The sequence below is a fragment of the Calothrix sp. FACHB-168 genome, assembly GCF_963889195.1.
Lineage (GTDB): Bacteria > Cyanobacteriota > Cyanobacteriia > Cyanobacteriales > Nostocaceae > Aulosira > Aulosira anomala_A.
On the sequence record NZ_CAWPNJ010000051.1, the window covers coordinates 1 to 57,671 of the forward strand.

Below are 57,671 nucleotides of genomic sequence, written 5' to 3' on the forward strand. Positions count from 1 at the left end.
AGGCTAATGTTGCACTAGTGAACCACAACCTCGTTTTGGAGTACCATTTGGGAAAATATCATACTTTCATGCTTGGTTGTGGGATTTTCCCGTGATTGACTGACTTGAAAGGTAAAAAAATTGCTTTTCAAAAAGGTTCTAGCGCCCATTATATGCTGTTGCAAGTGTTAGAAAAATTTGGCTTGAAATATAGCGATATTCAACCCATTTATCTACCACCAGCCGATGCACGCGCCGCCTTAGTTAAAGGTAGTTTAGATGCTTGGGTAATTTGGGACCCGTTTTATGCAGCCGCCCAGAAAGCTATTAATGCTCGTGTTTTAATTGATGGCACAGAAATTAACAAACAAGGAGGATATTACTTAGCAAGTCGTAAATTTGCTACTGAAAATCCGGAAACAATTAAGGCCATTTTAGAAGAAATTAAAACCTTAGAAGATTGGTCTGATAAACATCGATATGAGGTAGCAGCTACACTTTCGCCAGTGTTAGGTATTGATTTAGAAACACTGCAAAAAGCTACACAAAGGCGCAAATTTGGCATTGTCCCGATTGATAGTAATTTGATTGCCCTACAGCAGCAAGTTGCTGACAAATTCTATGAATTGAAATTGATTCCTAAACAGATTGATGTCAAGGAAGCAATGCTTTCACCAGAACAATATGCGGCTTTTTCACCCAAAATATAGGTTTGGGTTATAGATAGAGAAATCCTCTTCAGATCCCTGACTTCTTTAATAAGTCGGGGATCTAAATTTTTATGAATTACTTTTGCAAATAGATATCAAGACTACTTGATTTTAACTGTTATTTATGAGAAATTTTGATTAATTAAATACGGTAAGTCTATAGAATTACAGTAGTTAAAAGTTTTGGGAAAAACTTGTCAGCTGTCAGAATGCGATCGCACTTTTCATTACTAGATAACGACAGCCAAAGTTACCTTCCAGTAGTAGCACCTCAGATTTTATCCCCGATTCAGTTGAAACAGCTCGTATTCAGGACTTAAGTTCTGAATACAAGCTTTTTATTTGATTATTTGCCAGTGGAGACATCTCATGACTGTAGATCCCAATTCTCATCAAAGTTCCGAACAGGATGCACTAGTTCCTAGTGAAACACCAAAAGTTAAGCAACCCCGACGCTTTTTAGGTGGTGCTAGTAGACGCTCTTTTCTTGGTCGTGTTGGCTTGTTTACAACTAGTAGTGTGGTGGCTGGAGTTTTAGGTTCATCTATCACAAACAACAAAGAAGAAAACATTGTTCAAGCTGCGGAACCGAGAGGAAAATCCGACCATAGCAATTTACGTGAGAAAGCTTTTCAAATTCGGACAACAGCCGCCAAAAATAATCGGGAAATTCCTATTCCTCCCCATCCTACCAATGGCGATGAGGCGAAATACGCCAACAAAATTGCCACAGATACGCGGGGATTACCTCACAATCAGTTGGGTGAAGTGGATCTTAAAGCTTATCAATCTTTTATTAATGCCCTTAACTCTGGCGATCCCAACGAGTATGAAAAAATTATCTTGGGTGGTAAACGCAAGCTGGTACAACCACTCACACCATTAGCAATTAGCTTAAGTGGGGTTAATACTTGCCAATTAGCCATTCCCATACCTCCCACCCTAGATAGTGCAGAACAAGCGGCGGAATTCATCGAATTAGCTTGGCAACATCTTTTACAAGATGTACCTTTTAGCGAGTATCGTAACGATACAAATAACCCGTTGATTCTGGCAGCCGTTCAAGAGTTAAATCAGTTGTCAGGATTTAAAGGGCCGAAAAAGAATGGCAAAGTCACACCAGAACTGCTATTTAGAGGTACAGCAATTTATGCTGATGCTTCTGGTAAAGCGAGTTCTTACACCTTACCAGGGGTAGAAGTCGGCCCTTATGTTTCTCAATTTTTACTGCGTCCTGTACCTGCGGGAACCCTTAATTATGCTCAACTTAACCGCCTTCCGCTAGCTATTCCCGAAAACACTTTCCAAACTAATTATGATGAATGGTTGCTAGTACAAAATGGTGGTGAGTCTGGGAGAACGATTAAGTTTGATTCTACCCGCCGCTACTTTATTAATGGACGCGACCAAGCAGAAATTGCTCACACGCCACCACCTGTCTATGGAAATGCTACTTTAATTCTCGTTGCTAAACCAGTTAAAGATAATCTTCTGGGTGGTGGTGTAGGCGCACCTTACAATCCCAGTAATCCTTATAACAAATCAAAGACTCAAGTAGGCGGTTCGGGGACATTTGGCCCTGGATATTCTCAATCTTTGCTCAGTTGGGTAGGGCCACATGCGATTAGAGCCGCTTATTGGCAGAAATACTACGTTCACCGTCGTCTGAGAGCAGAGGCTTATGGTGGATTGGTTCACAATAATCAGGTGAAGAAAACCAACTATCCAATTCACGCTGATGTGTTTAAGTCAGAAGCCCTCGATCGCATTTTCAGTCAATATAAATCCTATTTACTACCCCAAGGTTATCCTGAAGGCTCACCGCTCCACTCTTCTTACCCTGGGGGTGCTTCGGTATCGGCTGGTGCTAGTGTGACGATTTTGAAGGCGCTATTTGATGAAAATTATGTGATTCCCAACCCGGTGATACCCGACCCGCAAGATCCGACTAAATTGATTCCCTATGAAGGGCCACCGTTGACTGTGGGCGGGGAATTGAATAAATTGGCGGCAAATATTGGTTTAGGGCGTAATGCTGCGGGAATTCACTGGCGCACGGATGCGGCTGCTTCATTGGCGCTTGGGGAAGCGATCGCAATTGGTATTCTCAGAGATGAGAAATTAACGTTCCGCGAAATCTTTGAAGGTTTCACATTTACCAAATTTGATGGTACAAAGGTCACTATTTAATCTCAAAATTGGTAAATAACTTAAAAAATAGGGGCTAGGGCGTGTTTGCAAACTACTCGTCTAGCCTTCTAAATTTCTCGATCCCCCTAAGTCCACGCCACTTGCTTCAAGCCGGGAAACCCGTCCAACGCAGTGGCTCCCCTTAAAAAGGGGGACTTTGAGAGTCTTTTCGCCCCCCTTTTTAAGGGGGGTAGGGGGGATCGATCAATCCTGCGCCCCTACCTCTTGTGACCTCTTCCTCTGCTCGCTACTATGCAACATTTTTGTGCTTTAACACTACTTAAAGTATTGAAGAATCCCACGCCTTGAAAGCGTGGGATTTTTTTTGTATGGACAAAACAGTTAACCGTTAACAGTCAACAGTCAACAAAATCTTTCTTCTCTATCCCCTACATTAAACCCGCGTAAATTATGGGGAATTTAAGTATATTATTCTCCCCTTAAGAAGGAGGGTTTTCATAAAAACTGAGAGAGAACAAGCGGAATTTTAATAAATCACAGGTTTTATGTTACAGTTTGTAAACTTTTTTGGAAAAAATGTGATCGTGATTTCCTTTTTACGACTGTTTTTGTATTCATTAACACGTTTTTTTAGATAAAACTCTAATCTTTCAGGAAAATATGAATATTGAATGCCATTTTTAAGGCAAAATAATAAATACATTTTGTTTTGTTAAGATATATTTAGATAATGCCATTTTTCTTACAAACTCTTACTGGGCAAGAGATTGACTAGATAAAACTTCAGCACTAATATCCTTTAAATCAAATAATTTAAATAATTAAACAAAAGTATTTAAGTAGATAAATAATTTATTATACTTATTAGAATAATCATTATACATTTCTTAATAAAAAAGAGATGCGAAGCATTATAAAAATAATTTGTAAGGGGTTGGAGGAAAACCAAGTAAGCAAATCCTCTGATTTTCTGGGCTGGCATTGCTTAATTTTTATGCTTGAAAAGCTTTCAGAAAATTATGAGAGTCTACTCGGTAATTCCCCTCAGAGTTATGTCCCAATCAAATGAGAATTTGGAGTTTTGAGACATAACAATCTGTGGTAAAAACCAAAAGCTAAAATCTTTATATTTGAGCTTGAACCCTCATCAATAATTCTCAATTAATCAAAGTTTAGGAGATTCAAACTATGGTGCAAGATGCATTTTCTAAGGTTGTATCCCAAGCTGACGCCAGAGGCGAATACCTCAGCGATGGTCAGTTAGATGCTTTAATCGCTTTAGTTAAAGAAGGTAACAAGCGGGTTGATATCGTTAACCGCATTTCTAGCAATGCATCTTCCATAGTTGCTAACGCAGCTCGTTCATTGTTTGCTGAACAGCCTCAACTAATTGCTCCTGGTGGAAATGCTTACACCAACCGTCGTGCGGCTGCTTGTGTACGGGATTTAGAAATTATCCTGCGTTATGTTACCTATGCGATTTTTGCAGGTGATACTAGCGTTCTTGACGATCGCGCATTGAATGGTTTACGGGAAACCTATCTAGCACTTGGTACTCCTGGCGCTTCCGTTGCAGTTGGTATTCAAAAACTGAAAGAAGCTTCCATCGCTATTGCTAACGATCCCAACGGTATTACCCGTGGTGATTGCAGCAATTTGATTGCAGAAGTCTCTTCTTATTTTGATCGTGCAGCAGCCGCAGTTGCCTAAACATCAAAACATATTCTATTAGACCTCTTGCAGAGAAGCAAAATTGAATAAAAAATCAATTTTTGCAAGAAGTCTATTAAAGCAATTTTTTGTAAAAGCAATTAGGAGAAAATACTTCAATGACTAAAACACCCTTAACCGAAGCAGTTGCATCTGCAGATTCTCAAGGTCGTTTTTTGGGTAGCACCGAAATTCAAGTTGCATTTGGTCGTTTCCGCCAAGCATCTGTTAGCTTAGAAGCTGCAAAAGCAATATCTAAAAAAGCTCCTAGCCTAGCTGAAGCTGCAGCTAATGCTGTGTACCAAAAATTCCCCTACACCACCACCACATCTGGCCCTAACTACGCCTCTACCCAAACTGGTAAAGACAAGTGCGTGCGTGATATCGGCTACTACCTGCGGATTGTTACCTACGCTTTAGTAGTGGGTGGTACAGGCCCTATCGATGATTATTTGATTGGTGGTTTGGCTGAAATCAACCGTACCTTTGAATTATCTCCTAGCTGGTACATTGAAGCTCTCAAATACATCAAAGCTAATCACGGTGTAACCGGCGATCCTGCTGTTGAAGCTAACTCTTACATTGATTACATCATCAATGCTCTGAGCTAATAAGCTAACCAATCGGTTCCTAAAAGTTTTTCAGTTTTGTGTAACGCGGGTGAGAAAATAATTTGGTAATAGTATTATGCAGATCGATATTATTACCCGATGATTTTTGGCAGTAGGTAGCCTTGTTTCACAAAAACTGATATCAAGTTTGCAGCGCTAAAACGTTGCAAATTGCAAAAGCGTCAAGCATTTGTGTAGTAAGTTGAGAATTTTATCAACACTGAATTCATTCTGTGTTAGCTGTCAATTGCAATTGATGCCAATACTTATGATTTTTGGGTAGATAAACTCTCATCTTATTACGCAAGGCTTTTTCTTAGTTAGTGAAAAAGATTTATTAACAGGTTTGTAGTCAGGATTTTAGTCCTGGATTTTAAAGTACTAAAGTACTCGCTACTAGATTGACCATTTTTAGCTGTAACTTAAGAAATTTTTACCAAGTTTAATGGGTTAGAAAATAAGGAACAGATAAGGTTATGGCACCGTTAACAGAAGCAAGCCGATTAGGAGTTCGCCCTTTTGCAGATAGTGAAAAGGCGGAATTGCGCTTTGTAAAAACAGCAGAGGAAGTGCAGTCAATTATTTGGGCTGCATATCGCCAAGTTTTAGGTAACGAGCATCTGTTTGCCAGCGAGCGCCTAATTAGTCCAGAATCGCTATTGCAACAGGCGCAAATTTCTGTGCGCGATTTTGTCAGAGCGATCGCGCAATCGGAACTGTATCGCCAGAAATTCTTTTATTCCAACTCACAGGTGCGCTTTATTGAGCTAAATTATAAGCATTTGCTTGGTCGTGCGCCCTACGATGAGTCAGAAATTGCTTACCATGTTGATATCTATAATTCCCAAGGTTACGAAGCCGAGATCAATTCTTACATCGATTCGGTAGAGTATCAACAAAACTTTGGGGATGCAATAGTTCCTTACTATCGCGGCTTTCAAACCACAGTCGGACAAAAAACGGCTGGTTTTGTGCGTTTCTTCCAGTTGTATCGCGGCTATGCAAACAGCGATCGCGCTCAAAACAAATCTAAAGGACAATTAACTTGGGATCTAGCCAAGAATTTAGTCTCCCCCATCTATCCTGCTGATTCTGGTTCGCTCACTGGTGTCTCAACAGGATCTCGTGGCGGTAACACCTATCGAATTCGGGTTTTACAAGCGGCTTCCCCCAACTCACCCCGCATTCGCCAAAGTATTACCGAAGTAGTTGTACCATTCGATCAGTTATCAAATCGCTTACAACAACTCAATCGCCAAGGGCGCAAGGTGATCGGTATTGCGCTTTCTTGAATTATGGGCATAGGGCATGGGGCATGGGGCATAGGGCTAGAGTGGATGTAGGTTGGGTTAAACGGAGTGAAACCCAACAATTACATAACTTTGGGGTGTTGGGTTTCGTTCCTCAACCCAACCTACTGGCGCGACAAGGCTAAAATTGTGCATGAATAAAACTCTTGTGGGATGGGCGTCTCGCCCGTCCTGGGCGGACAAGATGTCCACCCCACAAGAAAATTATATTGCAACATTTTAAGCTTGCCACGCCACTACGCATCTGTCTCATTTTTTGATGGAATTGGTATTACTTCTGCCATCTGCCCTCTGCCCTCTGCCTTTTTTGATCAAAACTGTTCGCTAAGGAGATATTTTAGATGGCTATTACAACAGCAGCATCCAGACTCGGAACTTCTGCATTTAGTGATGCTGCTCCTCTTGAATTACGTTCTAATGCTAGTCAGGCAGAGATTGCACTGGTAATTAATGCGATTTACCGCCAGCTTTTAGGTAACGATTATTTGCTGCAATCAGAACGTTTGATAGGTTTAGAATCTCTTCTGACTAACAAAAATATTACCGTTCAAGAATTTGTTAGACAGTTAGCCAAATCCGAACTGTACAAATCAAAGTTCTTTGCCAATAACTTTCACAGTCGGGTGACAGAACTCAATTACAAACATCTATTAGGACGCGCTCCTTATGATGAATCTGAAATAGCCTATCATTTGGATTTATATCAAAGCAAAGGCTACGAAGCTGATATTGATTCTTATATAGATTCAGTAGAGTATCAGACTAATTTTGGGGACAATATTGTGCCCTATTATCGCGGATTCAGCAATCAATTAGGACAAAAAACTGTCGGCTTTACCCGCATTTTTCAACTTTATCGCGGTTATGCCACAAGCGATCGCTCTCAAATTCCTGGTGCTTCCTCTCGTTTAGCTAGCGAATTAGCCAGAAATAGCGCCTCTACAGTCATAGCACCTGCTGGTAGTAACAATGGCTTTGCTTATCGTTCCTCTGTCAGAGGACAAACCCCCAGCACCACATTTCAAGGCTCGCAAGCCTATGGTGAAGGAAGGCTATTCCGCGTTGAAGTTGCAGGTATCTCTCAACCCGGTTATCCCAAAGTTCGCCGCATCAACAAAGCAGTAGTTATTCCCTACGAAGAACTATCCAACTATTTTCAACAAGTGCAACGTCGTAACGGTAAAATTGCCAGCGTTACACCTCTCTAGGGACTAGGGGCTAGAGGCTAGGGAGTGGGAATTTTAGATTTTAGATTTTGGATTTTAGATTTAAACCTAATCCAAAATCGGAAATTTAAAATCCAAAATTGAATTGCCCAATGCCCAATAAGCAATTTTTCTAAATTGATAAGGACATCAACATGGTTTATCCAAGTCGGAGTTTTCAAGTTGAAGTTTCGGGACTGCATCAAAATGATGTCACAAATCAAAACAATTACCCGATACGTTCTAGTGCTAGTATATTGATTACAGTACCCTTTAGCCGGTTTAATGAAGAACTTCAACGCATTAATCGCTTAGGGGGGAAAATAGTCAATATTCAACCTTTAAGTCTGGAAATAGGTGAAAACTAAAGCCTTCATTCTGATTTTTGCTTAAACTAAAGATTAGCCCGCACTATACTTGAAAAAGTAAGTGTGGGCTAATTTTTGATTTTACATACAGCTAATCGTTGATTGTAGGGTTATTGCAATACTAATTGGTGTCAAATTAAGCTAGAAATAGCTTCAGCGTAGGCTTTCTCACCCGCCTGAGAATGAATTCTCAGGCTAATAGCCAAAGTCTACTGAAGTAGACTGAAAATTTTGAGCCTATTTAGTCATCTTTAGATGACTTTCGCTATTAGCAAGGAACTTCAGTTCCTTGCGGTAAGAGGTTTTTGCGTTAAGTTAACACTTATGGGCACTACTATGCCCCGAAGCGCGTACTTATTTACCTAAAATAAGATGATGCGCGTCTAAATTGCATAACTACATTGTATGAGCTGTTAACTGTCAACAGCCCTGACGATGAATTGTGCAACTTAAAAGCAAAATAGCTTACACAAATTATTTTCCTATTTCCTATTTCTGACACCAAATTCTCACAAATGACACTTGTACAGACGCGATTAATCGCGTCTCTAACACTTGTACAGACGCGATTAATCGCGTCTCTAACAACTAACTATCGACATTAAGTAACTTATGCCAAATTTTACCGAGTTGCTTCATCATCGTTATGGCACTAGCTCAGTTAATGCAGAGCTACCTGAAAATGATTTCATCAGTTCGCTGTTATCTCACCGTTCAATTCGGGCTTATTTACCGGATGCTTTACCTTCAGGAACTTTAGAAACCTTAGTCGCCGCAGCGCAATCAGCTTCTACATCCTCCAATCTCCAAACATGGAGTGTGATAGCAGTAGAAGATCCCAGTCGTAAGGAAAAACTATCACAACTGGCTAATAATCAAGCCCATATTCGCCAATCTCCCTTATTTCTCGTCTGGTTGGCAGATTTAGCTAGATTGTCAAATTTAGCCGAAAGTCGCGGATTACCCCATGAAGGCTTAGATTATCTGGAAATGTTCCTCATGGCGGCGATTGACGCAGCTTTAGCCGCACAAAATGCTGTGGTAGCTGCTGAATCTTTAGGGTTGGGAACGGTGTATATTGGTGCGTTGCGTAATAAACCAGAGGAAGTGGCGGAGGTTTTAGGGTTACCAAAACAGGTATTTGCTGTATTTGGTTTGTGTGTGGGTTATAGCGATCGCGCTGTGGAAACAGCCATTAAACCACGCTTACCCCAAACGACGGTATTACATCGCGAAACCTACAAACCAGCATCAGAAGAAGATATTGCTGTGTATAACCAAGCAATGCAAGCTTTCTACAAGTCACAGAAAATGAATATTCCTGGTGATTGGACAGAACATTCGGCTAAACGGGTGGCTTTTGCGCAGTCTATTTCCGGACGCGATCGCTTGCGGGAAGCTTTGAATAATTTGGGTTTTGAACTACGTTAATTTTATTGAATTAATCTATTAGCATTGATTTCCCTACTTTCAACACTTAGAAAGTGGGGTTATTTTTTTGATGTAACTATTATCAAATAAAACTTTTTATTTTTACAGAAAATCTTAACTTTCGCTGTAAGTCCTGACTCAAAACTTTAGTAAATCACGCCGTGCAACCGCTCATATCACAGGATAGTTTATTCTCTCAAGCCAAAATTAATGATGCGATCGCCTAATTTATTCACCTTAGCTACATTGTGTATCAAACAACACAATTTTTCAGTTTTTTTTATAAAAATCTACTTGCCTTTTTGCTCCACCTATGTGAGACTACTAGAAACATACTCCTAAAACTTGACCAATATACCGGAGTTTTAGTGAGGAATTATCAAAAATTAGACAATTACCTGGGTATATATCCTCATGTAAAAGTCTTCTAGAAATAGTTTTGCGATTACCTAAGCTTAAGGGAGGAAAAGTAATGTCAAGCCAAAAATATTGTTGTAGAGCTATTTATTGACATTCTGTTAGCTATTTCCCCTAAGTAACTGGTTTTTATGACTTTATGAATCATATAAAAAATACAGTCATGACAAACCATGCAGGTATATTTTAGCTCGTATTTTTTGACTAAAAGGCAAATCTTGCCATACAGACACAATTAACCAAGCTTAATGACGAGAGAGTAAAAACAGGAGATTTGTAGCATGACCTATGAAGCGCGGGGGATGCATTTAAAACTGCAAGGATTGAGCAAATCCTTTGGGACAAAGACAGTTTTGCAGGATATAGATTTAGAGATTCAACCTGGGGAATTTGTCGCTATAGTTGGGCGTAGCGGTTGCGGTAAGAGTACGATGCTACGACTAATTGCTGGACTAGATGCACCTACCGGCGGCGGAGTATTCTTAAACGATCAACATTCCCACCATCGGATTAACCCAGATATCCGCATGATGTTCCAAGATGCGCGTTTACTACCTTGGCAGAAAGTACTAGCAAATGTGGAATTAGGTTTATTAGGTGCTAACTCAAAAGTTTTAGCAAAGCAAACCGCTTTACATGTTTTGCGATCTGTGGGATTAGAAGATAGAGCGCAGGAATGGCCTTCAGTTTTATCTGGAGGACAACGCCAAAGAGTAGCTTTAGCTAGAGCCTTAGCCAGTAGCCCAAAATTACTATTGCTAGATGAACCTCTAGGTGCGTTGGATGCACTCACGCGGATTGAGATGCAACAATTACTAGAAAAATTATGGCAAGATCAGGGCTTTACTTCCTTACTAATTACCCATGATGTAGAAGAAGCCGTAGTTTTAGCAGACCGAGTATTACTGATTGAAAACGGTCAAATTACTCTAGATTTAGAGATTAATTTACCTCGCCCAAGAGTGAGAGGAGATATAGCTCTAGCACAAACAGTAGAGAAAATTTTACAGCGAGTCATGGGTCAACCACAACGCGAAGATGCATTACAACAATCACTATCTTTCACATCAACCATAGTGTAGAGAAACTGTGAAATTTAAGCTGATGAATTGAAGCTGAATTTAATTGTCAGTACACATATCTGAGTCACTTTGCCTCGACTAAAGAAGCGTTGCGTACATGTCACTTTTAGTACAATGATGCGGCGCTTCCTTTCCCTAAAATTTAGCTATATTAAGCAGATTTACTATTAATTTTATGTAGTAGTATTCATCTAGCTTAACTCACCAACAATAAAGAAAAATAAGAGTGTAAAAAATTGCATCAGAAATTTCAATAAATGTTAAATATTGATTTGAATATTTAATTTTCAATGGTTCGTTAACTTCAACACACATGGCATAAGGGAGGAGAAATGATTCTCTGTTCAAGAGAAACATTTTCCTTCCCCCCATTTCCTAAAATCATCTCTTATTTTTTCAGGAAATAATTAGATCATTATTACCAAATATCTACATTTTGTTTTGTAACTACAATTTTCCTCCACAGTAGCCCTCTCATGAATCTCTTTTAAGGTGGTTCATTCCACCTTAATTCCTTAAAAAAGATATTTAATGTTATTTATTAGCTTGTTTCATTGATCAATATCACATTGTTGATAATAAAAAATATTGTAAAACACGAATCAAAAATTCATAAAACCTTACAGCTATTTTAATCATAAAAAACCTAAAAACTCTCACCAACAACAAATGACCAATGACAAATGACTATTGACTATTGACTATTGACCAAATTTAAACCCTTTCTATTGCATTGTGCTGAAGCTTAACAACATCCTATGAAATTAGCATTCCAGATAAAAACAATTGTAAATACCCGCAGTCCTTAGCTGGGGGTATTTAATCTTATCTAATTGTGTCAATTTTTTCAATTTTTAAGGCAGAGGAGAGCCAATTAATGCAAACAATGAAAGAAAAATTAGCATTTTGGAAACGCGGACAAATTACTCGCAGATCGGCTTTATTTGCGCTTGGTTACGGCTTAGTGTTATCAACAACACTATTTAGTTGCAGTACGCCAGATAAAAGCAGCCAAAAACCAGCAGATTCATCTGCTTCTAATAGTAACAACAATACAACCACTAACGCCGCCAATACATCTACCACTAATAGCGGAAAAGTAGTGAGAATTGTTCGTTCTAAACAGCTTACAGCCCTAGCTGTTTTAGAAAAACAAGGAAAATTAGAAAAGAGATTAGCTGACCTTGGTTACAAGCTAGAATGGCCTGAATTTGCCGCAGGGCCGCAACAATTAGAAGCTTTAAATGCAAATGGTTTGGATATTGCTTCTACAGCCGAATCGCCTCCTGTATTTGCTCAAGCTGCTGGCACACCTTTAGTATATTTAGCGGCTAATTCCTCTGATGGTAGAGCAGTTTCTTTGTTAGTACCTACTAACTCGACTGTGAAAAGCGTGAAGGACTTAAAAGGTAAAAAAGTCGGTTTTCAAAAAGCATCTATTGGGCATTATCTGTTAGTTAGAGCTTTAGAAAATGAAGGACTCAAATTATCTGATGTTGAGTCTGTATTTCTACCCCCTCCAGATGCGAATGTGGCATTTAACCAAGGTAAAATTGATGCTTGGTTTATTTGGGAACCATTTGTTACCAGGAACGTGCAAAATAAAGTTGGTCGTGTGCTGATAGATGGCGGTAATGGTTTGCGAGATACGAATAACTTTCTCTCTACAACTCGCCAATTCTATGAACAAAATCCCGAAGTCATTAAAGTCGTTTTAGACGAACTACAAAAAGCCCAAATTTGGTCTAAACAAAATCCCAAAGAAATCGCACAATTACTTGCACCAGTAACGCAACTGGATGTACCAACTTTAGAAGCAATGCATGATAAATATGATTTTTCTTTGGTACCAATTACCGAACAAATCATTACTAAGCAACAAGAAGTAGCTGATAAATGGTATTCTCTGGGGCTGATACCGAAAAAGGTAAATGTCAGAGATGGGTTTTTAAAGCCTGAAGAATATACCAAAATCACACCCCAAGATGTGTTAGCCAAGCAGTAGAAGAGGTAGGAAGAGGGACAAGGGGGACAAGGAGGAGAAGGGAGACAAATTATTGTACAGACGCGATTCATCGCGTCTCTGATAACTGACAATTGACGAAGAAGAACACTATGCCAACACTGACGTTAACAGAAGTTAAAATTACGCCCTTAGATGCACCTCTAGGCGCAGTTGTGACAGGATTAGATGCGAGTCAAGCTGTAGCACCAGAAATTATTTTGCAGCTAAAACAAGCATTACGCGATCGCCATATTATCATCTTCAAAAATCAACGCCTGACTGACGAGCAATTTTTGAACTTTTCGTTCTATTTTGGCGCTCTCTTTGTACCACCACAAGAGATCCCTGTGTTAGCTTCCGAAACAGGAACTACACCAGTAATTATCCCAGTGTCTAACCTCGATGGTGGTTATACAGGTACAGGTGAGTTAGCTTTCCATTCCGATCACCATTGGACTCCCTACCCTTCTAGCGGTTCTCTACTCTATGCGTTAGAAGTTCCTTCTCAAGGTGGCGAGACTTCTTGGCTAAATCTAAATTTGGCTTACGAAACCTTAGATGAGTCTACTAAACGGCGAATAGCAGATTTACATCTGATTACTTACAATCCATTTTTGCGAGACAAAAATTCACCTCGTTCCCATTATCGTTTAGATAAAAGTATTCCCTTAGTTAGTCCAGTCTTTCCTCACCCTCTGGTACGCACGCATCCAGAAAGCGGGAAAAATATTTTGTATCTCGATTACGCTACAGAAGTAGAAGTAGTTGGTTTAGAACCGCAAGAAGGAGCAGAATTAATTGCTCAATTGCGCGAACATCTTAATCAGCCACAGTTTTATTATCAACACAAATGGTCTGTAGGTGACATTGTTTACTGGGATAATCAAGCTACATTACACCACAGAACACCATTTGACCCCAATGAAAGACGGGTATTAAAGCGTGTAAGTTTAGCCGGAAGTCGCCCGTTTTAATAATTAATATTGTGGCTGGATAACCACAGTATATGTAGGGTGAAAATTTCTCATTCACCCTACTCACTAAGAAAATCTAAGAAAATATATTTTGACATTAATTTGAGCTTTAACTTATGACAACAATCTCTACTTACGACCCAACTTTATTTGAAGGTGCAGCTTGGTACTACGCTCGTTATCGACCACAGTATCCGCCTGTGTTATTTGATTTACTTACAGATAAATTTAAATTAAATGGTCAAGGTAGACTGCTAGATTTGGGCTGTGGTGCTGGATTAATTGCCATTCCTCTACATAATAAATTTCGCGAAATATTTGGTTTAGATCCTGATGCAGATATGCTGCAAGAAGCAAAGATCCAAGCTTTAGAATTAGGCGCAAATAATATTAGTTGGATACAAGATAGAGCAGAAAATCTCTCTCAAGATTTCGGTAAATTCCAGCTAGTCACAATTGGTAGAGCTTTTCACTGGATGCAGCGAGAATTAGTTATAGAACATATATACAATTTACTTGCAAATGATGGTGGATTAGCTATTATCAAAACCTATGAAGACCCTTGGAATAGCGACCACCCTTGGAAGAAAACGGCAATTGCTGTTGTTCAAAGTTGGTTAGGTGAAAAACGCCGTACAGGTGAAAGTGGTCAAGGTTTCTGGAAACCCTTAGCTGTTTCTCATGAAGAAATTATCGCTAAATCGTCATTTAATCGTCAAGAAAACTTTGAAGTTAAATATGAGAAATCTTGGACTATTGACTCATATATTGGCTATCTCTATTCCACTGCTTTTTGTTTACCATCCTTTTTTGGCTCTGAAGAAAATCGCCAAAAATTTGAAGCTGAACTCAAACAATCTCTGCTAGCAGTAGAGCCTACGGGAACATTTACAGAGGAACTTCCAATCACTGTTATCGCTGCTTGGAAAAATTAGGTTGCTTAGTAGGGGCGGGTTTATGCGAGATAGTCATGGATATTTGAGAATAACTGTGAACCCGCCCGTACAGCGATCGCTATCAGTTTATCGTTGATTGAATTATAAAATTTTGTAATTTTGAATTACAAATCACAAATTTTAGTTAACCCATTACTTACTAATAGAACATCCATGAAAGTTACTTCTTCTACTTCTAATAATTTCTCGGCAAGGCAAACAATGAAAAAACAGAAGTTAAAATATCAATTCCTGAAAAATCGCCAAATTCAAGCCTTGATTCCCTGGTTAGTACCTTTATCTATCATTCTAGTGTGGCAAGTACTATCTTCTATCGGTGTAATTCCTACTCGCATTTTACCTGCACCTTTGAGTGTGGTAGGTGCAGCGATTCATTTAGCTCAAACTGGCGAATTGTTTAAAAATATTGGTATTAGTGCTGCTAGGGCAATTTCTGGATTTTTAGTCGGTGGTAGTATTGGCTTTACTTTAGGCTTAGTTAATGGCATTTCTCCAATTGCTGAGAAATTGTTAGATACTTCTATTCAAATGTTGCGTAATATTCCCAACTTAGCCTTAATCCCCTTGGTGATTTTATGGTTTGGCATTGGTGACGAAGCCAGATTATTTCTCGTATCTTTGGGCGTAATGTTCCCCATTTATTTAAATACTTTTCATGGTATCCGCAGTGTAGACCCAGGATTAATTGAAATGGGCAAGGTTTATGGTTTAAATACTTGGGGATTATTTTGGCGAATTATTCTTCCCGGCGCATTATCTTCTATTTTGGTAGGCGTGCGTTTTTCTTTAGGGATCATGTGGTTGACATTGATTGTTGCAGAAACCATTGCTGCTGATTCTGGTATTGGTTATATGGCAATGAATGCTAGAGAATTTATGCAAACAGATGTGGTGGTATTAAGTATTTTGCTATATGCCTTATTTGGAAAATTAGCAGACGTAATCGCCCGTTCCTTAGAAAGTTATTGGTTGCAATGGAATCCCAGTTATTTGAAGGGTTAATGAGGGTTGTTGACAGTTGACTGCTAACGGTTGACTGTGATGTTGAGTTTTACCTTGCTCCCATGTTTTGCATGGGAGTTTTTAGCGTAAAAGGCTGGAAATGCAGATTGCGAGCCGGAGCCTTGTCTTCTGATAAATTTAGGCAGAGCCTCATAAATTTACACTCCCACGCGGAGCATGGGAGCGAGTTAATAGAACATACCCTTTGAGAGAAGCATGCATTGACTATTGACTATTGACTATTGACTAATAACATTCTTGATTTCCATATCCATCTGTGTAATACTTTGAAGATGTCATTAAATACGGTATCTCGATAGAAATATCGTAGTAAACAATAATCTGAATTTTGCAGCCACATTAAATAGGGATTATGCAACTACTTTGGTTTATCCCCACGCATGGAGAAGGACGCTATCTAGGTACTGCTATCGGTGGACGAGCAGTAAACTTTGATTACTGGCGACAAATTGCCCAAGCTGTAGATCACTTGGGTTTCGCAGGTGCTTTATTACCTACAGGACGTTCTTGTGAAGATGCGTGGATTTTGGCATCAACGCTAGTCACCCATACGAAAAACATGCGGTTTTTAGTCGCTATTCGTCCGGGGTTGATGTCGCCTGGAGTAGCTGCAAGGATGGCGGCGACGTTCGATCGCATTTCTGGTGGGCGGTTGCTAATTAATGTGGTTACAGGTGGCGATCCTGTTGAGTTGGCTGGGGATGGTTTGCATCTTTCCCATGACGATCGCTATAAACTCACAGATGAGTTTTTAACTGTGTGGCGACAAATAGCCGCTAGTGAAGTTTCTAACTTCCAAGGCGATTATCTCAACATTCAAGATGGAAAAATACTATTTCCACCCGTGCAGAAACCCCACCCACCATTATGGTTTGGTGGTTCTTCACCTATCGCCCAAGAAATTGCTGCTAAACATGTAGATGTGTACTTAACTTGGGGTGAAACACCTGCACAGGTTGCAGAAAAAATTGCTTCAGTGCGGCGGTTAGCAGAAGCACAAGGAAGGACAATTCGTTTTGGAATTCGTCTCCATGTGATTGTCAGAGAAACCGAAAGTAAAGCTTGGGATGCGGCGAATGATTTAATTCGTTATGTAGACGAAGATGCGATCGCAAAAACTCAAGCCGCTTACGACCGTATGGATTCTGAAGGACAGCGCCGGATGCAAGAGTTACACAAAGGTAGCCGTGACGCTTTAGAAATTAGCCCAAATTTATGGGCGGGAATTGGTTTAGTACGGGGTGGTGCGGGTACGGCTTTAGTTGGCGATCCCGATACCGTGGCTAAAAGAATGTTGGAGTATGCAGACTTAGGAATTGAGACATTCATCTTTTCAGGCTATCCCCATTTAGAAGAAGCATATCGCGTTGCCGAATTACTCTTCCCACGCTTACCTTTAGAAAATTTACCTGCGATTGAACCACAAATGACAAGTCCGTTTGGCGAAATTGTTGCGAATCGCGAATTCCCGAAACAGCCAGTTAATAAAAATACAGTCGCTACAGTAGATTAACGTAAATAAGATTCCCAGGAGAACTTAAAAAAATGCCTCATATTTTAGCGATCGCAGGTAGTCCTTCCCATCCTTCCCGTACTTACTCTTTACTAGAGTACGCTAGCAAAATCCTTGTACAGCAAGGCATCACCGTAGATATCATTTCAGTTCGCGATATTCCGGCGGAAGATTTGGCTTATGGACGCTACGATAGTCCAGCTTTAGAAAAACCCAAAGCCATTTTAGAAAAAGCTGATGGCGTAATTATTGCTACACCAATTTATAAAGCAGCTTACACAGGTGTATTAAAAGCTTTCTTAGATTTGTTACCTCAAAAATCTCTAGCGGGAAAAGTGGTATTACCTTTAGCTACAGGTGGGACAATTGCCCATTTATTAGCAATAGAATATGCCTTAAAACCTGTGCTATCAGAATTAGGAGCGCGGCACATTCTCAGTACTATCTATAGTGTAGATAAACAAATTCAAGTACAAGCTGATGGTTCTATTCAACTAGATGCAGAAATTGCCCAGAGATTGCAAGATGTACTTTCTGATTTAGTAACAGCAATCAATAGTTCGGCTGCAGCAAAAGAAGTTGCTCACGCCAACTAATCAATTTATAAAAATTACTTCTTTCTGCTCGATGTAGTAGTTTGGCTGCTCTTCTCAAACTACTACTTTTTTTAATGCTCAATTAAAATGATGAAAAACTTCATCCCCTTTTAAATGGAGTTCTCCGCCGCTTTCCATAAAAATTAATTCAATTTAAAAAAAGCACTGGATAAGCTGAAACTTACCTGTGCCTTTATTGCGCTTCACGTGTCAGTTATTAGTAGGGGCGGGTTCACCGATATCCTAATTTATGAACAAAGATTTAAATAAAACCGCCCCTACCACGCTCCTTAACTCCGATCCGTAGGTGGGTTTTTTATTTTTGAGCTAACCTCTGAGGTGTGATGGCTTGTAGTGTACTTGTTGGAGGTATAGCATCACGAATGTTGACCTTGCGAGGAATAATTTTTTCTTGGAAATAGAAATCAGCTACCTGCTGTTGTTCAGCAATAATTGAAGGTGTCAATGGTCTTAATCGTCGAACAGTTCGGCGTGCAACTACTTCTAAAATTGATGGGTCAAGTTTTACTTCACCAGACAGCGCTTTAGCAGCTTCAGCAGGGTTTTTATCAGCCCATTCTCCAACCTTATCTGCTTCCTCTAAAAACACTCGTACCAATTCTTGATTTTCAGAAACAAATTGCCGTCTAGCAATATAAAATCCACCTAAAGTGTTAATACCGCCTGCATTTCTCAAATTACGAATAGGGATGCTTTTCTCTACAAGAGCTAAAAAGGGATCGCTAGCTACCCATACTTCAACCTTATTTTGAATAAAGGCATCGCGGGCTTCTGATGGTGTTAATCCAACAACTTGAACATCACTAATTTTGAGACCTACTTCTTTTAAAGCTCTTGCTAGTAAATAATGAGCATTCGAGCCTCTTTGAAAAGCAACTTTTTTACCTTTGATATCGGATAGCTTTTTAATGGGAGAATTTGCTCTTACCACAATGCCTTGATTTAGTCCTTTACTGGGTCTGCGTCCAGCAATATAAACAACTTCTGTGATACCTGCGGCTTGGGCAAATATAGGGGGTGTTTCTCCTACAGTACCGATGTCAACTTTACCTGCATTTAGGGCTTCTATTAGTTGTGGCCCTGCGGGAAATGGCCCCACCCAATTTACCTGTACACCTAATGCTTGGAAACGCGGCTCTACGGATTTTCTTGCTTTGACTATATCCCCTGAAGTTTGATAAGCCAGGTTGATTACTTTTGACTTAAATCCACCAGCTTTTGTTTGTGCTTCACTACTTTGGATTGTACTGCCTGTCAAAGGTGCTGATAGAGCAAAAAATCCTACTAATGTATATTGCACAATCCGTTTTAATGTAGTGCGCCGTTGTGGAAGAAATGGTATTTTCATGACTGTAAATGAGCTATGGGATAATTGCAAGATTTTTTTGCACCAATTAATTAGCTTAATAGCTATTAAATAAGTGCCTTTAGCTACGATATTAATATTAGATAAAAATTATTTTTTATTTAACCTACGTAATTTTGATTGATTAGCCGGATTTAACTATAAAATAAAGTTTTTCATAGTTTTATATAAAATGCAAGTAGTAACGCAAACATTTATACTGACAATATTTTTTATTAGTAAAAAATAGAAAAATTTATGTATTATTTTTAATAAAAGCTTTTTTGTCTGCAAAAAATATAAATTAGAATTACCAGTAAGTGTAAATTAACATCTCGTTTGAGAGAAAATTTGATTATTTGTCATGAAAAATCAGGAAATGATATACAGCAGATTGCAAGTTGGTGAGGTACAGATTATCGTCTATTGTAGGGGCACTGGCACTGCCATGCCCCGAAGCGCGTACCTCATTTATCTGAAATACGCTGTAATTAACGTTTTTTAATAAAAAGTATTATCGTAATTTTTACGAAGTTGATGATTAGCAGATGAAAGCTGTCAGGGAATATTGTTTGAGTCTTATAGATAAAGAGTTGATGCCTACAGCATTTAAGACTGCTGTAGTTGTAGGTTCTATCTTGTTTGTACTCAATCACGGATCGGCGACGCTCAAAGGTCAAATGAGTAGAGAACGCTGGATTTCCGCAGCGCTAACATATATAGTTCCCTATATGGTGAATATTCACGGTCAGTATATCAGTCGTGCTAGAAAACGCTGACCGCACTTCGACAAGCTCAGTGATCAGGCAAAGGGCAGTTTTGATGAAACAATTTTCATCGCCATGTATGAAAGGACAAGGGGGAAAAACAATTCAAAATTCAAAATTCAAAATTAAGAATTCTATTTGCCCAATGCCCAATGCCCCATGCCCATTTTCAAGTTAGAAGGAAATAAAAAAGGTGCGCGATCGCACCTCATTCACCTTGTTTCTAGAGAGTATATTCAAATATGCAAATTTCTATACTGCAACTGCTGCTACTTTGTAATAAGCAGGTTCATTTCCCTGTTTCCATTTGATGTTGCAACCGATACTTGGCTTCTGTTCCCAAGTAATGACGCGATCGCGCAATACGTCTTCAATGGCTTTACGCAAATCCGCACCAGTCACGGGTTTATCGTTTTTAGGACGGCTATCATCCAACTGTCCGCGATAAGCCAGCTTACGTGTTGCATCAAACAGGAAAAAGTCAGGAGTGCAAGCAGCAAAGAAATTTTTCGCAGATTGCTGTGATTCGTCGTACAGCAGAGGATAGGATAAATCTATTTCTTGGGCAAAGGCTTTGAGTAATTCTGGCGCATCATCGGGATGGCTAGTGATATCGTTAGAGCTAATCGCCACAATTCCCAAATTGCGATCGCTATAATCTTTACCTATTTTCGCCAACTCCCATTTGATATGCTGCACAAATGGACAGTGGCGGCTGAGAAATATGACTAGCAGCGCTTTTTTATCAGCAAAATCAGCAAGTGAAACGATTTTACCAGTAACAACATCTGGTAAATGAAAATCCGGTGCTAAAGTACCTAAAGGTAACATTGTTGAAGGCGTTAATACCATAAATTATTCCTTGTCATTTGTCATTTGTTAGAGACGCGATGAATCGCGTCTGTACAATTTTTAAACAGCAGCCAAGCTGGGGATGTATTGGGAAGAATTACCTTTGAGAGCTTTGCTTTGTTTACCGTTGACGCCGATGGGTAAATCGCCTGCGATGGTGACTCGTTGAACGTGACGAGGTTGATTACCGTAATCTGCGATCGCATAATGTTGGGTAGAACGGTTATCCCAAAATGCTACATCACCAACTTGCCAACGCCAGCGTACTGTATTCTCTGGACGAGTTATATATGCTTGCAACAGTCGGATAATATCGTCTGATTCCGTTGTCGATAACCCGCGAACCTGACGCACAAAACCACCAATAAATAAACCCTTTTCACCAGATTCTGGATGTACTCGTACTACTGGATGGAGAGTTTCATATACAGTTGAGGTGAATACATCACGGTAAGCTTTCACATCTTCGGGCAGATCCACCGCAGCGACAGCATAATCATAAGCGTTGCTATGTACTGCCCATAAATCATCCGCAAGAGTACGCAGATATTCTGGTAAATCTTGATATGCAGTCACAGAGTTTGCCCAAATCGTGTCACCGCCAGCCGGAGGGATAACTAGGGCACGCAATACAGAACCAAGGGGAGGGCGATCTACAAAAGTTACATCAGTATGCCAGGTGTTAGCGCGGGTAGCAGTTTTGCCATAATTCAGGTCAAGTACTTCTGGATGTCCGGGGAGTGAGGGTACAGTGGGGTGAGCTGTTGTCACCTCTCCGAAGCGTCGTGCAAAAGCGACTTGGCCATTAGCATCAAGTTGCTGGTTGCGGAAGAAAATCACCTTGTATTTAACTAAAGTCTTACGGATATCACTGATAATATCGTCGCTGAGATTACGACTGAGATCGACGCCAACAATTTCCGCACCGATACGTCCTGCAACTGGTTGGATATCAAAGTGTTGAGAACCCATATTTATCTACTTCCAAGTTGTGTGAATTTTGCAGATTTTAGATTGGAGAATCTCATCCAAAATCTAAAATCCAAAATCTAAGGAGTCGTGTAAAAATAAGTTGAACAATTTAATATTTGTAGTGCGGGCAGCGTTCGACTGAGCGCTCACGCCGAAGTCTTGCCCGCGCGAGCAAGATGCTCGCACTACTTATTTTTACTTGATGCCTAAAATTCAGTGATGCTATTTTTGGCTAATTGTCGGGGGAGTAATTGCTGCATACTGCTCATCTGTGAGCGTCGCTTCTTTGATATTGATTGGTTTAGGAATTAAACCATTTTTATGGAAGTAATCTGCAACTCGTTGTTGTTCGCTAATTAAATCTGGCGAAATGGCTCTTAATCCAAAACTCCGGCGACTAATTACCAAATCCATCACATCTGGAGGGAGTTTTTGGAATGGTAATATTAACTTGGCAGTCTCTTTGGGATTTGCTTCTGCCCATCGGTCGATTTTATCAATCTCCTCAATCACAATCCGCAGCAGTTCAGGATTTTCTGTGGCAAATTGCTTAGAACCGATATAGTATCCACCTGGAGAATCCAGTCCTTCACTAGTTTTAATTACCCGCGCTTTACCCAACTTTTCAGCTCGCGCTAAATGAGGATCGCCTGTTACCCAAACAGGAATTTTACCTTCAAGAAATGCACTCGCAGCTTCTACGTTGGGTATACTTAAAACTTGAATATCACTATATTGTAAACCTGCTTCTTCCAATGCTCTGAGGATAAAATAGTGAGATGCAGAGGCTTTTTGAAAGACAACTTTTTGTCCTTTAATATCTTTGATACTCTTAATGGGAGAATCTGGAGGAACTGCGATCGCACTTCCTTTACCAGAATTTGCTGTCCGTCGCCGTCCTACAACATAAGCAATTTGAGCGCCGGCTGCTTGAGCAAAAATCGGGGGTGTTTCACCCACAGAACCCAAATCTATTTTGCCGACATTCATCGCTTCCATTAGCTGAGGGCCTTGGGCAAATTGTGCCCATTCTACCTTGACTCCCAAAGGTTCCAAGCGTTTTTCTAATACCTTGGTTACCCTCACCAAATCACCAGCTTGCTGATACCCCATCCGGAGTACTTTGGTTTTGATTTTTGAGGTATTAACATCCGCTACATTATTAGTCGGAGATTGGTTGTCTGCTTTTTGGTTTTGTTGTGTACAACTAACTAACGTCAACGAAGTTGTTAAAGTTAACAATCCAGGGACGACAAGCAGTGTTAATCGACGAAAAATACTAATATATGCAGGTTTAACTGTGGCGGTCATAAGGGGCTAGGGGCTAGAGACTAGGGGCTAGGAAGTAGACAAGGAGGACAAGGGGGACAAGGGGGATAAGGAGGACAAGGAGGACAAGGGGGACAAGTGAGACAAGGAGGACAAGGGAGACAAGGGGGACAAATGCCCAATGCCCCATGCCCTATGCCCCATGCCCCATGCCCTATGCCCCATACCCTATTTCCCAGCTAAATATTCTTCTGCTTCTTTTTCAATGGCTGTACCTTTGAAAAAGTCGCGGTTGAGGCTGGTGTACAACTCTAAAGGATGGGTAGACAGGAAGTAACGCAGGTCTTCTTCGCTGAGAATACCGCGTTCGACGAAGCTGTAAGCGTTGGCGGTAACTGCGGTAATATCGGGCACATCCCAGTGACCGGAATCGGAACCAAGGAAGGCTTTAACGCGATCGCCAAATGGGTTAGCTTTTTGATTGAAGGCGTAAGCAACCCGCAAATCGTCGGATTCTGTACCAAAGTAGAAGTGATTCAAAAAGCGATCGCGCACATCTTCGGCTTTGGTAATTCCCGCAGCTGCAAATTCATCTAATTCGCCTGGATCTTGAGGCGATAGATATTGACCGTGGAAGCCTAAACCGCTACCAAATTGATCCGCACGACCTTGGAATTCTGGGCCGCCATAACGATGGAAAAGTTCTGCTAAGGCTTCCCGATCTACATTGTTGGGATTGTTATTTTGTAAAATCTCTGGGTTGCGGGTTTCCCAGTGCCAGATAATATCTGTATATAAACTAGCACCCCAAGCTGAACCACCTTCGAGGAAGGCAAATTTTAATGTGGGGAAACGGCGGGTAACACCACCAAAAAATAGGGCTTTGCAGAAGGCTTCGCCAGCAGAAGCAAAGTGTCCAATGTGGTTGTATTGATAATTGGAAATTGAGCGTCGCGAAGTCCAACCCATACCAGAGGCGTGAGTGGTAGGTACAACTTTCAACTCGACACACTTCGCCCAGAAGGGATCGTAATCGTAAGCGCTATCTAAGGCAAAGGTATCTATCCAGGTTGCTTCCCTTTGCACTTCTTCCGAATATTTTTCAAAAGCCGGGATTGTGCGAGTGACGTAACCGGGAATTTGAATTGTTTTCAGCCCTAATACTTTAATTGCATATTCTAATTCCTCAATTCCTTCTTCTGGTGTGTGCAAAGGAATTGTTGCGATGGGAGTGAGGCGATCGCTATAAGGACGGAAGATATCTGCATGATACAGGTTTGCTGCTCGGCAAACTGCTCGCCGCATTTCTTCATTTTTAATTTGCGGTGCGAGGGTTGCTAAGTTGGGATACAACACAGCAAAGTCAGTACCCGCTTCTTGCAAGCGTTCGTGTAGTAACTTTGGCAGGGTAATTGTTGCTAAACTTAAGGTGTCTTTTGTAGGACGACCCCAAAAGGGTGGGCGTGCAGTCCGATAGTTATGGCGTTCTTCCCAAGACTTTTGGAACCAACGAAAACGCCCAGCACCAGGTAAATGTTCTCTAAAGCTATCAACAATTTTAGAACCGCCTACCTGCTCTAAATAATCGAGAAAAGCAGGTTCAAATTCCTGGGTATGCACATCGGTATCGATGATGGAATATCCTAGTTGCTCCCGAATCTGTGCTGAACGAGTTTTCTTGGTAGGACGTTCTAGGGCAATTGTCATGATTTTTCTCCACAATTACGTCATTCGTTGAATGTTGGCGGATGAAGTTTGAAAGAATGACTCAAAGGATTTTGAGATAGGTAAAGTCTCAAGGTGGTTCGTTTAGCCGTCATCTTTAAATACTGTTCATCTACCAACTTACCGGAGATTGTGTAAGCAGTATTGCATAACCTTACCGAGAATACAAGCCTTCGGTAAATAAAGTATACGTAGTTCTAAAATTATTAATATCTAAAATTTAGATAACCTAAGTTTATAAAAAACTCCTGTTTCATTAGCTATACAAGTCTCTTTCAAGTGTTGACAAAATCATCTTTAATATTATACGGTAAGACGAGCGAGTAACCGGACTTTAGATTTGGCTAGTGTAAATACCAGCCAAAGCGACTAAAAAATTCATCATCTCCCATACCAAATCATCAACAACACAAGGAAAGCAATTTATGAGTAACCTAAAGCTTTACTTTGCCAAAGCCTCGACTTTCTCCCAAAGAACCCGCGTGGTGTTGCTAGAAAAAGGAATTGAGTTTACCCCAGTTGAAATTGACTTACAGAATAAGCCAGAAGGTTACACGCAGATTTCCCGCTATGGAAAAGTTCCGGCGATCGCCCATGGAGATGTAGAGATTTATGAATCTGCCGTTATTAATGAATATTTAGAAGAAGTCTTTCCCGAACCAGCTTTATTACCCAAGGAACCGGGAGAAAAAGCGATCGCGCGGATTTGGATTGACTACGCTAATACTCGCTTTGTCCCGGCGTTTAACAAATTGCTGCGCGGTAAAGATAGCGCTGAACAAGAACAAGGACATAGAGAGTTTATCGAATCCCTCTTATATATAGAGCAAGAAGGATTAGGTAAGCTATCTGGAAACGGGCCTTACTGGTTAGGAGACAAAGTAAGTTTAGTTGATATCAGCTTCTATCCTTGGTTTGAACGCTTACCCCTTCTCGAACACTTCCGCAAATTTAGCCTTCCAGCAGAAACACCACGTATCCAACAATGGTGGAACACATTACGCGATCGCGAATCAATTAAAGCCGTAGAAAATCCTGTCAGCTTCTATATAGAAAGATTTAGCAAAGTGCTTGGCGAACCTACCGCAGTTGGTGCGGCTAAAAAATAGGGTAATAAAAATGAGTCTTTGTGGCAAAATATTTTGAGCTACAAAGACTTATTTTGATCGAATAATTTTGAATGAGTTAATTCTCAAGCTTCGTAGCATGAGCATAGATAAAATAATGCTCTGTAATTTTGACATCAGCTATAAAACCGACTTCTGTCAGATGCTTGTGCAGTTCCTCTGGCTGATAAAAAACTTTTACAATTTGAAATTCTTGTCCATCATTTAACTTACGGCTTTTGTAAATCTTACCGTCATCCTTAAGAATATGGTTATTAGCTGTAGATGTCGGTTCAAAGCGCGAATCAACAATAAATACTTGTCCGCCGGCACGCACAGATTTATATACTTTTACTAAAAATGATTCCAGTAATTCTGGTGGCACATGAGATAACCAAAAAGAGAAAAATACTAAATCATATTCAGTATTAGGTTCCCATGTAAATAAATCTATTTGCTGATATTCTACATTCTGTGTATTTAACTTACTACGATTAATCGCAATTACTTCTTCTGAAGCATCAATTGCAGTAATTTTATTGCCAATTTTTAATAGTTCTTGCGTCCAAATTCCCGTTCCGCAGGCTAGTTCTAAAATTTGCTCAAATTGTCCAATTTGTTGTAAAGCCTGTTGGACAATATCAATCTCCTGAAACCAACGCTGGTTGATTTCCTCACCGCGATCGTAACGCCCAAGACGATAGAACCATTCATCATATTCATTGGCTCTAGCACTATAGTAGGCAATTTGTTGCTCTAAAATTTGCTTGGTCATTGCCAGCTTTACATCTCCTCATAAATTTTACTGCTAATTACTGTATTTTGGTAAATCTACCGTAGTATGATGCTGAAATAATTCCATTGCTTGCACAAGTAAGCAATATTTACCAAGGTTTCTCAGCTATGTCTGAGAGACAAACTGTTGTATGGCGTTTTGATCGCTTAAATCTACGGTTAATTAATCCATTTACTGTAGATTTTGGTTGTTGCCTAAGTGTTTACCATGAGAAACAGAGTATTTATGTTGTCCAGGCTCGTTACATCTCGTATATTAAATATTTTTCTGGGATTTCTCCAAAAGTTGAAGCAGCGCAGAATCAGGATTTTCTCGCTACTGTTTGCAGTTGGGCTTGGCTTAGTTTTATTTGTTTCAGCTTGTTCTTCAAACACAAGCCAGCAAGCAACCACAACACCAACAACAACACCCACAGAACAGGCAACGCCAGCATCTAGTCCCAGTCCATCTGTCAGTAGTAATACGGTGCGGATTGGTTTCCAGAAAGCAGGCACAATTTTAAGTGCGTTAAAAACCAAAGGCGATTTAGAAAAAGCTTTAGCGGCTACTGGTGCTTCTGTTACCTGGAGTGAATTTCCCTCCGGGCCACCAATGTTAGAGGCGATCAACGCTGGTAGTATAGACTTTGGCTACACAGGAGAAGCACCGCCAATATTTGCCCAAGCCGCAGGTACACCGTTAGTTTATGTAGCTTACGATCCTTGGAGTACCAAAGCTGAAGCCATCCTCGTTCACAAAGATTCACCGATTAAAACAGTGGCGGATCTCAAAGGTAAAAAAGTAGCTTTCGCCAAAGGTTCCAACACGAACTACCTAGTAGTCAAAGCCCTAGAAAAAGCCGGATTGCAATATAGCGATATCCAACCCGTTACCCTCCAACCTGCCGATGGGCGGGCGGCTTTTGAAGGCAAAAACGTTGATGCTTGGGCAATTTGGGACCCTTATTTAGCTTTAGCAGAGAAAGCCACAGGCGCACGTACCCTCACCGACGCCACAGGATTAGCACCAAATCGCGGTTATTATCTAGCGGCTAAGTCTTTTGTCGATAACCACGCTGATATTTTGAAAACAGTTCTAGATGAAGTGAAAAAGACTAGCGATTGGGCAAAGAATAATCCTAGTGAAGTAGCGAAATTCCTCTCACCTGCATTGGGTATTGATGCAGAGGTTTTAGAGGTAGCAGAAAAGCGGCGTGATTATGGTGTGCTTCCACTTACCGACGAAGTAATTGCTAAACAGCAAGAAATTGCGGATGCATTCTATAAAATCAAACTGATACCCAAGGAAATTAACGTGAAGGACATAGTTTGGCGTAATTAGGGAATTGGGCATGGGGCATTGGGCATTGGGCAGAGGGGGAAGAGATGCAGAGGAGCAGAGGGAGAGTATTTCTATAATTTTCCTCCTCTGCACCCTTGCTTCCTCTGCTTCCTCTGCTTTTTGTCTCCCTTGTCTCCCTTCCCTTCCCAATATTTAACTCAGGTGATGATATGGAAATAACTACCCAATTTCTCAAAACCGATGTACTAGTGATAGGCGGTGGTACGGCGGGGACGATGGCGGGAATTAAGGCGAAACAGGCTAATCCGGCGGCAGATGTGCTGATTTTGGAGAAGGCTAATATTCGCCGCAGTGGTGCGATCGCAATGGGAATGGATGGCGTAAATACAGCCGTTATCCCTGGATTCTCAACGCCAGAACAGTATGTACGGGAAGTAACTATTGCTAATGATGGAATTCTGCATCAAAAAGCTGTCTATCAAACTGCAAAGTTAGGCTTTGAAACTATTCAAGAACTCGAAAGTTGGGGCGTGAAGTTCCAAAAAGACCCCCAAGGCAATTACGATGTTAAACAAGTGCATCGGGTAGGCAAATATGTATTGCCTATGCCGGAAGGTAAAGATTTAAAAACCATTCTTACCCGACAGGTAAAACGCCATAAGGTTAATGTTACCAACCGAGTCATGGCAACGAGGGTTTTGGTAAGAGAAGGAAGAGCGATCGGTGCGGTTGGCTTTGATGTGCGTGCTGGGGATTTTGTAGTTATCCAAGCCAAGGCTGTAATTCTCTGCACAGGTGCTTGCGGCAGGTTAGGATTACCTGCATCAGGCTATCTCTACGGTACTTATGAAAACCCTACGAATGCGGGTGATGGTTACTCAATGGCTTACCACGCAGGCGCAGAATTAACTAATATCGAATGCTTCCAAATTAATCCCTTAATTAAAGATTATAACGGCCCGGCTTGCGCTTATGTTGCCGGGCCATTTGGTGCATATACTGCTAACGCTGAAGGACACCGCTTCATTAATTGTGATTATTGGAGCGGGCAAATGATGTTAGAAATTTGGAAAGAATTGAACTCTGGTAAAGGGCCGATTCAATTGAAAATGACTCATTTGGATGAAGATACAATTTCCGAAATTGAGTCTATTTTATGGTCAAATGAAAGACCAAGTCGGGGAAGATTTCATGAAGGTAGAGGTGAGGATTATCGCACTCATGGAATTGAGATGAATATCTCAGAAATTGGGTTATGTAGCGGACATAGTGCTTCTGGTGTTTGGGTGAATGAAAAAGCAGAAACTACTGTACCGGGATTGTATGCAGCCGGAGATATGGCAAGTGTGCCTCATAATTATATGATTGGGGCATTTGTATTTGGCAGGTTAGCAGGAACTCATGCAATTGAGTACATTAAAGATTTGGATCATTTGGAACCGGAGGGGGAATTTTTAGATGCAGAGAAAGCGAGAATTTATGCACCGTTAAATAATCCTAATGGTATTCCCCATACTCAAGTTGAATATAAGTTACGGCGATTAGTTAATGATTATTTACAACCGCCAAAATCTAATTACAAAATGGAAATTGGGCTGAAGAATTTTGTACGGTATGATGATACTTTGGCGCAAATGGGAGCGCGAGATCCCCATGAATTGATGCGCTGTATGGAGGTGCATTTTATTAGAGATTGTGCAGAAATGGCTGCAAGAGCATCTTTATATCGTCGAGAAAGTCGCTGGGGGCTTTATCATTATCATTTAGATTTTCCTGAAAAGAATAATCAGGAATGGTTTTGTCATGTAAATTTAAGGAAGGATACAAGGGGGGAAATGGTTTTATTTAAGCGGGATGTTGAGCCTTATGTTGTTGATGTGGATTTGGGTAGAGAAGTTTATGATGTGGCTGTTAAGTAAATGTGATTTTTAAACGCAAAGGGGCGCTGAGGTTTACGCAGAGTCTCGCAGAGGTTTAAATGTTTGCTGTGTAAAAAGAGCGGATAAGTGCTAATTATATAGTGACAAATATCGATGAATACTGAATAAATCTCGTCGCTGAGGCTGGGAATTACCTAAGTTAATTAATCTCGAAAAATGAGGTGTGTAAATGCCTATTTATGATTCCATTGGCAAACAATATACAACAACTCGCATCCCTGACTATCGCATTGTACAGAAGATAATTGACTTACTCAATTTACCACCAGGTAGTCTGATTGCTGATATTGGTGCGGGAACTGGTGGTTATTCACAAGCGCTAGCTAATCGAGGATTTTCTGTTTATGCGGTTGAACCATCATCGGTAATGCGCCAACAAGCATCAGAACATCCACAAGTACAATGGTTTAATGGCTATGCAGAAGCTTTACCTTTAGTTGATAAATCTGTTGATGGAGTAATCAGTATTTTGACAATTCATCATTTTTCGGATTTAGAGAAAGCCTTTCAAGAAATGCACCGGATTATTCAGGATGGGCCAATTATATTGCTAAGTTTTGATATTAGATTTGCTCAAAGAATATGGTTGTATGATTATTTTCCTTGGATGTGGAAAGATGCATTAAAATTTTTGCCACTACATGAAATTACCAGTTTAATTAAGAAGAATACTCAAAGAACAATTGAAGTCATTCCTTTGATTTTACCCTACGATTTATCTGATTTATTTGCTGCTGCTGCTTGGAGACGACCTGAGCTATATCTTCAACCAGAAGTTCGCGCTGGAATATCTTCTTTTGCTTTAGGTAATCCTGATTTAATTGCATCTGGTATTAAATCTCTCGCAGCAGATTTAAGTAGTGGTAAATGGGATGCAAAGTATGGAGATATTCGCCAGGTAAAAGAAATTGATGCTGGTTATCGTTTTTTTAAAGCAACTATTGTTAACTAAAAATATCATACTAAATCTTTTGTGAAATATTAATCGTTCTGTAGGGTGGGCATTGCTGACAAGACAAAGATACTAAGAATTATAGAGGTGTTAGATGGCTTTAGTTAATCAAAGAGTAGATGTTCCCGTGATTGTGGACGAGTCTAAATGTTTAGAAAAATGTCGGGTTTGTATTGAGGTTTGTCCGCTTGATGTATTAGCTAAAAATCCCGAAACTGGTAAAGCGTATATGAAATATGACGAATGCTGGTTTTGTCTTCCTTGTGAAAGGGAATGTCCCACAAATGCCATTAAGGTGCAAATTCCTTTCTTGTTAAGGTAAATCAGAAAACAGTTAGATAGAATGTCTAATTGTTAAGAGTAATGCCTACCCTACAGGATGATTAATAATTCACTCAATTAATTATTATTTCTGCAATGTCAACCAATATAGATTCTGAATTAAGTGAATGGTTGGAAATGTTGCGATCGCCTGAAGTAAGCGATCGCTTAGTTGCGGTAAAAACTCTGCAACACTTGGGCGATGAGGCGGCGATTGATGCGCTAATTGTCGCCTTACAAGACGAAAGCACCACAGTGCAGAAAATCGCTATTACGGCTTTATGGGAAATTGCTAATCCTGTCGCTGTTCCCGCCTTATTACCTTATCTAGCTTCAGCAGATGCAGAAATTCGCAGCGAGGCGCTGTCAGCTTTGGGTGAGTTGATATCATCTGAAGATTTGCTGCTGTTGTTAGATGCATTACAGCAACCGGATATCAACCTGCAACTAAATGTGTTAATTTTGTTGCGAAAGATACATGATGCTCAATCACTCCCAGCAGTGCTATCCTTCTTTGAGTCGGAACATCCCCAACTGCGGGAAGCGGCTGTTACAACTCTAAGCTATCTCAATCAAGTGCAGATATGCCCGCCAGCCTTATCTTTAATAGGCGATCGCGATGAAAATGTGCGTCGTGCAACGGCGCTCACATTAGGGCATTTGGCAGATGCAGAGATAGTAGATTTGCTGAGTAATGCCTTAAATAATGATACCGATTGGCAAGTACGCCGCAATGCTGCCAAATCTCTAGCCCTTCATGCTGATGCTAAGATTATTCCTACTGTATTAATTGCGCTTAAAGATGAACATTGGCAGGTGAGAAAATTTGCCATTCAAGTATTACAGAAAATCCCCGATATTCAGTCTTTACCCGCACTTATTGCAGCCTTAACAGATGAATATTCAGATGTGAGAAAAGAAGCCGCGATCGCTCTTGGTAATTTGGGTAAAAATGAAGCCTTAAATGCCCTTAAACAAGCGCTAGATGATCCTGATCGGGAGGTTAGTATTTACGCACAAAAGGCAATTCAGAAAATTGCAGAACTAACGAAAACATCATGAATAAAAAAGTTTTATGATTCTGCTGATGGGAAGGCAATAAATCCAGTTTTTACGCCGCGTTTGAATCCTACTTGTTCATAAAAGTGTAAAGTTTCTTCGCGTTTTGAACTAGTTAAAAGCATAACTTTATAACAGTTATACTGCCAGGCAATATTTAAAGCATAACGTATCACTTGTGTACCCAATCCCTGTTTTCGATAATCGGTATGAGTCACAACATTTTCAATAATTCCGTATGGACTTGCGCCGCGTGTTAGGTTGGGAATAATCGTCAAATTACATGTTGATACTAACTTACCAGAAATGTCAGCTACAATATAAAAAAGACGTGAATTGTTTAGAATTTCATCCCACAGAGATTGCAAAATGTTATCAGATGGTAAAGGCGCATCAACTGGATTCAAATGTTGATATAAACTCAAAAGTTGTGAAAGTTCATCGCGTGTAATTAAACGAATTGTGATGATTGTATCTGGTAAATTAGCAATGTTAATTATCTGCGGTTTAGCTATAGGCATAAATTAAGAATTCGTAATTAAATCGAGGTAGGGTGTGTTATACCGTAACGCACCTTGAATTGTTGGTGGTGCGTTGCGCTGCGCGACAACACAACGCCAGTTTGCTCAAGTCGAGCCAGCCGCTTGCGGGGGTTCCCACGCCACTTGCTCCACTTGGGGAAACCCCAAGACCGCAGTGGCTCCCCGTTGTGCGGACTGGCGTGGGAAACCCGCCCACGCAACTGGCTCCCCTACATTTTTAAGCTGAAGGCGTTAATAAATCAATTGTACTCGCTGGCTGATTTGATGTTTGTGATTTTCGTAATGTGACAAATGCAAGGATACCAACTACTATTAAATAAATACGTTGTAACCAGACATTGCTTAATTTGAGAGTTAAACGTCCGCCAATTATGCCACCTATAAACATTGTAGTGCCAAGAATTACTCCTAAGTCGTAATTAACTATTCCTTGCTGTAAAAAAATTATAGTGGCGATTAAGGAAGAAAATATATTGATAAATTTAGTAGTTGCGATCGCTTCTACAAATGTCATCCCAAATAGCATGACATACGCTGCTGTGAGTAGTGTTACATAACCACCACTAAAAAACCCTCCATAAATACCAAGAATAAATGTCACTATATAGCCTGCAATTTCTGCAATCCGTGGAGGTATTACTTGAGATGGTGTGACTCCAGCATGACGATTAATCACTGATAATATAGCTACTACTATCATAGAAATAGAAATTAGCAAGGGCATGGATTGAGAGGGCAAAATCAGTACCAATAATGCTCCTAAAAATGACCCTATTATAGTTAATAACGTTAGTAATGGTAAGCGTTTAGGGTTAATTACTTTTTTGCCGATAAAAGGTAATGTGCCCCCAATACTCATTAAAGTCAGTGCAAACATATTGGTAGCGATCGCAGTTCGGGGTTCTATGCCAAATTCCAGCATTACAGGCACAGTAATCAGCGATGTGCTACCAGCAATCACGCTAACAATGCTGGCTGAAAAAAATATTCCAGCCAGCAGAATTATCTGCAAAATATCCATAATTTAATTTTCAAAAGACTAATATTTAGTATTTTAGGGGTTGATTTATTAATTATTTTCTTACTTATTAATTCTTAAAATTAGTAATATTTTATACCAATATTTTTAGGAAAATTTAGATAATGTTGGTAACAATTAAGTTGGTAAAATCGGTGTCTAGATCCCTGACTTCTCAAAGAAGTCGGGGATCTAATTTTTTAAATAAGTTGATAATAAAGTGTTTTAAAACACATATTTTTTCTAAATTTAATTGCCGAAATAATTGACTAAGTTAAGATTAGAGATTTTACAATTGGGCAACTATCTTTTGAATGATTTTTCGACGTGTATCTTGACGATTTTGGCTAGCAGCTTTGACGCTGTTGATCACAACCTCCGGGGCAGTGTGGGGAGAACCACTGTTAAAAGGAGGCTGGGGATTGTATTCTATTCCTAGTTGAATTGATTGGGCTATTACATCCCCGAATAATTCTCTGGCTATCACTAATGCAAAGTCAATTCCTGAGGTGACACCACCGCCTGTAATGCGATCGCGATCGATGACAACTCGCTGTTGTACTACCTCAACCCCAAACAACCCCAATAAATCGAGGGATAGCCAGTGAGTAGTGGCGCGATAGCCTTGGAGTAACCCAGCCGCACCTAGCAGCAGAGAACCAGTGCAAACAGATGTTATGTAGCGGGCTGTTTGTGCTTGAGTTTTCAGGAAATCGAGAAAATTCTTATCTTCTAGTTTGGCATCAATACCTGGCCCTCCGGGGACAAACAACACATCCAAGGGTGGGGATTGAGCAAAAGTAGTGTCAGGTAAAAACTTCAAACCGCGATCGCTCTTGATGGGTTCTAGAGTTTCCGCTAGCAGATATAAACTTGTATTGGGTAATTTGGCAAAAACTTCGTATGGCCCTGTAAAATCTAACTGCGTCACATTAGGGAACAATACGATTCCTATTGAGATAGGAGGATTTGTTTCAATAGCACTCATGACTTATTTAAGCTTTAAAATAGATAAAATATCAGAGCTAATATCTGAATTTTTAATCATCACAGGTGGGCATTACCCACCCTGCAAAAATCACTGATTTAATTTAAGCCCAATCGCGGACTATAACAATCTTAAATTGACGTTCTTCAGGCAAAATATAATCAAAAGAACCATAGCGTTCTAAAGCCCAGTTTCGCAAATCCTGAATAGCAAGAGGAAAGATATCATCTGGGATACTCCAAGCTGCACTTTGAATTTTATTTTCTTGGTTTTCTATTAATTTACCTACAGTATCCTCAACTCGCCATTGAGCAGCAATTTCGGTGACTAAAGTTGCACCTTGTTGTTCTAACTCAGCTAAAACTTCTTCTTCAGTCGCACCGTAACGCGGAAAAGGATGACCATAACCTTCTAAAATAGATTTCCAACGCTCCGTAAATTCTCCTCTCAATGCATTCACTTCTAAAGCAGGACTAGCAGAGTTAGTCTGACCATGAGTATAAAGCAAAATACCACCAGGTTTCAGCACGCGACGAATTTCTGCTAGCGCTTGTTTCCAAGCAGCAATTAGATGAAAAACATGAACAACCAAAGCTACATCAAAAGAATCACTGTCAAAAGGTAAAGCTGTAGCATCTCCTTTAATTGCTGTTAGTTGATGAGATACACCCTCTAGTTTTTGGTGTAGTTCCGCTAACATTTTTTCTGAGACATCTATACCAGTGTAAGAATATCCTCTTTTCGCAATTGGTACAGCAATTCTTCCCGTACCAATTCCTGTTTCATAAAACTTAGTATCTGCTGTTGGCGAAACTAAATTGAGGATAAAGTCTGTGACTTTTTCAGAGATTCCTGGGGGAAGTCCTCTGGTAGCATCGTAAATATTAGAAACTCGATCAAATGAGACAGTCGTAGTCATATATTTGTCCTTTGCTAGAGACGCGATAACCCTTGTCTGTACAGTTGTCATTTGTCGTTGCTAAATACAGATGACTGATGAGTGTTAGAGGAAAATAGGTAATGTCATCATGGATTAAGTCCCCAAATTAAAATGCGCTTGTAGGGAAAGAAAAATGGACGTTCGTCTGGTAAAATACTAAATAATTTTTGTTGATATCTGGCTACAAATCGCTCATAAGTTTGGGTATCTAACTGCGTTTCATAGGCAGTGAGTAACGTTCCCCGATACCATTCCACTACAGCTTCTCGCGATGGTAACAAATGCCCGTAAATTTGTAACTTTACTTGTTGTTGAACAAAACCTAACTTATAAAGTAGTTTAGCATAAGCTACTGGAGAAAGTACTTCTAGGCGTCGCACATATCCATTTAATTCTTGACTAAATTCTTGTGCTGTCTCTACAGCTAACTGATGCACTGGCTCATCATCCATTGCCGGAATTTGTATTGCTAATTGTCCGCCTGGTTGCAATTTATCTCGTAATTTAGCAAATAATGTTTCGTGTTCTGTTAACCACTGTAAAGCAGCGTTAGAAAATATAACATCAAATTTACCGTCTCCTGGGTTATCTTCAATTCTTCCTTGCTCAAACCGCAATCCATTACCTGCAAATTGACTCGCTACAGATAACATTTTTTCAGAAGCATCGATTCCCAAAGTTTCTTTAGCTGCTAATTTTTCATGTAGATACTTGGTTAACTTTCCTGTTCCACATCCTAAATCTAAAACTCGTAAATTTTCGTGGGTATTTACCAAATCTACTAAGTCGTAAAAGGGACGACTTCTTTCTGCTTGAAATCGTTCATATTGCTCTGGGTTCCATTTATCTGGCATTTTAATACCCTATTTTTGATGTATGTGTAATAAATTTGAGTTCTATATTTATTAAATAAAGTGCAGTTTACCTAGTTTCTTTAAAGCAAAAAATAATGAACTGATATGAAATGATTGCAGCAGTATACCGTTATCGATGTTTTGAATCAAATTATCTAATGGCAAGAGTTTTACATTGATGATTTCGGTTGGATCTAACTTTAAATCGGCTACAAGCTCTACATTTATTGCTAAAAAACAATGGATCAAGTTATTATGAGTTGCTGGATTCGGTGAGATTATTCCTGTCTCAAGAAAATTGTCGCTTGAATATCCTGATTCCTCTAATAATTCACGTTTTGCTGCTTCAAGTGGTGAAATATCTTCTGGTTCCATACAACCACCAGGTAATTCTAAAACTGTTTGTTGAATACCGTGGCGATATTGTTCAACTAACACAACTTCCTGATTTTTGGTTAACGCGACAACATTCACCCATGTTGAATATTCAAAAACATAAAAAGGCTCGACTATTTGTCCATCTGGCGTTTGACAACTGTCAGCACGGAGTGTAAGCCATTTATCTTTTAATAGATATCTGGACTTTAATATTTTCCAATTTAAGGAATCCACATTTAAACCTCTTTTTGCTTCGGTACGAATTCGGTAATGTTAATCATACTGGTAACAATGAAACATGAGCAGAAACTATCTTCCATCCTTGCGGAAATCTATGCCAAGTTTGGCTTTGTCTCCCAAAACGTTCTACATTATTGATAATGCGGCGAAATTCTAAAGTTACAGTTGCTGTATCCTTGCCAAAAGTCACAACTTTAAGATGAGAAATTTCGCGCTCAATTTTTGGGTTCAGTCGAGAGGCGCGAAAATTGCGAATCTCTTCACTACCGTAGAGATTTTCTGTTACACCAAAACGTACTACTTCAGGTGCATCCCAAAATAAACTATCCATCACCTCTAAATTGTTATTAGCCAAAGCTTCTTCGTATTTAAGGTATAAATCAGTTACTTCAGCTACAACAGCAGGGTCATTTACTGTAGTCATTGTTGTTAATAATTTACGAACTCTGAATTATTTTGTCACAAAATGACCTATGTAGAACTGGCGAAAATTTATAGCATAAAAAACACGAATCATAGATTTTTTGATGTCTGTCGCCATACATCACTGCTAGCCGTGAATAAAAAAGTAGATAGTCATACTGAAGGCAACAAAGATGACAAATTTACGAATTAATTGGGGTTTAAGTCTACGTGCATAATGAGCGCTGAGATATCCGCCTAAAGAACCACCCACAGCCATTAAAATCGCTTGTTCCCAAGCAATTACACCTGCAAAAATAAAGGGGATAATGGCAATTCCATTAATACAACTGCCTAAAAATGCTTTAAAAGCGTTAATTGTATGAATATTTTTGATACCCAAAAACGATAGAGTAGCCAACATTAAAATTCCTAAACCTGCGCCGAAAAAACCGCCATAGATAGCGATCGCTAATTGTGCCAAGGCAAGGTTAAATATAGGTACAGATTCCGGTGTTGACTTCTGGCTCTGAAGCTGCAACCATCCTCTGAGAGTGTCGCCAAAGGTAAATACTAGGGTTGCTGATAGTAGTAGATAGGGGATGAGCTTCTTAAACACATCTGCCGAGGTATAGAGTAAAGCTAAAGAGCCAATAATTCCACCGAATAAACTTATGCCACATAACAGCAAAAAAACCTGCCGTTTAATCCCCAAATCTTTACGGTAGGCTCCAGCACTAGCCAGAGCAGCCACCCAAATCGCGGTATTATTTGTAGCATTCGCAATAATTGGCGGTACTCCTGTAAAAATCAGCGCGGGAAACGTAATAAAACTTCCACCACCTGCAACAGCATTCAACCCACCTGCAATGAAAGCGGTGCTGAATAAAAGTAAGCTATGGATAATAGTTAAAGATGGTGGCATGATTTTGAGTCACAAATTAGGAATTATCAATTTGGGAATATCTTCTGGAGAATGAGCAATCCAATCAGCACCGTGAGTTGTCAATTCTTCCTCGCTTCCGTAGCCATAGGTAACGCCGATGGTTGCAACTTGATTTTTCTTGGCTCCGATCATGTCGTGTTTGCGATCGCCTATCATGACAACGGTAGAGGGTGCTAAATTTTCCTTCAGTAATATATGCCCAATTAAGTCGCCTTTAACACTGCGGGTTCCATCCAGTTCGCTACCGTAAATCCCATCAAACAAAGGCGATAAGCCAAAATGTTCAATAATGCGGATGGTATAAATGTAAGGCTTAGAAGTAGCAATAAAGGTTTTGTAACCGTAAGCACGCAAGGTTTTGAGGGTTTCGGGAATTTGGGGATAAAGCAGATTTTCAAATAATCCAATCGTGGAAAAGCGATCGCGGTAAAGTGAAATAGCCTGTGTCAGTAACTTCTCATCTGTAGTTTTTAATAACAGTGAAAAAGTCTCTGTGATTGGCGGGCCGATATACCAACTCAACTCATCAACATCGGGTGATGTATAACCCAGTTCCGAAAGAGCATACTGAATACTACGAGTGATACCAGGCTTGGCATCTGTCAAAGTTCCATCTAAATCAAATAAAATGTTGGGCATGGGGCATGGGGCATTGGGCATTGATAGTTGCTATTCTCGCATTATCTTCCTTGTCTCCCTTGTCCCCCTTGTCTCCCTTGTCCCCTTCATCCCCCTCATCCCTTAACTCGACGTACTACGCTTACGCAGAAATTTTTCTCGGCTCAACAAAGCGATCCCCAAGGTGACAACACCAATACCTACACATTGAATTACATTTAAAGTTTCGCTAATTGTTGCCCATGCAATCAGGGCTGTCATGGCTGGGCTACTAGCGCCAATAATCGAGGCGGTAGTTGCACCAATCTTGTGAATCCCTACATTGTTGAGACTGTGTCCCAAAAAGCTGATTAAACCGGAGAAAATACTGCCAATCCACATCGGTGTCCAGTCTAGTTGGTGACTGGGAGGTGCAAAGAACAGTAAGCTGACACCAGAAAGCAGCAGCGTTGAGGCAAAACTAATCCAGGTAAAAGGTACTGGATGAAGTTTTTCTAAACATTTTTGGGCAAGAACGTTATAGCAAGCGTTAAAAATTCCCGCAATAATGCTCGCACCAATGCCGATCGCAATGGTATTACCGCCACTCACAGCAGAAGATTGGGGAACTGTGAGAACGCTGCCTATGAGAATAATACCCATGATTAGCCAACTAAAGGATGTAGGGCGATCGCCAAAAAACCTCCAAGAGAGTAGTGCTGTAAACACGGGATAGGTAAAAAAGAGGGTGAGGGCAATTCCCGTGGGGATCAAGCCAATCCCTATATACAACGAGGTAATATAGACAAACATGAGTACTCCACAACCAAAAGCTTGGAGCATCACATCTCGGCGATCGCGTCTAAATAAGCTGATGAATTCTTTAGGTGCAGATGGATATAGCTTGAATGATACAGATGCCATCAGTGGAACTACTAATAGCATTCGCATAAACATCAGTAAAAATGAATTCTGCAAATCTGGTTTAACGTAACCACCGAGTAAAAACAAACTCAGTACAAGATGTTCTGAGAATAAAACTCGGACGGTAACGTTGTGAAATGCCAAAAAGAACGAGGACAGAAGAACTGTCAGAATGCCTAACAAGGTAAAAGTTTCCTTAGCAGCTACTTTAGTGCTTTACCATAACCCAAGAGATTAAGTCAAAAGACCCACCAATTCGGGAGCAGTAGCATTTGTGGCAAACTGATTTACCGGACGGGTTGACACTCTCCGCCCTATAAGGGCGAAGATTCTTCAATCTTTGACCCAACTTGCTCAGACAGGATTACTCCTGCATGAGTAGAGGTCGAATCTCCTGAAGCGTTCGGATCTATGACCCAAGTTCCCGTATGCCCTACGGTACTCAAGGCTAATTTCAGAATATTGATAGCAGCATTCCAATCTCTATCCAGTACAAAGCCACATTCACAAACATGGGTTCTTGTTGATAGAGATTTTTTGACAACTGCACCACAGTTAGAGCATTCAAGCGACGTATAGGCAGGATTAACCGCAACAGTTACCCTGCCAAACTTCACCCCAAAATACTCTAACCATTTCCTGAATTGATACCAACCAGCATCATTAATCGATTTGGCGAGACAGTGATTTTTAACTAAATTTTTAATCCTCAAATCTTCATAGGCGACCAAATCGTGAGATTGGATTACGCAACGCGCCACTCTCTTGGCATGTTCTTCACGTTGCCTACTTATTTTGAGGTGTACTCGCCCTAATCTATTAATAGCTTTTTTGCGATTGGATGAGCCTTTTGTTTTACTTTGAACACGCCTTTGCCTAAATTTTAGGCGTTTTTCCCCTGTGCGATAAAACCTTGGGTTAGGTTCACTATGTCCATTGCTGTCGGTGTAGAACTCTTTTAGCCCAACATCTAAACCAATTGTTTTACCAGTTGGTTGAGTTTCTACCTTGTTATCTGCACTCACCAAAAATTGAACATAGTACCCATCAGCACGACGGACTAACCTAACTCGTTTTATCTGCTCTAATTGGTAGAAGTTTAAATCCCACGTTCCTTTAAGTTTGAGCTTACCAATACCTTTTTTGTCGGTGAAGGTTATTTGTTTCCCGGTTTCAGAAAGCGCCCATCCAGATGTTTTATACTCCACTGAGCGAGAATTTTTTTTAAACTTTGGATATGCCTTTTTACCCGCAACAGACTTTTTACAGTTGTCGTAGAAACGAGCAATAGAACTATAAGCTCGTTCAATAGAGGCTTGGCAAGCACTAGAATTCAAGGCTTTTACAAATGAGAATTCACCTCTCAATGACTTGCTCAGACGATATAAGTCTTTTTGTCCTACACCGCGGTTATCCATCCAAAAACGGATAGCTTTGTTGCGGACAAATTGAGCGGTTCTAATCGCCTCATCAATAGCAGTGTATTGAGTTGTTTTCCCCTTGGCTTTGAATTCTAAAACAATCATTTGTGTGGAAAACTCCTACGCAAATATTCTAGCATAATTAAAGCCGTCCTCTAAGCGGCGCACTGAAGCTCTGCCGAAGTGGACGGGGCTTTAGACCCAGGTCTTTGGTAAATATCACTTCTGCTGTGCGTGCAGCCAGTTCTTGCCCAGCTTCCGAAGAACCAGCTTGCACAATCACCGGATATCCTTGGATGGGGCGGGCGACATTCAACGGGCCGCGCACTGAGAAATGTTTACCTTTATGGTTGGGGATGTGCAATTTATCAGGATGGAAATACAGGCCTGATTCTTTGTCGCGAATCAAAGCATCGTCTTCCCAACTATCCCAAAGCTTGGTGACAACTTCTAAAAATTCTGTGGCTCTCTCGTAGCGCAGTGCATGTTCTAAATGTTCTTCCTGGTTAAAGTTCTTGGCTGCGGCTTCGGCAGAAGAGGTGACGACATTCCAGCCAGCACGCCCACCACTGAGATAATCTAGCGATGCAAACTTACGGGCGAGGTGAAAAGGTTCTTCATAGGTAGTTGATGCAGTTGCTACTAACCCGATTTGCTTTGTCACCACAGACAAAGCTGACAATAAAGTGAGCGGTTCAAAATGGACGCTAAATTGTCCCGAACGGCTAAAAGCTTCTCTACCCTGTCCTCGATCCCAGACGGCTAAACCATCTGCGAGGAATACCATATCAAATTTACCCCGTTCGGCTGTCTGTGCTAGCTGGGTGTAATGCTGAATATTCAGCCCTCCGTCTGCTTGGGCTTGGGGATGTCGCCAAGCTGCAACGTGATGGCCTGCGTCTGGTAAGAATGCACCCAGTCTTAATTGTTTCTTCTTTGTGGTCATTATGATCTCTGGAAATGCGTTTGAGATATTAGCTAAGAGAAGGAAGAGAAGGAGGACAAACAATTCAAAATTAAGAATTCTATTCGACTTTTGCCCAATGCCCAATGCCCAATACCCTACACTCCCGGCGTACTTCCCCCATCAACAAGAATCTCTGCGCCTGTAATTGAAGCAGCGAGATCGGAGACTAAAAATAGGGTTAATGCGGCAATTTCTTCTGGTTGGGCAATTCTTTTGAGAGGAATTCCTTGTAGGGTTTCTGCTTTTGCTTGTTCAACTGTAATCCCTCGCGCTTGGGCGTTTTGTTCTGCTAAACGTTCGGCTCTTTCGGTAGCAGTCGCACCAGGGGAAATGGCATTAATCCGAATGTTGTACTCGGCTAATTCTTTAGAAATTCCTCTTGTAAAGTTGAGCAAGGCGGCGTTGGTTGTCCCACCTGGAAGGAAGCTAGGGCGGGGTGTCCTACCTGCACCACCGATGATATTGACAATTCGTCCATCCCCTCGACTCTTTTGATGGGGAACAACGGCTTTAACTAGGCGAATATAGCCTAATAATTTTAAGTTCCAAGCATCTAGAAATACATCATCGCTCAAGTCGAGGAACGACCCAGCACGGGCTGATCCAGCATTATTGACTAAAATATCAATTTGACCAAACTGCTGTAATGTAGTGGAAACTACTCGCTCCACACTCTCGGCTTGAGTTAAATCGGCACTGATAGAAATGACTTTCGCCCCTGTTGTGGGTAGGGATTGGATAGCACTAACTGCATTCTCTAGCCGTTCTGGGTTACGAGCGGCAATGACTACATTCACACCTTCACTATAGAGTGACTTGGCGATCGCTAAACCAATACCCGCACTACCGCCTGTGACAATTGCTGTTTTACCTGATAGTTGTAGATCTAAGCTCATGAGATGAATTCCTAGATATTTGTGTTTTGAATATTTACGGATAAATTAAGTAGGTCGGCACAATTAATGTCATTTGTCATTTGTCATTGGTAAGAGTTTCGACAATGTTTATATTGCGTGACATAGTTTGGTTTATTATTGCCGACTTACTTAGTCTTTCTTACCTTCGATATTTTTGTGACTTGGTTAATGATATTTAATAATATACGTAAAGTCGATAGATTTTTTGTGTTTTGTAATAATTGCCATACATATCAGATGTATATTAAATAATCAAGTACCCAAGAGAATGATGTTTATAGAATAGCGATCGCGCCTTCAATTCCCTTTATCAAAATAACTGAAAGTAAGCATTACCCATCCTACATAATACTTTTCTTCCCTTCTGCCATCTGCCATCTGCCATCTGCCTAAATAGCAATAGCACTACTAAGAAGATAATTATTTTCCTGCTCCAGCAATTTTGGTAATAATCTCATATCATTAAATACAACAGATGCACCAGCTTCTCTGAGTTTTTTTGGTTTCGTTAACTCTGAATAACCAAATACAGTCATACCCGCATTTACTCCAGCCATCACGCCAGTTGGCGTATCTTCAATTACCAGGCATTCTTCTGGAGAAAAACCCATCGTTTCGGCTGCATATAAAAATACGTCTGGATAGGGTTTACTACGTATAATTCCTGTAGCAGTAAAGATTTTTCCAGCAAAGTAACTGAATAAATCTGTTTTTAATAAAGCTTGTCTGAGCCATTGATGGCTACTATTTGAGGCTACACAAAAAGAAAGATTAAGTTTACTTAAAACATCATGTATTCCTTGCACTGGTTTGAGGTGTTTTATAAAAGCTTGCATTGTGCGTTGTTCAAATTCAGTAGCAAACTTACTTGGTAAAGGTTGACCGAGAATATCTTGAATAGTTTCTAGACAAATAGCAGTAGATTTACCAGCACAAATATCGAACACATCTTCTAAAGTTAGATATAAGCCGATTTCATTGAGCATATCCAACAAAATAACATTGGCGATGATTTCACTATCTACAAGCACACCATCGCCATCAAAAATTACTAAATTGAATTTATTCATTAATCGCGAAAATTTGATAGGGGTTGATTGTTGATTGTTGACTGTTGACTGTTGACTGTTGACTGTTGACTGTTGACTGTTGACTGTTGACTGTTGACTGTTGAATGCGGTACGGGCGGGTTTACAAATATCTTCGCTTTTATAACCCGAATATGGGTGAACCCGCCCCTACAGATCACCTGAATTGTTGACTGTTGAAAAATTTATTGGCTATTTTTAATGACTGGAAAGATTTAATTAGAAATGTTTAATACTGCCTTGCCTGGGTAGGTTCTATCTAATAATTTCTGGGCAACATCGGCTATTTGTGTCCAATCACCTTCAATATCAATGTGAGGACGTAATTGTTCGGTTTCTACTAAACGTAAAAGTCTTTGAAGTCCGATGGCAGCTGATTCTCGTTGTAGTTCGTGGAATAATATTAAACCGTACAAACTTGCGCCACCTGTAGCAAAAAATTGCTGGGCGTTGAATGTTACTTCTGCACCTGCTGATACACCAAACAGCACAACAGTACCGTCCTTTGACAACAAACTCAAAGCTGTGCCTAATGTTTTACCACCTACTGACTCAACAATTAGGTGATAGGGAGCAGATTCATCATTTGCGGCAATACTTTCACCAATAATTACAGAATCAGCACCAGCATTTTTCACGAAAGACTCAAACTCTGGGCGGCGAATATGCGCCACTACCTTTGCGCCACTAAGTTTTGCTAGTTGAATTGCAAAGTATCCTACACCACCAGATGCACCTGTAATTAATACTGAGCGTCCTAAAACTGAACCGCCTTTGAGTAGAGCATGGTAGGCAGTTAACCCGGCTACTGGTAATGTGGCAGCTTGCGCAAAAGATACTGAGGGTGGCAATTCTGCTAGTGAGTGAGTTGGAACTGAAACCAATTCTCCCCAAGCGCCACCCCGCAGTAAAGCGACAACCCTTGTGCCGACAACCGGGCCGGAACCATCAGCAGCCGGGGTTTCTACCACACCCGCCAAATCCCAACCAGGCCGCCAGCCTGCTTCTGCGGTGGTTGAACGTCTAATTTCTCCCCGATTCAAGGAAATGGCTGCTACGCGAATCACAGCTTCGTTAGGCGCTGGGGTAGGTGCATCGACATCACGCAGTACTAAACGCCCAGCTACAGAAGGATCGACTACAACGGCACGTATTTTACTCATAGGAAGGGGGACAACTAAACTGTTGACGGTTGACTATTGACTCTTTAAAGATTCTTGGGACAGGGTGGTAACTATATCTGATAATGAGCGATCGCGATCGCTTTCTTCTGGTGTTTCTCTACCTAAAGAGGTTTCTTTGACTAGGCGGTAAACATCAGCTGCGCCTTGAAAAATCTTCTCGGTTAAATCTAAGGCTTGAAATGTATCTGCAATCTCTTCCATTTCTCCAATCCATCGATGTGCTTTTGGTGTCATGGATGGCAGAGAACGAGTCAGTATTTTTGCTAGTTCTGGTTGGCTAGTCGTTATTTCATCCCACAATTCTTGATCTAAGTTGAGGCGATGGGCAGCAATTAGTAATTCTGTGCCAATTGCTGTCAATCCTTTTGTGAGGGCTGCGTAGGACATCTTTAACCCAGAAGCTTTACCAATTTCATCGCCAATTACCCTGATATCTAAGCCATAATCGCGCAGTTGTTGGAGTTCTACAGCCTGTTTTCCTGATGCATAGATGCGGGTACGATTGGGAACTCGTGGAGGTGGGCCAATTATTGATGCATCGACAAATTGTCCACCCTGTGATTCGATGATTTGGGCAATATTTTTGACTTTCTGGGGTGATATGGCATTGGCATCAACATATAAAATATTCTTACCAACATTACCTATTACCTCAGCTACTTGGCTTGCAGCTTCAGTGGCGGCTGCGGGAACTAGAACTGATAGCACAATATCTGATTCAATTACCAGTTGTTTAATTGAACCGACATCTTCAACATTAGCGGCGGTTGCTAATTGTCGAGTGCGATCGCTCCTTTCCTCTAAAGCCGCAATTGTCTTTAATCCATGACGATTGAGTACAGATGCGATCGCCTGTCCCATGTCACCAGGACTTAAAATACCAACAGTTTGTATTTGCATGGAAGCTTAATTCCAAAATGCTGCGCAATAAGTACTGATGCGCGTATTTCGCAACCAGTACTTTTTGTTCAGCATGGGTTTGGAGATTGAGTTATGAAATAAAATACGGTAAATTGATTGAAATACCGTACTTTAGCTCTAAACAGAAAACTATCACAAATTGTTCTGAGAAAGCAAGTGTTCAATCACAGTGAAAACGAGACTTAGACTAGCCGATAAACAAGATGCATCACAAATGCTGGCAATTTATACGCCAATTGTCCGCGAAACGACGATTTCTTTTGAGTTAGAACCACCAAGCGAAGTTGAGTTTCAACAGAGGATCGAGAGCTACCAACAGCAGATGCCTTGGTTAGTTTGCGAAATTAATGGTGAGATTGTCGGCTATGCTTATGCTAGTCCTTATCGTACCCGTGCAGCGTATCAATGGTCTGTAGAATCTTCCGTATACGTCGGTGAAAAATATCGCCGCCAAGGAATTGCCAAAGCCTTGTATACAGCGCTATTGAAGTTACTGCAACTGCAAGGATTTTATAACGTTGTTGCTGCGATCGCTTTACCCAATCCAGCCAGTGTAGCTTTACTTGACATCCTCCCACCGCTAACTATGAGCGGGTGTAGCGGGGGATTCCTAAGACTCACGACTTAGGTTTCTGTTTCCTTCCCTTACGGGTTTTTCGTAGTTGCCCTTTAACACTATGGTTATCAGGTCTTACACTCGCTCCACAGACTGTCACCGTGTGTCCCACGGCCAAAATATTTTTAGCTGCATTGATATCCCGGTCGTGGCGTGTCCCGCAGTTGGGGCAATCCCACTCTCGGATATTCAACGGCAACTTTTCAACAACGTGACCGCAATGCCCACAGCGTTTACTACTGGGAAACCATCGGTCAATTTTTACCAAGGTTCGACCATACCAAAGAGCTTTATATTCCAGTTGCCTCACCAACTCGCCCCATGCAGCATCGCTGATAGCACGAGCAAGTTTTGGATTCTTGACCATATTCTTAACTGCCAAATCCTCAACTACTATCGTTTGGTTTTCACGAATCAGTTGAGTTGTCAGTTGATGCAGATGGTCAATTCTTGCATCAGAGATTTTAGCTTGAATACGAGCAACTTTGAGCCTAGCTTTATCTCGGTTGCGAGAGGCTTTCTGTTTACGACTCAAGGACTTCTGCGCTTTCCTCAACTTTTGATAGTGTTTGTCAAACGCTTTGGGATTAGCAATTTTTTCACCCGTACTCAGGGTAACAAGACTGCTCACCCCAACATCCAACCCCACAGCACTATCAACTGGATGCAAAGTTTCGTCAGACGGATCATTAATTCTCAGGCTGACAAACCAACGCCCAGAGGGTTCAAGTCTAACTGTGATGGTGCTAGGTTCGCATCCCTTTGGCAGTTGCCTAGACCATTTAATTGGCAGTGGTTCAGAACACTTAGCCAAATAGACTTGTCCATCCTTCCAACGGAAAGCAGACTTGGTAAACTCTGCACTACCGCCACTGCGTTTGGTTTTAAAGTTGGGGTATTTCGCCCTACCCGCAAAGAAATTAGTGAAAGCAGTTTGCAGATGTCTCAAGCCTTGTTGCAATGGTACACAACTCACCTCGTTGAGAAACTGGAGGTCTTCGAGTTTTTTCCACTGCGTCAACATGGTGGAGGTTTGAGCGTAATCTACTCGCTCTTGTTTCTCATACCAAGCTTCGGTTCTCGCTGCCAAGGCTCGGTTAAAAACCAGTCGCACACAGCCAATTGTCCGGCGCAATATCTGTTCTTGCTCGGCAGTTGGATACACTCTGTAACGGTAGGCTTTTTCCACGCCTCACATTTTACCATTAAATCTGTGAAATACTTACAACTCGCTATGCACCAAAGTTTAATTACTCACTCGTCGCTCACCCCATTCCTCTCACCGCCAAACTTCGGGTTCGGCGGGAGTCTCCTGGGGGTGTTAGATGAGCAGATTTTAACTTGAATATCGCTGATGCAGCCCAACCGCCTCCCGCATAGGCTACCTGATAGTCATCAGACAAAAGTAGCCTTTGCAACATATCAAATGCACCTGGTATCGCCTTGACTCCATCACTTGCTTGTGCGCCATCAACGAGTAATTCTAAAAAACGCTGTTGAAATACTTCAACCTCTCTCGATGTAGGAATGCTAGCAAGTTTACTCTGACAAACTTCTTTCAAAATGCAAGCATCTGTTACATGAGTATATGATGCCCAGTCGCTTGATACTTCCGAGACAGCAAATACTTCCGACAAAGCCTGTAAATATGATTCATTATCCAAGTGATTGGATTCAGTCAGAGTACCATCAATATCAAACATTACTAATTTCACCATATTTACTTTATTTCACCTGTAGGGTGTGTTGTCACGAAACGCATGACTAATCAACTATCATTGGTTAAATCTATGCTGAAAATACAAAATATTGATAGATAAAGTGTCATTTTGGCAATTTCCATTACTTGTGTTCTTTTGCTGGACATGAGATGCTAATTTATATTAAGTACGTTTAATCGATAAATTTACAGTATTTTATTTGCGAAGGCAAATAAAAATGATTTTGTGCAGCCTGTAATCAAGGATGCACTAGAAATTATTTTGCAGAATTACACAATATTTGTGTGAGATATTTAGGGAGTGCGAACATGAGTTTAAAATATTTCTTGTCCAGGTTAAAAAAAACCAAGCTTAAGCCGAAAATTTTTGCTGTATTAGCAATATTTTTTGCGGCATTTTTGATTCCTTTATTACCATTATCAGCATTTTCAGCCAACCCTAGCGCTAAAATTCAGTTTGTTTCGCCTAATTGGCTGGCAGAAAATTCTCAAGATAAAAATTTACGAATTTTAGATGTCAGGAATTTTCCTCTCGACTATATAGAGGGACATTTATCTGGTGCTGTAAATATCGCTGATACTGCTTTTCGCGGCCCCAGAGAAGGTTTACCAGTACAGTATTGGAATAACGAAAAGTTAGGACAAATCTTTGCCAATTCAGGATTAACAAATAATAGCCGCGTGCTTGTATATTCAGATGGTAGAGATGTTTTAGGCGCAACAATGGTTGCTTATTTACTAGAACGTTCTGGATTAAAAGATATCGCTGTCTTAGACGGTGGCTATACAGGTTATAAAGCTGCAAAAGATGTCACCAAAGAATTTCCGCAGTACAAAGTTGGTAAATTCACAGTCAAAGATAACCCTTCAGTTCGCGTTAGTTTAAATGATGTGAAAAAACTGATTGGTAAGCCAGGAGTGACATTTATCGATCCTCGTCCTGAAAAATTATTCCGAGGTGAAGAAAATATTTGGATACGTAACGGACATATTCCAGGAGCGCGGAATATTCCTTGGGTAACATTTATGGATGCTCAGAATCCTCACAAATTAAAGTCATTAGACGAGATTAAGAAGATTCTCGCTGATAAAAAGATTGACCCCAAAAATGATATTATTGTTTCTTGTAGCACCGGACGAGAAGCAACATTACAATATGTAGTCTTAAAGCATCTTTTGGGTTATCCAAAAGTCAGGATTTATGAGGGTTCTTGGACAGAATATAGCGCCCAGAAAGATTTACCAGTAGCTACTGGAGATGAGAAAGTAACCTAATACCAAATCAGGAAAAATCCATGAAATATGCAATTTTGTTAATTGCAGCATCTATGATGACATTGTTCCCAGTAGTAGATGTATTTGCAGCTAATAATTCCCCGCAAGATAACTTAGTTAGTTGTCGCAGAAGTCAAGAACAACCGCCAAATTCTACAAGCGATCGCTCCGGCGCTTAGTACAATACTCCCCTAGAATTTACACTGATTCCTTGTCCTCAATCAAGTTCTGAGTGATGGAAAACATCACTCAGAATTATTTATTATTTGGCAAAGATTACGAAGTTCTGTTACAGTTCCAAACCCTTGAATAGATATTTTTCCAGAAAATGATTCACTTCCTCGGCACACAAACCGACATGAACCGTTTTCCCTGCTGCTTTGAGAATATCTAATCCTTTACCGTTATTGCGCGGATCTGGATCGACTAGCGAGACATATATTTCTTGAATGCGTGGATCTTTTGCGATCGCCAAAGCACAAGAAGGTGTGCGTCCTTGAAAAGAACAAGGTTCAAGAGTGACGTACATTTGCAAAAACGCTAAATCTTGACCTTGAATGTAAGTAAGTGCATCAGCCTCAGCATGATGCTTTCCTGGTGAATGGGTATATCCTACTGCTACTATCTCGCCAGCATGGACTATGACACAACCTACTGGTGGGTTTGGTAAGCATTCTGGTAAAGCTGTTTTGCTTTGAGCTAAAGCAGCCAGCATAAATTTATCGTTCATCTTGTTAAATCTCTGTATGAAAAGCTAGCCAGCAAATAACTTTTTTACAGCAGTTTTCACCTATTTAAAGCACATCTGTCGTAGTAGGGGCACGGCACCGACAATCTTTTGGTACATGCAATAATTTTACTGGTGCCGTGCCCCTACAGCGTGGTTTATTTACCTGCAAATAGCTTTAATATCCTTGTTGCGGGCGATGGTTTCTCTGCGACACCCTACGCCCTACCTTCCCTAGTTCCTAGCCCCTAACCAGATACTTTGCAATATTTAATGTTTGATAACCTAATAATTCGTATATCATATACTTGTGTTTGCCAGCACATCTTTTTTTGGATGGATTGTGTAAGCTGTATCTTGATTGTCCAGTTATAGGTGAATGCCTGTACCAGACATGATTACCTCAAAGCCTTACAGTCAAAGGATTTTATAAATCTGCCATCCAGATACAATTATTTTTTGGGCGTATGTCAGTAGTGGAAAGCTTAAACTTTCGTCTTTTCATAAGTCACTTACTAGCTATTGATAAGGGTTTGACCAAGATGTGTCAGGTTATCAAGTCAAGCAATGAGTTTTGAGCAGTTAGGAATCAGCCAAAGTTTTTTAGCAGCAGTCAAATGATGACTGATGTTGTGAGAAAAGCGATCGCTATTAGCGAACCGTATTATTGAAGAAGAGAACAAAGTCGATGAGTAAAAAACGTCAGTTTCGGTTAGGTGCATTTATTCAAGCCACTGGACATCATATCTCTGCATGGCGACACCCTGACACCCAAATAGATGCAGGGTTGAATTTCGAGCATTACAAAGAAATTACCCAAACAGCCCAACGAGGGTTATTTGATGCAGTCTTTCTTGCAGATAGCCCAGGAGTTTGGGGGAACGGTGGCGAAAATCAGTGTCGTAATGGTAAAATCGCCCATTTCGAGCCTGTTACACTCTTCTCTGCTTTATCTTCAGTCACTCAAAACATCGGTTTCATCGCTACCGCCTCAACTACATACGAAGAACCCTACACCCTAGCACGGAAGTTTGCTTCTCTAGATTACTTGAGTAAAGGACGCGCCGGTTGGAATGTAGTTACCACAGGTAATGATAACGCCGCCGCTAATTTTGGACTGGAACATCACCCAGATCACAGCCTGCGTTATGAACGGGCGGAAGAGTTTGTAGAAGTGGTCAAAGGATTGTGGGATAGTTGGGGTACAACCGGGATACGTGTAAAATGGGACACGATGCAAAGTTTTGTTAATATACTTGCAATAATGCAAACTTTATGAGTGAGTTTTTCCCAAAACTCACTCTCTTGACGCAGAGTATAGTGTCTTCTCTTCAACTACCAGCAAAAATATGATTATTTTGTGTAAAAACTCGTGCTGAATATTAGCATAATAATTTCACTCTTTATAGTAAAAAGCATTGTCAAAATATAAACTCTTAAGAATTTAAGTTAAACTTTTTAGAGCCTGACGCGCAACTTCTTGGGCCCTAGATGACGTAACTTTTTGGTAACGTAGAGTTGTTTGAATATTTTCATGACCCATCAGTGCCCGTAATTCCTCAATACCCATTAGCCCAACACGCTCAGTAGCAAAAGTATGCCGTAAATCGTGGATTCTGACTCCAACTAACTCCGGATATACACTTATTAACTCTCGCCAATATTCATGCACAGTGCGATAGCTAATTCTACTAACAACTTTAGTCACTGGCTGTTGTGCTGTGAAGAGTGCATCTACGGTATTGTGGCGCTCATATTTGATATATTTACTTAATGCCTCGGCAGCCCCATGACTAAAATAGCAACAACGCTGTTTGTTACCTTTACCAACTACTTGAAATTTATATAAGTCTTGGTTAACATCATGTATATTTAACGCTAAAAGCTCTGATATACGGCAACCTGAGCGATGTAGAAGATGCACTATAGCATTCATACGTAGGTCAGATTTAACAGAATCATAAAGGATATTTAACTGTTCAGGTGTTAAATATCGCACTAGAGAATCAGTTTTATGTTCTCCTCTATCAGGATTTGGTTGACGCTGTTTTAAACCACTAATGGGATTAAACTTAATATAACCTTGCTCCACAGCGAAATTAAACAAACTTTGTAGTATAGCTTGGTACTTGCGATGAGTTGTATAGCTGCAATCATCCAAACTTCTTAAATACTCCATTAAAGTCTGCTTACCGATAATTTCAATCGCCCAAATTCCGTATTCTCCAAGTATTGGTTTCAACACCAATTCATAAGTACGTCTGGTACTTTTAGCTAAATCCGGACGAGACAAAAACTCCGTAATAACAGTGGCTAAAGTAACAGTCAATTTATCTCCAAGTTATGTAATTTCTATCGAGACAAACAATCATTATTTAATATATCTTTTTTAGGATAATAATGATGATTCTTGATGGATACTTTGAATACACCCATGCCACAGTCACCTCTTGGCGACTACATTAAGCGGTTGCGCGTGGAATTAAAGATGAGTCAAAATCAGTTAGCTCATCAGGCTGGTATTCACCTGCATACATACGGAAAAATAGAACGGGGGATCACGACGAGATTAAATCACAAAACCCGTCGGGGGCTAGCTAGGGCTTTATCGATACCAATTGAGTACTTAGAAGGAATTTGTAGCGATGAGGGAATACAGCAACCATTTACCAGTACTAAATTTTGTCCCCAATGCTGGACTCCAGGGACACCCACAGAACCGATTTGGAACGATATCAGGTCATTGTACTGCTTTATGTGTGGGTTTGAGCTTGTTGATCACTGTCTCAAATGCAGCAAGTCAGTGACAACTTTCAAGCATTCCTATTGTCCTTATTGCGGCTTTTATTACAAAAATACGATTGTTGAAATTGGTAGTAAAAGAGAACTTGCTTTGAGAAAAAACTCTCGAACCAAGAAAAAGTGAAGATTTTGTTTTATATCTATAAAAGCAATACCAGTATGGACAATCCATCAATACCAGCGTGACATCAATTGAACGTACCGCTTATCCTAGATTCAAACGCCAATTTACCACCAAAGAACTTACTGAGATTTATACTCCAACTAAATCTGAAATTGCTTTCGCTTACAATACGACGAAAGGTGAAAGTAATATTTTGAGCCTGCTCGTCATCTTAAAATCATTCCAAAGACTGGGTTATTTTCCATCGATTGCAGATATCCCACTGAAAATCATTAACCATATTCGCAGTCATTTAAAATTGGCTCTTGATATTTTTTTGGGTTATGAAAATAACAAAACAATGTATCGACATCGAACAGCTATCCGCGAATATCTTCAAGTTAAATCTTTTAATCAAACTGCGCTACATTTAGCGGTAGCTGCGGTGAATGAATCAGCCCAGGTGATGGATAATCCTGCTGATTTAATGAATGTAGCTATTGCCGAACTGATTAAAAATAGATATGAGTTGCCAGGATTTAACACATTAAATAGATTAGTACGCCGAGTTAGGAATGTAGTCAATCAAAATCTATTTAAATTGGTACTTAGTCGCCTAAGTAATGATTATCAACAACGCCTACTCGACCTTTTAGATAATCATCCAGTAGAATATAGAAGTCTCTACAATAATCTCAAGCAACTTCCTAAACGCCCGACCCGCAATCACCTCAATGATTTAATTGTACATTCAATCTGGCTTGATTCTTTGGGAGATATTAAACCACTCCTTGCTGATATGACAGCAGCTAAGATTCAACACTTTGCTGCCGAAGCGAGAGCATTAGATGCGAGTGAAATCAAAGAGTTCAATTTACCAAAACGAATTACTCTAATATTATGCCTGATTTACTCGGCCAGCGTGATAACGCGAGATAACTTGGTTGAAATGTTTCTCAAAAAAATGCAGTTAATTCATAATAATGCTAAGAAAGAGTTAGAACTTATCAAACAAAGATATCAAGAAAGCGTTGAGAAGTTACTGGGAGTTTTCACTAATGTTCTACAAGTATTGGTTGATGACCCGTCAGAAGTTGGGGCTGTCGTTAAGGTCGATAAAATTGATAAGGTAGAGCAAGTTAATCAAATACTCATTCCATCTGGTGGTGCTGAAAAACTCTTAAGTGAATGTGAAGCAATAAATGCCTATAAGGGAAATAATTATTTCCCCCTATTGTGGCAATTTTATAAAAGTCACCGCAGTACTTTTTTCCGGTTGCTAGGTGCTTTGAATTTTTCATCTACTACCAACGAACAAAGTGTAGTGGAGGCATTGAATTTTATTTTAGAAAATCAGTCACGGCGGGGTCAATTCTTTAATAATACTATTGATTTAGATTTTGCTTCTCCTCAATGGCAGAAACTTTTATTCGTTGAACAGGGAAACAAAACTAAAATTGTGCGTCGCCATCTGGAAGTTTGTGTTTTTTACTACCTAGCGGCTGAATTGAGGTCGGGGGATATTTGCGTCAAGGGAAGTGAGAATTACGCTGACCATCGAGAACAGTTGTTGCCTTGGTCAGAATGTTTACCACTGATTGACCAGTATTGTGGAGATTTAGGTTTTGCTAATAATGCAGTTGATTTTGTTGAACAACTCAAGTCTTTGTTAACTGATACGGCTTTTAAAGTGGATGCTGGTTATCCAGATAATCGTCAACTTGTGATTAATGATTTGGGTGAACCTGTATTAAAAAAATCTGTGCGTCATGATTTGAGTCCATCAGCTAAGACTTTACTTGAGGCTGTGGAACAAAGGTTTGGTGAACGTAATTTGATTGATATTCTGCGGAATGTTGATTATTGGACTAATTTTACACGCCATTTTGGGCCGATGAGCGGCAGCGACCCGAAGTTAGAACGGGCGACGGAACGTTATTTGTTGACTAGTTTCACCTATGGTTGTAATTTGGGGCCGACTCAAGCTGCAAGACATATGCGGGGTATTGTCACAAGTAAGGAAATATCGTTTGTTAATCGCCGTCATGTGAGTGTGGATAAACTGAATGCAGCGCTTGTGGATATTATTAATCGCTACAATGTTTTAAAGCTTCCGAGCATTTGGGGTGACGGGACAACGGCGGCGGCTGATGGGACTAAGTACGAAACTCTATGAAGAGAATCTGCTGTCTGAGTATCATATCCGCTATGGTGGTTACGGAGGAATTGCTTACCACCATGTTTCCGATACCTATGTGGCTTTGTTTAGCCATTTTATTTCCTGCGGAACTTGGGAGGCTGTTTACATTATTGAGGGTTTGTTGAAAAATCTTTCTGATATTCAGCCTCATACGATTCACGCAGATACTCAGGGACAGTCAACGCCTGTATTTGCTCTGTCACATATGTTGGGGATTAAGTTAATGCCCCGGATTCGGAATTGGAAGGATTTAAATTTCTTTCGCCCAGATAATGATACGGTTTACAAGCATATTGATTCTTTGTTCAAGGATGCGATTGATTGGGAGAAAATTCAAACCCATTGGCAAGATATTTTACAGGTTGTACTTTCGATTCAAACTGGCAAGATTTCCAGTGCGGTGCTGTTACGAAAACTGGGTAACTATAGTCGCAAAAACAGATTATACCAGGCTTTTCAGGAGTTAGGACGGGTAATTAGGACGGTATTTCTGTTGCAATATATTTCGGATATGAAGTTACGACAACAGATTACTGCGGCAACGAATATTGTTGAGTCTTATAACGGTTTCTCAAAGTGGTTTTTCTTCGGTGGTTTTGGGGTTATTGCTAATAATGACCCAATCGAGCAGGAGAAGATTATTAAATATAATGATTTGGTTGCTAATGCTGTGATCTTCCACAATGTTGTGGATTTGACTGAGATTTTGCGGGATTTGCTGAAGTCTGGTTATTTGATTACTCGTGAAGATGTGGCGGCGTTGAGTCCTTATATGACAAGTCATATTAAGCGTTTTGGCGATTACTTGATTGATATGGAGACTGTGCCGAATTTGTTGGATGATGACAATCTCTTAGTTTTGGCTTGATAAATTTTGAAGGTAGTTCTGGTAAGGGTTGTAGAGTTTTTGTTTACATAACTTTACAACGTGTCCCATTTTGCACGTATCCGGTTGTACCCCTATTTGCGGGACGATGTTGTAAGGTAAGTTGTCTCTATCTGTATCTGTCTCTAAGATGACTTCATCTGCTTCGACACGAACATTGGTGAAGGTAGTTGTGCCTGTACCTGTTAGCCTTTGTCCGAAACCGTCCCAGTCGTCTACAAGCTCTATTCCCTCGCGGTTGAGCGGAATGAGGATGAAGGCATTCGTTTCATCTGCTGCTAACACCCGCACGAAAATTAAGTCTGCATAAATACTGCCAGTGCTGTAATACTTCTTACCATTGAGACGATAGCCATTGCCATCGGGTGTTAATTTTGTATTCACGACTTGACCGCCACCAGAGCGTTTGGCTTCTAGTTCTGTCGCCGCCAGTCCAATAATTGCGCCATCGACGACAGCTTTGAGCCAGCGACGATTCCTTTCGCTGCGCTGAGAACGCAATATTCTTTCTGTGACGGAGAAGTGATTTCGCACAATGTGAGCGACGTTAGGATCGGCATCACCCAAG

51 protein-coding genes and 4 pseudogenes (1 of these 55 running past the window's edge) are annotated in these 57,671 nt (G+C 40.4%); 28 read left to right on the forward strand and 27 right to left on the reverse strand.

Annotated elements, in window-relative coordinates:
* Positions 1–95: 95 nt before the first annotated feature.
* From AACW45_RS27315 to ssuE, 15 genes and pseudogenes are all read left to right on the forward strand, one after another.
* Positions 96–689, forward strand: a pseudogene (locus tag AACW45_RS27315) (ABC transporter substrate-binding protein); the annotation flags it as partial.
* A gap of 369 nt (positions 690–1,058) precedes the next feature.
* The gene (locus AACW45_RS27320) at positions 1,059–2,879 is read left to right on the forward strand and encodes a vanadium-dependent haloperoxidase (RefSeq protein ID WP_190636195.1); all 1,821 of its coding nucleotides are present in this window, start codon (positions 1,059–1,061) and stop codon (positions 2,877–2,879) included.
* A 1,149-nt stretch (positions 2,880–4,028) separates the two neighbouring features.
* Entirely contained in the window at positions 4,029–4,550 is a 522-nt protein-coding gene (locus tag AACW45_RS27325; protein ID WP_199322848.1) for a phycocyanin subunit beta, read from the forward strand.
* 119 nt (positions 4,551–4,669) lie between these two features.
* Positions 4,670–5,161 (forward strand): phycocyanin subunit alpha, encoded by a 492-nt coding sequence (gene cpcA, locus AACW45_RS27330; protein WP_190636197.1) that lies wholly within the window; start codon positions 4,670–4,672, stop codon positions 5,159–5,161.
* Positions 5,162–5,637: 476 nt separating this feature from the next.
* Positions 5,638–6,453, forward strand: coding sequence for a phycobilisome rod-core linker polypeptide (locus AACW45_RS27335; protein WP_190636198.1), 816 nt, complete (start codon positions 5,638–5,640; stop codon positions 6,451–6,453).
* A 359-nt stretch (positions 6,454–6,812) separates the two neighbouring features.
* A complete protein-coding gene (locus tag AACW45_RS27340) occupies positions 6,813–7,679 on the forward strand; it encodes a phycobilisome linker polypeptide (RefSeq protein WP_190636200.1) in 867 nt (288 codons plus the stop codon).
* A gap of 152 nt (positions 7,680–7,831) precedes the next feature.
* A complete protein-coding gene (locus AACW45_RS27345; protein WP_096647111.1) occupies positions 7,832–8,044 on the forward strand; it encodes a phycobilisome linker polypeptide in 213 nt (70 codons plus the stop codon).
* A gap of 612 nt (positions 8,045–8,656) precedes the next feature.
* Positions 8,657–9,475, forward strand: coding sequence for an NADPH-dependent oxidoreductase (locus AACW45_RS27350; RefSeq protein ID WP_190636201.1), 819 nt, complete (start codon positions 8,657–8,659; stop codon positions 9,473–9,475).
* A 698-nt stretch (positions 9,476–10,173) separates the two neighbouring features.
* Positions 10,174–10,974 carry an ATP-binding cassette domain-containing protein gene (locus tag AACW45_RS27355; protein ID WP_190636204.1) on the forward strand — a complete coding sequence of 267 codons (801 nt, stop codon included), beginning with the start codon at positions 10,174–10,176 and terminating at the stop codon, positions 10,972–10,974.
* 877 nt (positions 10,975–11,851) lie between these two features.
* Positions 11,852–12,979: an aliphatic sulfonate ABC transporter substrate-binding protein gene (locus tag AACW45_RS27360; protein WP_190636206.1), complete on the forward strand. Its 1,128-nt coding sequence runs from the start codon at positions 11,852–11,854 to the stop codon at positions 12,977–12,979.
* A gap of 110 nt (positions 12,980–13,089) precedes the next feature.
* Complete coding sequence (locus tag AACW45_RS27365) at positions 13,090–13,953, forward strand: TauD/TfdA dioxygenase family protein (RefSeq protein WP_190636208.1); 864 nt, start codon at positions 13,090–13,092, stop codon at positions 13,951–13,953.
* A gap of 116 nt (positions 13,954–14,069) precedes the next feature.
* Positions 14,070–14,888 (forward strand): class I SAM-dependent methyltransferase, encoded by an 819-nt coding sequence (locus tag AACW45_RS27370; RefSeq protein ID WP_190636210.1) that lies wholly within the window; start codon positions 14,070–14,072, stop codon positions 14,886–14,888.
* A 222-nt stretch (positions 14,889–15,110) separates the two neighbouring features.
* Positions 15,111–15,911 carry an aliphatic sulfonate ABC transporter permease SsuC gene (gene ssuC / locus AACW45_RS27375; RefSeq protein ID WP_190636282.1) on the forward strand — a complete coding sequence of 267 codons (801 nt, stop codon included), beginning with the start codon at positions 15,111–15,113 and terminating at the stop codon, positions 15,909–15,911.
* Positions 15,912–16,284: 373 nt separating this feature from the next.
* Entirely contained in the window at positions 16,285–17,445 is a 1,161-nt protein-coding gene (gene ssuD / locus AACW45_RS27380) for an FMNH2-dependent alkanesulfonate monooxygenase (protein ID WP_096647119.1), read from the forward strand.
* A gap of 32 nt (positions 17,446–17,477) precedes the next feature.
* Positions 17,478–18,041, forward strand: a complete 564-nt coding sequence (gene ssuE, locus AACW45_RS27385; protein WP_190636212.1) for an NADPH-dependent FMN reductase — start codon at positions 17,478–17,480, stop codon at positions 18,039–18,041.
* Between the two features lie 316 nt (positions 18,042–18,357).
* Here ssuE and AACW45_RS27390 read toward each other — a convergent pair whose 3' ends face one another.
* Complete coding sequence (locus tag AACW45_RS27390) at positions 18,358–19,410, reverse strand: aliphatic sulfonate ABC transporter substrate-binding protein (protein WP_190636214.1); 1,053 nt, start codon at positions 19,408–19,410, stop codon at positions 18,358–18,360.
* 545 nt (positions 19,411–19,955) lie between these two features.
* On the opposite strand from AACW45_RS27390, the gene nrtS reads away from it, so the two are divergent.
* On the forward strand, positions 19,956–20,186 hold the full coding sequence (gene nrtS / locus AACW45_RS27395; RefSeq protein WP_190636216.1) for a nitrate/nitrite transporter NrtS: 231 nt from the start codon (positions 19,956–19,958) through the stop codon (positions 20,184–20,186).
* Positions 20,187–20,426: 240 nt separating this feature from the next.
* Here nrtS and AACW45_RS27400 read toward each other — a convergent pair whose 3' ends face one another.
* The 4 genes from AACW45_RS27400 to AACW45_RS27415 all read right to left on the reverse strand — a co-directional run bounded on the left by AACW45_RS27400 (position 20,427) and on the right by AACW45_RS27415 (position 24,974).
* Positions 20,427–21,026, reverse strand: a complete 600-nt coding sequence (locus AACW45_RS27400; protein ID WP_190636218.1) for a thioredoxin family protein — start codon at positions 21,024–21,026, stop codon at positions 20,427–20,429.
* A gap of 60 nt (positions 21,027–21,086) precedes the next feature.
* Entirely contained in the window at positions 21,087–21,998 is a 912-nt protein-coding gene (locus AACW45_RS27405; RefSeq protein ID WP_190636219.1) for a TauD/TfdA dioxygenase family protein, read from the reverse strand.
* Between the two features lie 222 nt (positions 21,999–22,220).
* Positions 22,221–23,309, reverse strand: coding sequence for an aliphatic sulfonate ABC transporter substrate-binding protein (locus tag AACW45_RS27410; protein ID WP_190636221.1), 1,089 nt, complete (start codon positions 23,307–23,309; stop codon positions 22,221–22,223).
* Between the two features lie 186 nt (positions 23,310–23,495).
* The gene (locus AACW45_RS27415; RefSeq protein WP_190636223.1) at positions 23,496–24,974 is read right to left on the reverse strand and encodes an amidohydrolase family protein; all 1,479 of its coding nucleotides are present in this window, start codon (positions 24,972–24,974) and stop codon (positions 23,496–23,498) included.
* A gap of 443 nt (positions 24,975–25,417) precedes the next feature.
* On the opposite strand from AACW45_RS27415, the gene AACW45_RS27420 reads away from it, so the two are divergent.
* Positions 25,418–26,101, forward strand: a complete 684-nt coding sequence (locus tag AACW45_RS27420; protein WP_190636225.1) for a glutathione S-transferase family protein — start codon at positions 25,418–25,420, stop codon at positions 26,099–26,101.
* Positions 26,102–26,177: 76 nt separating this feature from the next.
* Here AACW45_RS27420 and AACW45_RS27425 read toward each other — a convergent pair whose 3' ends face one another.
* Entirely contained in the window at positions 26,178–26,873 is a 696-nt protein-coding gene (locus tag AACW45_RS27425) for a class I SAM-dependent methyltransferase (protein WP_190636227.1), read from the reverse strand.
* A 246-nt stretch (positions 26,874–27,119) separates the two neighbouring features.
* On the opposite strand from AACW45_RS27425, the gene AACW45_RS27430 reads away from it, so the two are divergent.
* From AACW45_RS27430 to AACW45_RS27450, 5 genes are all read left to right on the forward strand, one after another.
* Positions 27,120–28,214 (forward strand): sulfonate ABC transporter substrate-binding protein, encoded by a 1,095-nt coding sequence (locus AACW45_RS27430; protein ID WP_190636229.1) that lies wholly within the window; start codon positions 27,120–27,122, stop codon positions 28,212–28,214.
* Between the two features lie 170 nt (positions 28,215–28,384).
* Positions 28,385–30,094 (forward strand): fumarate reductase/succinate dehydrogenase flavoprotein subunit, encoded by a 1,710-nt coding sequence (locus AACW45_RS27435; RefSeq protein WP_190636231.1) that lies wholly within the window; start codon positions 28,385–28,387, stop codon positions 30,092–30,094.
* A gap of 190 nt (positions 30,095–30,284) precedes the next feature.
* Positions 30,285–31,067, forward strand: a complete 783-nt coding sequence (locus AACW45_RS27440) for a class I SAM-dependent methyltransferase (protein WP_190636233.1) — start codon at positions 30,285–30,287, stop codon at positions 31,065–31,067.
* 94 nt (positions 31,068–31,161) lie between these two features.
* Entirely contained in the window at positions 31,162–31,389 is a 228-nt protein-coding gene (locus tag AACW45_RS27445; protein ID WP_190636235.1) for a 4Fe-4S dicluster domain-containing protein, read from the forward strand.
* A gap of 95 nt (positions 31,390–31,484) precedes the next feature.
* The gene (locus tag AACW45_RS27450; RefSeq protein ID WP_190636237.1) at positions 31,485–32,450 is read left to right on the forward strand and encodes a HEAT repeat domain-containing protein; all 966 of its coding nucleotides are present in this window, start codon (positions 31,485–31,487) and stop codon (positions 32,448–32,450) included.
* Positions 32,451–32,461: 11 nt separating this feature from the next.
* Here the strand turns inward: AACW45_RS27450 and AACW45_RS27455 are convergent, their stop codons facing one another.
* The 16 genes and pseudogenes from AACW45_RS27455 to AACW45_RS27530 form a co-directional block, all read right to left on the reverse strand.
* A complete protein-coding gene (locus AACW45_RS27455) occupies positions 32,462–32,968 on the reverse strand; it encodes a GNAT family N-acetyltransferase (protein ID WP_190636239.1) in 507 nt (168 codons plus the stop codon).
* Between the two features lie 238 nt (positions 32,969–33,206).
* Complete coding sequence (locus AACW45_RS27460) at positions 33,207–34,010, reverse strand: sulfite exporter TauE/SafE family protein (RefSeq protein ID WP_190636241.1); 804 nt, start codon at positions 34,008–34,010, stop codon at positions 33,207–33,209.
* 286 nt (positions 34,011–34,296) lie between these two features.
* Positions 34,297–34,995, reverse strand: a complete 699-nt coding sequence (locus AACW45_RS27465) for a DJ-1/PfpI family protein (protein ID WP_190636243.1) — start codon at positions 34,993–34,995, stop codon at positions 34,297–34,299.
* Positions 34,996–35,098: 103 nt separating this feature from the next.
* Positions 35,099–35,914, reverse strand: coding sequence for a class I SAM-dependent methyltransferase (locus tag AACW45_RS27470; protein WP_190636245.1), 816 nt, complete (start codon positions 35,912–35,914; stop codon positions 35,099–35,101).
* Positions 35,915–36,021: 107 nt separating this feature from the next.
* Positions 36,022–36,789, reverse strand: a complete 768-nt coding sequence (locus tag AACW45_RS27475; RefSeq protein ID WP_190636248.1) for a methyltransferase domain-containing protein — start codon at positions 36,787–36,789, stop codon at positions 36,022–36,024.
* Positions 36,790–36,840: 51 nt separating this feature from the next.
* Complete coding sequence (locus AACW45_RS27480) at positions 36,841–37,401, reverse strand: NUDIX hydrolase (RefSeq protein ID WP_190636250.1); 561 nt, start codon at positions 37,399–37,401, stop codon at positions 36,841–36,843.
* 43 nt (positions 37,402–37,444) lie between these two features.
* Positions 37,445–37,831: an oxalurate catabolism protein HpxZ gene (gene hpxZ, locus AACW45_RS27485; RefSeq protein ID WP_190636251.1), complete on the reverse strand. Its 387-nt coding sequence runs from the start codon at positions 37,829–37,831 to the stop codon at positions 37,445–37,447.
* Positions 37,832–37,957: 126 nt separating this feature from the next.
* Positions 37,958–38,734 (reverse strand): sulfite exporter TauE/SafE family protein, encoded by a 777-nt coding sequence (locus tag AACW45_RS27490; RefSeq protein WP_096646069.1) that lies wholly within the window; start codon positions 38,732–38,734, stop codon positions 37,958–37,960.
* Between the two features lie 9 nt (positions 38,735–38,743).
* Positions 38,744–39,394 (reverse strand): HAD family hydrolase, encoded by a 651-nt coding sequence (locus AACW45_RS27495; protein ID WP_190636253.1) that lies wholly within the window; start codon positions 39,392–39,394, stop codon positions 38,744–38,746.
* A gap of 102 nt (positions 39,395–39,496) precedes the next feature.
* The gene (locus AACW45_RS27500) at positions 39,497–40,459 is read right to left on the reverse strand and encodes a DMT family transporter (protein WP_190636254.1); all 963 of its coding nucleotides are present in this window, start codon (positions 40,457–40,459) and stop codon (positions 39,497–39,499) included.
* Positions 40,460–40,590: 131 nt separating this feature from the next.
* A complete protein-coding gene (locus AACW45_RS27505; protein WP_190636256.1) occupies positions 40,591–41,802 on the reverse strand; it encodes an RNA-guided endonuclease InsQ/TnpB family protein in 1,212 nt (403 codons plus the stop codon).
* A gap of 40 nt (positions 41,803–41,842) precedes the next feature.
* A pseudogene (locus AACW45_RS27510) lies at positions 41,843–42,643 on the reverse strand (NtaA/DmoA family FMN-dependent monooxygenase); the annotation flags it as partial.
* A gap of 116 nt (positions 42,644–42,759) precedes the next feature.
* The gene (locus AACW45_RS27515) at positions 42,760–43,560 is read right to left on the reverse strand and encodes an SDR family oxidoreductase (protein ID WP_190636258.1); all 801 of its coding nucleotides are present in this window, start codon (positions 43,558–43,560) and stop codon (positions 42,760–42,762) included.
* Between the two features lie 410 nt (positions 43,561–43,970).
* Positions 43,971–44,651, reverse strand: a complete 681-nt coding sequence (locus AACW45_RS27520) for an HAD family hydrolase (RefSeq protein WP_190636260.1) — start codon at positions 44,649–44,651, stop codon at positions 43,971–43,973.
* 233 nt (positions 44,652–44,884) lie between these two features.
* Positions 44,885–45,832, reverse strand: coding sequence for a zinc-binding dehydrogenase (locus tag AACW45_RS27525; RefSeq protein WP_190636262.1), 948 nt, complete (start codon positions 45,830–45,832; stop codon positions 44,885–44,887).
* Between the two features lie 33 nt (positions 45,833–45,865).
* Positions 45,866–46,753 carry an NAD(P)-dependent oxidoreductase gene (locus AACW45_RS27530; RefSeq protein WP_190636264.1) on the reverse strand — a complete coding sequence of 296 codons (888 nt, stop codon included), beginning with the start codon at positions 46,751–46,753 and terminating at the stop codon, positions 45,866–45,868.
* A gap of 190 nt (positions 46,754–46,943) precedes the next feature.
* On the opposite strand from AACW45_RS27530, the gene AACW45_RS27535 reads away from it, so the two are divergent.
* Entirely contained in the window at positions 46,944–47,402 is a 459-nt protein-coding gene (locus AACW45_RS27535; protein ID WP_313933811.1) for a GNAT family N-acetyltransferase, read from the forward strand.
* Here AACW45_RS27535 and AACW45_RS27540 read toward each other — a convergent pair.
* Both AACW45_RS27540 and AACW45_RS27545 read right to left on the reverse strand, forming a co-directional pair.
* On the reverse strand, positions 47,392–48,579 hold the full coding sequence (locus AACW45_RS27540; RefSeq protein ID WP_190636266.1) for an RNA-guided endonuclease InsQ/TnpB family protein: 1,188 nt from the start codon (positions 48,577–48,579) through the stop codon (positions 47,392–47,394). The two genes, AACW45_RS27535 and AACW45_RS27540, sit on opposite strands and share 11 nt — an antisense overlap.
* A 76-nt stretch (positions 48,580–48,655) precedes the next feature.
* On the reverse strand, positions 48,656–49,108 hold the full coding sequence (locus AACW45_RS27545; protein ID WP_190636268.1) for an HAD family hydrolase: 453 nt from the start codon (positions 49,106–49,108) through the stop codon (positions 48,656–48,658).
* A 311-nt stretch (positions 49,109–49,419) separates the two neighbouring features.
* Between AACW45_RS27545 and AACW45_RS27550 the strand changes: the two genes are divergently transcribed.
* Together AACW45_RS27550 and AACW45_RS27555 are read left to right on the forward strand one after the other, a co-directional pair.
* Entirely contained in the window at positions 49,420–50,385 is a 966-nt protein-coding gene (locus AACW45_RS27550; protein WP_190636270.1) for a sulfurtransferase, read from the forward strand.
* A gap of 20 nt (positions 50,386–50,405) precedes the next feature.
* Positions 50,406–50,564, forward strand: a complete 159-nt coding sequence (locus AACW45_RS27555; protein ID WP_190636272.1) for a hypothetical protein — start codon at positions 50,406–50,408, stop codon at positions 50,562–50,564.
* A 110-nt stretch (positions 50,565–50,674) separates the two neighbouring features.
* On the opposite strand, the gene AACW45_RS27560 is transcribed toward AACW45_RS27555, so the two are convergent.
* Positions 50,675–51,115, reverse strand: coding sequence for a bifunctional diaminohydroxyphosphoribosylaminopyrimidine deaminase/5-amino-6-(5-phosphoribosylamino)uracil reductase RibD (locus AACW45_RS27560; RefSeq protein ID WP_190636274.1), 441 nt, complete (start codon positions 51,113–51,115; stop codon positions 50,675–50,677).
* Positions 51,116–51,800: 685 nt separating this feature from the next.
* Between AACW45_RS27560 and AACW45_RS27565 the strand changes: the two are divergent.
* Positions 51,801–52,313, forward strand: a pseudogene (locus AACW45_RS27565) (LLM class flavin-dependent oxidoreductase); the annotation flags it as partial.
* Between the two features lie 243 nt (positions 52,314–52,556).
* Here AACW45_RS27565 and AACW45_RS27570 read toward each other — a convergent pair.
* Complete coding sequence (locus AACW45_RS27570) at positions 52,557–53,441, reverse strand: tyrosine-type recombinase/integrase (RefSeq protein WP_190636276.1); 885 nt, start codon at positions 53,439–53,441, stop codon at positions 52,557–52,559.
* 105 nt (positions 53,442–53,546) lie between these two features.
* Between AACW45_RS27570 and AACW45_RS27575 the strand changes: the two genes are divergently transcribed.
* Together AACW45_RS27575 and AACW45_RS27580 are read left to right on the forward strand one after the other, a co-directional pair.
* Complete coding sequence (locus AACW45_RS27575) at positions 53,547–54,038, forward strand: double zinc ribbon domain-containing protein (RefSeq protein ID WP_339385097.1); 492 nt, start codon at positions 53,547–53,549, stop codon at positions 54,036–54,038.
* 58 nt (positions 54,039–54,096) lie between these two features.
* Positions 54,097–57,085, forward strand: a pseudogene (locus tag AACW45_RS27580) (Tn3 family transposase).
* On the opposite strand, the gene AACW45_RS27585 reads toward AACW45_RS27580, so the two are convergent.
* Positions 57,071–57,671, reverse strand: the 3' portion of a protein-coding gene (locus AACW45_RS27585; RefSeq protein ID WP_242045780.1) for an acyl-CoA dehydrogenase family protein. 284 nt of this gene lie beyond the right edge of the window; 601 of the gene's 885 nt are visible here — the last part of the coding sequence; its start codon lies off the right edge, out of view; its stop codon occupies positions 57,071–57,073. The pseudogene AACW45_RS27580 and the gene AACW45_RS27585 sit on opposite strands and share 15 nt — an antisense overlap.

Bases quoted from the DNA above. Each gene is read 5' to 3' on its own strand.
- AACW45_RS27320 (WP_190636195.1), top strand. From the start codon at position 1,059: ATGACTGTAGATCCCAATTCTCATCAAAGTTCCGAACAGGATGCACTA.
- AACW45_RS27325 (WP_199322848.1), top strand. From the start codon at position 4,029: ATGGTGCAAGATGCATTTTCTAAGGTTGTATCCCAAGCTGACGCCAGA.
- cpcA (WP_190636197.1), top strand. From the start codon at position 4,670: ATGACTAAAACACCCTTAACCGAAGCAGTTGCATCTGCAGATTCTCAA.
- AACW45_RS27335 (WP_190636198.1), top strand. From the start codon at position 5,638: ATGGCACCGTTAACAGAAGCAAGCCGATTAGGAGTTCGCCCTTTTGCA.
- AACW45_RS27340 (WP_190636200.1), top strand. From the start codon at position 6,813: ATGGCTATTACAACAGCAGCATCCAGACTCGGAACTTCTGCATTTAGT.
- AACW45_RS27345 (WP_096647111.1), top strand. From the start codon at position 7,832: ATGGTTTATCCAAGTCGGAGTTTTCAAGTTGAAGTTTCGGGACTGCAT.
- AACW45_RS27350 (WP_190636201.1), top strand. From the start codon at position 8,657: ATGCCAAATTTTACCGAGTTGCTTCATCATCGTTATGGCACTAGCTCA.
- AACW45_RS27355 (WP_190636204.1), top strand. From the start codon at position 10,174: ATGACCTATGAAGCGCGGGGGATGCATTTAAAACTGCAAGGATTGAGC.
- AACW45_RS27360 (WP_190636206.1), top strand. From the start codon at position 11,852: ATGCAAACAATGAAAGAAAAATTAGCATTTTGGAAACGCGGACAAATT.
- AACW45_RS27365 (WP_190636208.1), top strand. From the start codon at position 13,090: ATGCCAACACTGACGTTAACAGAAGTTAAAATTACGCCCTTAGATGCA.
- AACW45_RS27370 (WP_190636210.1), top strand. From the start codon at position 14,070: ATGACAACAATCTCTACTTACGACCCAACTTTATTTGAAGGTGCAGCT.
- ssuC (WP_190636282.1), top strand. From the start codon at position 15,111: ATGAAAAAACAGAAGTTAAAATATCAATTCCTGAAAAATCGCCAAATT.
- ssuD (WP_096647119.1), top strand. From the start codon at position 16,285: ATGCAACTACTTTGGTTTATCCCCACGCATGGAGAAGGACGCTATCTA.
- ssuE (WP_190636212.1), top strand. From the start codon at position 17,478: ATGCCTCATATTTTAGCGATCGCAGGTAGTCCTTCCCATCCTTCCCGT.
- AACW45_RS27390 (WP_190636214.1), bottom strand. From the start codon at position 19,410: ATGAAAATACCATTTCTTCCACAACGGCGCACTACATTAAAACGGATT.
- nrtS (WP_190636216.1), top strand. From the start codon at position 19,956: ATGAAAGCTGTCAGGGAATATTGTTTGAGTCTTATAGATAAAGAGTTG.
- AACW45_RS27400 (WP_190636218.1), bottom strand. From the start codon at position 21,026: ATGGTATTAACGCCTTCAACAATGTTACCTTTAGGTACTTTAGCACCG.
- AACW45_RS27405 (WP_190636219.1), bottom strand. From the start codon at position 21,998: ATGGGTTCTCAACACTTTGATATCCAACCAGTTGCAGGACGTATCGGT.
- AACW45_RS27410 (WP_190636221.1), bottom strand. From the start codon at position 23,309: ATGACCGCCACAGTTAAACCTGCATATATTAGTATTTTTCGTCGATTA.
- AACW45_RS27415 (WP_190636223.1), bottom strand. From the start codon at position 24,974: ATGACAATTGCCCTAGAACGTCCTACCAAGAAAACTCGTTCAGCACAG.
- AACW45_RS27420 (WP_190636225.1), top strand. From the start codon at position 25,418: ATGAGTAACCTAAAGCTTTACTTTGCCAAAGCCTCGACTTTCTCCCAA.
- AACW45_RS27425 (WP_190636227.1), bottom strand. From the start codon at position 26,873: ATGACCAAGCAAATTTTAGAGCAACAAATTGCCTACTATAGTGCTAGA.
- AACW45_RS27430 (WP_190636229.1), top strand. From the start codon at position 27,120: ATGTTGTCCAGGCTCGTTACATCTCGTATATTAAATATTTTTCTGGGA.
- AACW45_RS27435 (WP_190636231.1), top strand. From the start codon at position 28,385: ATGGAAATAACTACCCAATTTCTCAAAACCGATGTACTAGTGATAGGC.
- AACW45_RS27440 (WP_190636233.1), top strand. From the start codon at position 30,285: ATGCCTATTTATGATTCCATTGGCAAACAATATACAACAACTCGCATC.
- AACW45_RS27445 (WP_190636235.1), top strand. From the start codon at position 31,162: ATGGCTTTAGTTAATCAAAGAGTAGATGTTCCCGTGATTGTGGACGAG.
- AACW45_RS27450 (WP_190636237.1), top strand. From the start codon at position 31,485: ATGTCAACCAATATAGATTCTGAATTAAGTGAATGGTTGGAAATGTTG.
- AACW45_RS27455 (WP_190636239.1), bottom strand. From the start codon at position 32,968: ATGCCTATAGCTAAACCGCAGATAATTAACATTGCTAATTTACCAGAT.
- AACW45_RS27460 (WP_190636241.1), bottom strand. From the start codon at position 34,010: ATGGATATTTTGCAGATAATTCTGCTGGCTGGAATATTTTTTTCAGCC.
- AACW45_RS27465 (WP_190636243.1), bottom strand. From the start codon at position 34,995: ATGAGTGCTATTGAAACAAATCCTCCTATCTCAATAGGAATCGTATTG.
- AACW45_RS27470 (WP_190636245.1), bottom strand. From the start codon at position 35,914: ATGACTACGACTGTCTCATTTGATCGAGTTTCTAATATTTACGATGCT.
- AACW45_RS27475 (WP_190636248.1), bottom strand. From the start codon at position 36,789: ATGCCAGATAAATGGAACCCAGAGCAATATGAACGATTTCAAGCAGAA.
- hpxZ (WP_190636251.1), bottom strand. From the start codon at position 37,831: ATGACTACAGTAAATGACCCTGCTGTTGTAGCTGAAGTAACTGATTTA.
- AACW45_RS27490 (WP_096646069.1), bottom strand. From the start codon at position 38,734: ATGCCACCATCTTTAACTATTATCCATAGCTTACTTTTATTCAGCACC.
- AACW45_RS27495 (WP_190636253.1), bottom strand. From the start codon at position 39,394: ATGCCCAACATTTTATTTGATTTAGATGGAACTTTGACAGATGCCAAG.
- AACW45_RS27505 (WP_190636256.1), bottom strand. From the start codon at position 41,802: ATGATTGTTTTAGAATTCAAAGCCAAGGGGAAAACAACTCAATACACT.
- AACW45_RS27515 (WP_190636258.1), bottom strand. From the start codon at position 43,560: ATGAGCTTAGATCTACAACTATCAGGTAAAACAGCAATTGTCACAGGC.
- AACW45_RS27520 (WP_190636260.1), bottom strand. From the start codon at position 44,651: ATGAATAAATTCAATTTAGTAATTTTTGATGGCGATGGTGTGCTTGTA.
- AACW45_RS27525 (WP_190636262.1), bottom strand. From the start codon at position 45,832: ATGAGTAAAATACGTGCCGTTGTAGTCGATCCTTCTGTAGCTGGGCGT.
- AACW45_RS27530 (WP_190636264.1), bottom strand. From the start codon at position 46,753: ATGCAAATACAAACTGTTGGTATTTTAAGTCCTGGTGACATGGGACAG.
- AACW45_RS27545 (WP_190636268.1), bottom strand. From the start codon at position 49,108: ATGGTGAAATTAGTAATGTTTGATATTGATGGTACTCTGACTGAATCC.
- AACW45_RS27550 (WP_190636270.1), top strand. From the start codon at position 49,420: ATGAGTTTAAAATATTTCTTGTCCAGGTTAAAAAAAACCAAGCTTAAG.
- AACW45_RS27555 (WP_190636272.1), top strand. From the start codon at position 50,406: ATGAAATATGCAATTTTGTTAATTGCAGCATCTATGATGACATTGTTC.
- AACW45_RS27560 (WP_190636274.1), bottom strand. From the start codon at position 51,115: ATGAACGATAAATTTATGCTGGCTGCTTTAGCTCAAAGCAAAACAGCT.
- AACW45_RS27575 (WP_339385097.1), top strand. From the start codon at position 53,547: ATGCCACAGTCACCTCTTGGCGACTACATTAAGCGGTTGCGCGTGGAA.